At 64.7% G+C, this 50,219-nt stretch carries 78 protein-coding genes and 2 pseudogenes (1 of these 80 running past the window's edge); 20 read left to right on the top strand and 60 right to left on the bottom strand.

Features of this window, described 5'->3' with window-relative positions; translation table 11 throughout:
- The 35 genes and pseudogenes from NDI85_RS20030 to NDI85_RS19860 form a co-directional block, all read right to left on the bottom strand.
- Positions 1–74, bottom strand: partial view of a hypothetical protein gene (locus NDI85_RS20030; protein WP_310916789.1) — the 5' portion only. The gene continues 163 nt to the left of window position 1, outside the view; 74 of the gene's 237 nt are visible here — the first part of the coding sequence; it begins with the start codon at positions 72–74; the stop codon falls past the left edge of the window.
- A 254-nt stretch (positions 75–328) separates the two neighbouring features.
- Positions 329–529, bottom strand: a complete 201-nt coding sequence (locus NDI85_RS20025) for a hypothetical protein (RefSeq protein ID WP_310916788.1) — start codon at positions 527–529, stop codon at positions 329–331.
- A gap of 289 nt (positions 530–818) precedes the next feature.
- Positions 819–1,319 carry a hypothetical protein gene (locus tag NDI85_RS20020; RefSeq protein ID WP_310916787.1) on the bottom strand — a complete coding sequence of 167 codons (501 nt, stop codon included), beginning with the start codon at positions 1,317–1,319 and terminating at the stop codon, positions 819–821.
- Entirely contained in the window at positions 1,316–1,768 is a 453-nt protein-coding gene (locus NDI85_RS20015) for a hypothetical protein (RefSeq protein WP_310916786.1), read from the bottom strand. Before NDI85_RS20015 ends, NDI85_RS20020 begins: the two co-directional genes overlap by 4 nt.
- A complete protein-coding gene (locus NDI85_RS20010) occupies positions 1,765–2,169 on the bottom strand; it encodes a hypothetical protein (RefSeq protein ID WP_310916785.1) in 405 nt (134 codons plus the stop codon). Before NDI85_RS20010 ends, NDI85_RS20015 begins: the two co-directional genes overlap by 4 nt.
- A complete protein-coding gene (locus NDI85_RS20005; protein WP_310916784.1) occupies positions 2,166–2,399 on the bottom strand; it encodes a hypothetical protein in 234 nt (77 codons plus the stop codon). The genes NDI85_RS20010 and NDI85_RS20005 overlap by 4 nt, the downstream gene beginning before the upstream one ends.
- Positions 2,396–2,944: a hypothetical protein gene (locus NDI85_RS20000; protein WP_310916783.1), complete on the bottom strand. Its 549-nt coding sequence runs from the start codon at positions 2,942–2,944 to the stop codon at positions 2,396–2,398. Before NDI85_RS20000 ends, NDI85_RS20005 begins: the two co-directional genes overlap by 4 nt.
- Complete coding sequence (locus NDI85_RS19995; RefSeq protein WP_310916782.1) at positions 2,941–3,153, bottom strand: hypothetical protein; 213 nt, start codon at positions 3,151–3,153, stop codon at positions 2,941–2,943. Before NDI85_RS19995 ends, NDI85_RS20000 begins: the two co-directional genes overlap by 4 nt.
- Complete coding sequence (locus tag NDI85_RS19990; protein WP_310916781.1) at positions 3,150–3,554, bottom strand: hypothetical protein; 405 nt, start codon at positions 3,552–3,554, stop codon at positions 3,150–3,152. Before NDI85_RS19990 ends, NDI85_RS19995 begins: the two co-directional genes overlap by 4 nt.
- Positions 3,551–4,090, bottom strand: coding sequence for a hypothetical protein (locus NDI85_RS19985; RefSeq protein WP_310916780.1), 540 nt, complete (start codon positions 4,088–4,090; stop codon positions 3,551–3,553). Before NDI85_RS19985 ends, NDI85_RS19990 begins: the two co-directional genes overlap by 4 nt.
- The gene (locus NDI85_RS19980) at positions 4,087–4,302 is read right to left on the bottom strand and encodes a hypothetical protein (RefSeq protein WP_310916779.1); all 216 of its coding nucleotides are present in this window, start codon (positions 4,300–4,302) and stop codon (positions 4,087–4,089) included. The genes NDI85_RS19985 and NDI85_RS19980 overlap by 4 nt, the downstream gene beginning before the upstream one ends.
- On the bottom strand, positions 4,295–4,807 hold the full coding sequence (locus NDI85_RS19975; RefSeq protein WP_310916778.1) for a DUF1643 domain-containing protein: 513 nt from the start codon (positions 4,805–4,807) through the stop codon (positions 4,295–4,297). The genes NDI85_RS19980 and NDI85_RS19975 overlap by 8 nt, the downstream gene beginning before the upstream one ends.
- Entirely contained in the window at positions 4,804–5,058 is a 255-nt protein-coding gene (locus NDI85_RS19970; RefSeq protein WP_310916777.1) for a hypothetical protein, read from the bottom strand. Before NDI85_RS19970 ends, NDI85_RS19975 begins: the two co-directional genes overlap by 4 nt.
- Positions 5,055–5,459, bottom strand: a complete 405-nt coding sequence (locus NDI85_RS19965; protein WP_310916776.1) for a hypothetical protein — start codon at positions 5,457–5,459, stop codon at positions 5,055–5,057. The genes NDI85_RS19970 and NDI85_RS19965 overlap by 4 nt, the downstream gene beginning before the upstream one ends.
- Positions 5,456–6,283: a DUF5131 family protein gene (locus NDI85_RS19960; RefSeq protein ID WP_310916775.1), complete on the bottom strand. Its 828-nt coding sequence runs from the start codon at positions 6,281–6,283 to the stop codon at positions 5,456–5,458. Before NDI85_RS19960 ends, NDI85_RS19965 begins: the two co-directional genes overlap by 4 nt.
- Positions 6,283–6,906: a hypothetical protein gene (locus NDI85_RS19955; RefSeq protein ID WP_310916774.1), complete on the bottom strand. Its 624-nt coding sequence runs from the start codon at positions 6,904–6,906 to the stop codon at positions 6,283–6,285. Before NDI85_RS19955 ends, NDI85_RS19960 begins: the two co-directional genes overlap by 1 nt.
- Positions 6,903–7,328, bottom strand: a complete 426-nt coding sequence (locus NDI85_RS19950; RefSeq protein WP_310916773.1) for a hypothetical protein — start codon at positions 7,326–7,328, stop codon at positions 6,903–6,905. Before NDI85_RS19950 ends, NDI85_RS19955 begins: the two co-directional genes overlap by 4 nt.
- Positions 7,321–7,896, bottom strand: coding sequence for a hypothetical protein (locus NDI85_RS19945; RefSeq protein WP_310916772.1), 576 nt, complete (start codon positions 7,894–7,896; stop codon positions 7,321–7,323). Before NDI85_RS19945 ends, NDI85_RS19950 begins: the two co-directional genes overlap by 8 nt.
- Complete coding sequence (locus tag NDI85_RS19940; RefSeq protein WP_310916771.1) at positions 7,893–8,486, bottom strand: hypothetical protein; 594 nt, start codon at positions 8,484–8,486, stop codon at positions 7,893–7,895. Before NDI85_RS19940 ends, NDI85_RS19945 begins: the two co-directional genes overlap by 4 nt.
- A complete protein-coding gene (locus NDI85_RS19935; protein WP_310916770.1) occupies positions 8,479–9,078 on the bottom strand; it encodes a J domain-containing protein in 600 nt (199 codons plus the stop codon). Before NDI85_RS19935 ends, NDI85_RS19940 begins: the two co-directional genes overlap by 8 nt.
- Positions 9,075–9,794, bottom strand: a complete 720-nt coding sequence (locus NDI85_RS19930) for a GNAT family N-acetyltransferase (protein ID WP_310916769.1) — start codon at positions 9,792–9,794, stop codon at positions 9,075–9,077. The genes NDI85_RS19935 and NDI85_RS19930 overlap by 4 nt, the downstream gene beginning before the upstream one ends.
- Complete coding sequence (locus tag NDI85_RS19925; RefSeq protein WP_310916768.1) at positions 9,794–10,132, bottom strand: hypothetical protein; 339 nt, start codon at positions 10,130–10,132, stop codon at positions 9,794–9,796. The genes NDI85_RS19930 and NDI85_RS19925 overlap by 1 nt, the downstream gene beginning before the upstream one ends.
- Positions 10,129–10,761 carry a hypothetical protein gene (locus tag NDI85_RS19920; RefSeq protein WP_310916767.1) on the bottom strand — a complete coding sequence of 211 codons (633 nt, stop codon included), beginning with the start codon at positions 10,759–10,761 and terminating at the stop codon, positions 10,129–10,131. The genes NDI85_RS19925 and NDI85_RS19920 overlap by 4 nt, the downstream gene beginning before the upstream one ends.
- Positions 10,751–10,891 carry a hypothetical protein gene (locus NDI85_RS19915; RefSeq protein WP_310916766.1) on the bottom strand — a complete coding sequence of 47 codons (141 nt, stop codon included), beginning with the start codon at positions 10,889–10,891 and terminating at the stop codon, positions 10,751–10,753. The genes NDI85_RS19920 and NDI85_RS19915 overlap by 11 nt, the downstream gene beginning before the upstream one ends.
- Before the next feature lie 256 nt (positions 10,892–11,147).
- A complete protein-coding gene (locus NDI85_RS19910; RefSeq protein ID WP_310916765.1) occupies positions 11,148–11,822 on the bottom strand; it encodes a tyrosine-type recombinase/integrase in 675 nt (224 codons plus the stop codon).
- Entirely contained in the window at positions 11,819–12,073 is a 255-nt protein-coding gene (locus NDI85_RS19905; RefSeq protein WP_310916764.1) for a hypothetical protein, read from the bottom strand. Before NDI85_RS19905 ends, NDI85_RS19910 begins: the two co-directional genes overlap by 4 nt.
- 1 nt (position 12,074) lies before the next feature.
- Positions 12,075–13,832 (bottom strand): hypothetical protein, encoded by a 1,758-nt coding sequence (locus NDI85_RS19900; RefSeq protein WP_310916763.1) that lies wholly within the window; start codon positions 13,830–13,832, stop codon positions 12,075–12,077.
- Positions 13,825–15,375 carry a DNA cytosine methyltransferase gene (locus NDI85_RS19895; RefSeq protein WP_310916762.1) on the bottom strand — a complete coding sequence of 517 codons (1,551 nt, stop codon included), beginning with the start codon at positions 15,373–15,375 and terminating at the stop codon, positions 13,825–13,827. The genes NDI85_RS19900 and NDI85_RS19895 overlap by 8 nt, the downstream gene beginning before the upstream one ends.
- Positions 15,368–15,556 (bottom strand): hypothetical protein, encoded by a 189-nt coding sequence (locus tag NDI85_RS19890; protein WP_310916761.1) that lies wholly within the window; start codon positions 15,554–15,556, stop codon positions 15,368–15,370. The genes NDI85_RS19895 and NDI85_RS19890 overlap by 8 nt, the downstream gene beginning before the upstream one ends.
- The gene (locus NDI85_RS19885; protein WP_310916760.1) at positions 15,553–15,789 is read right to left on the bottom strand and encodes a hypothetical protein; all 237 of its coding nucleotides are present in this window, start codon (positions 15,787–15,789) and stop codon (positions 15,553–15,555) included. The genes NDI85_RS19890 and NDI85_RS19885 overlap by 4 nt, the downstream gene beginning before the upstream one ends.
- Entirely contained in the window at positions 15,782–16,318 is a 537-nt protein-coding gene (locus NDI85_RS19880) for a hypothetical protein (RefSeq protein ID WP_310916759.1), read from the bottom strand. Before NDI85_RS19880 ends, NDI85_RS19885 begins: the two co-directional genes overlap by 8 nt.
- Positions 16,315–16,656, bottom strand: a complete 342-nt coding sequence (locus NDI85_RS19875) for a hypothetical protein (protein ID WP_310916758.1) — start codon at positions 16,654–16,656, stop codon at positions 16,315–16,317. The genes NDI85_RS19880 and NDI85_RS19875 overlap by 4 nt, the downstream gene beginning before the upstream one ends.
- The gene (locus NDI85_RS19870) at positions 16,653–17,036 is read right to left on the bottom strand and encodes a hypothetical protein (RefSeq protein ID WP_310916757.1); all 384 of its coding nucleotides are present in this window, start codon (positions 17,034–17,036) and stop codon (positions 16,653–16,655) included. The genes NDI85_RS19875 and NDI85_RS19870 overlap by 4 nt, the downstream gene beginning before the upstream one ends.
- A complete protein-coding gene (locus NDI85_RS19865; RefSeq protein WP_310916756.1) occupies positions 17,033–17,413 on the bottom strand; it encodes a hypothetical protein in 381 nt (126 codons plus the stop codon). The genes NDI85_RS19870 and NDI85_RS19865 overlap by 4 nt, the downstream gene beginning before the upstream one ends.
- A gap of 287 nt (positions 17,414–17,700) precedes the next feature.
- A pseudogene (locus NDI85_RS19860) lies at positions 17,701–17,997 on the bottom strand (PadR family transcriptional regulator); the annotation flags it as partial.
- 110 nt (positions 17,998–18,107) lie between these two features.
- Here NDI85_RS19860 and NDI85_RS19855 point away from each other — a divergent pair.
- On the top strand, positions 18,108–18,419 hold the full coding sequence (locus NDI85_RS19855) for a hypothetical protein (RefSeq protein WP_310916755.1): 312 nt from the start codon (positions 18,108–18,110) through the stop codon (positions 18,417–18,419).
- A gap of 178 nt (positions 18,420–18,597) precedes the next feature.
- On the opposite strand, the gene NDI85_RS19850 is transcribed toward NDI85_RS19855, so the two are convergent.
- From NDI85_RS19850 to NDI85_RS19825, 6 genes are all read right to left on the bottom strand, one after another.
- On the bottom strand, positions 18,598–19,707 hold the full coding sequence (locus tag NDI85_RS19850) for a tyrosine-type recombinase/integrase (RefSeq protein WP_310916754.1): 1,110 nt from the start codon (positions 19,705–19,707) through the stop codon (positions 18,598–18,600).
- A 624-nt stretch (positions 19,708–20,331) separates the two neighbouring features.
- Entirely contained in the window at positions 20,332–20,712 is a 381-nt protein-coding gene (locus tag NDI85_RS19845; RefSeq protein ID WP_310916753.1) for a hypothetical protein, read from the bottom strand.
- Positions 20,709–21,581 (bottom strand): ParA family protein, encoded by an 873-nt coding sequence (locus NDI85_RS19840; RefSeq protein ID WP_310916752.1) that lies wholly within the window; start codon positions 21,579–21,581, stop codon positions 20,709–20,711. The genes NDI85_RS19845 and NDI85_RS19840 overlap by 4 nt, the downstream gene beginning before the upstream one ends.
- Before the next feature lie 273 nt (positions 21,582–21,854).
- The gene (locus tag NDI85_RS19835) at positions 21,855–23,153 is read right to left on the bottom strand and encodes a hypothetical protein (RefSeq protein WP_310916751.1); all 1,299 of its coding nucleotides are present in this window, start codon (positions 23,151–23,153) and stop codon (positions 21,855–21,857) included.
- Positions 23,154–23,300: 147 nt separating this feature from the next.
- Positions 23,301–23,861 carry a hypothetical protein gene (locus NDI85_RS19830; protein ID WP_310916750.1) on the bottom strand — a complete coding sequence of 187 codons (561 nt, stop codon included), beginning with the start codon at positions 23,859–23,861 and terminating at the stop codon, positions 23,301–23,303.
- Positions 23,862–23,865: 4 nt separating this feature from the next.
- Positions 23,866–24,342 carry a hypothetical protein gene (locus NDI85_RS19825; protein WP_310916749.1) on the bottom strand — a complete coding sequence of 159 codons (477 nt, stop codon included), beginning with the start codon at positions 24,340–24,342 and terminating at the stop codon, positions 23,866–23,868.
- 135 nt (positions 24,343–24,477) lie between these two features.
- Between NDI85_RS19825 and NDI85_RS19820 the strand changes: the two genes are divergently transcribed.
- Positions 24,478–24,831, top strand: coding sequence for a hypothetical protein (locus tag NDI85_RS19820; RefSeq protein WP_310916748.1), 354 nt, complete (start codon positions 24,478–24,480; stop codon positions 24,829–24,831).
- A 119-nt stretch (positions 24,832–24,950) separates the two neighbouring features.
- Positions 24,951–25,394, top strand: coding sequence for a hypothetical protein (locus NDI85_RS19815; protein ID WP_310916747.1), 444 nt, complete (start codon positions 24,951–24,953; stop codon positions 25,392–25,394).
- Here NDI85_RS19815 and NDI85_RS19810 read toward each other — a convergent pair.
- The 11 genes from NDI85_RS19810 to NDI85_RS19760 form a co-directional block, all read right to left on the bottom strand.
- Positions 25,391–28,552 (bottom strand): DUF5817 domain-containing protein, encoded by a 3,162-nt coding sequence (locus NDI85_RS19810; RefSeq protein WP_310916746.1) that lies wholly within the window; start codon positions 28,550–28,552, stop codon positions 25,391–25,393. The two genes, NDI85_RS19815 and NDI85_RS19810, sit on opposite strands and share 4 nt — an antisense overlap.
- Positions 28,553–28,957: 405 nt before the next feature.
- Positions 28,958–29,233 carry a hypothetical protein gene (locus NDI85_RS19805; protein WP_310916745.1) on the bottom strand — a complete coding sequence of 92 codons (276 nt, stop codon included), beginning with the start codon at positions 29,231–29,233 and terminating at the stop codon, positions 28,958–28,960.
- On the bottom strand, positions 29,230–29,538 hold the full coding sequence (locus NDI85_RS19800) for a hypothetical protein (RefSeq protein WP_310916744.1): 309 nt from the start codon (positions 29,536–29,538) through the stop codon (positions 29,230–29,232). The genes NDI85_RS19805 and NDI85_RS19800 overlap by 4 nt, the downstream gene beginning before the upstream one ends.
- Complete coding sequence (locus tag NDI85_RS19795) at positions 29,531–29,695, bottom strand: ribbon-helix-helix protein, CopG family (protein ID WP_310916743.1); 165 nt, start codon at positions 29,693–29,695, stop codon at positions 29,531–29,533. The genes NDI85_RS19800 and NDI85_RS19795 overlap by 8 nt, the downstream gene beginning before the upstream one ends.
- Complete coding sequence (locus NDI85_RS19790) at positions 29,695–29,943, bottom strand: hypothetical protein (protein ID WP_310916742.1); 249 nt, start codon at positions 29,941–29,943, stop codon at positions 29,695–29,697. The genes NDI85_RS19795 and NDI85_RS19790 overlap by 1 nt, the downstream gene beginning before the upstream one ends.
- Positions 29,940–30,401, bottom strand: coding sequence for a hypothetical protein (locus NDI85_RS19785; protein ID WP_310916741.1), 462 nt, complete (start codon positions 30,399–30,401; stop codon positions 29,940–29,942). The genes NDI85_RS19790 and NDI85_RS19785 overlap by 4 nt, the downstream gene beginning before the upstream one ends.
- Positions 30,401–30,751, bottom strand: a complete 351-nt coding sequence (locus tag NDI85_RS19780; protein WP_310916740.1) for a hypothetical protein — start codon at positions 30,749–30,751, stop codon at positions 30,401–30,403. Before NDI85_RS19780 ends, NDI85_RS19785 begins: the two co-directional genes overlap by 1 nt.
- Positions 30,748–30,876 (bottom strand): hypothetical protein, encoded by a 129-nt coding sequence (locus NDI85_RS19775; protein WP_310916739.1) that lies wholly within the window; start codon positions 30,874–30,876, stop codon positions 30,748–30,750. Before NDI85_RS19775 ends, NDI85_RS19780 begins: the two co-directional genes overlap by 4 nt.
- Positions 30,873–31,085, bottom strand: a complete 213-nt coding sequence (locus NDI85_RS19770; protein WP_310916738.1) for a hypothetical protein — start codon at positions 31,083–31,085, stop codon at positions 30,873–30,875. The genes NDI85_RS19775 and NDI85_RS19770 overlap by 4 nt, the downstream gene beginning before the upstream one ends.
- Positions 31,082–31,291 (bottom strand): hypothetical protein, encoded by a 210-nt coding sequence (locus NDI85_RS19765; protein WP_310916737.1) that lies wholly within the window; start codon positions 31,289–31,291, stop codon positions 31,082–31,084. The genes NDI85_RS19770 and NDI85_RS19765 overlap by 4 nt, the downstream gene beginning before the upstream one ends.
- Complete coding sequence (locus tag NDI85_RS19760; RefSeq protein ID WP_310916736.1) at positions 31,288–31,692, bottom strand: hypothetical protein; 405 nt, start codon at positions 31,690–31,692, stop codon at positions 31,288–31,290. The genes NDI85_RS19765 and NDI85_RS19760 overlap by 4 nt, the downstream gene beginning before the upstream one ends.
- 344 nt (positions 31,693–32,036) lie before the next feature.
- Between NDI85_RS19760 and NDI85_RS19755 the strand changes: the two genes are divergently transcribed.
- Positions 32,037–32,330, top strand: a complete 294-nt coding sequence (locus NDI85_RS19755; RefSeq protein WP_310916735.1) for a hypothetical protein — start codon at positions 32,037–32,039, stop codon at positions 32,328–32,330.
- Here NDI85_RS19755 and NDI85_RS19750 read toward each other — a convergent pair.
- Both NDI85_RS19750 and NDI85_RS19745 read right to left on the bottom strand, forming a co-directional pair.
- Positions 32,327–32,578, bottom strand: coding sequence for a type II toxin-antitoxin system RelE/ParE family toxin (locus NDI85_RS19750; protein ID WP_310916734.1), 252 nt, complete (start codon positions 32,576–32,578; stop codon positions 32,327–32,329). The two genes, NDI85_RS19755 and NDI85_RS19750, sit on opposite strands and share 4 nt — an antisense overlap.
- A gap of 6 nt (positions 32,579–32,584) precedes the next feature.
- On the bottom strand, positions 32,585–32,956 hold the full coding sequence (locus NDI85_RS19745; protein ID WP_310916733.1) for a helix-turn-helix domain-containing protein: 372 nt from the start codon (positions 32,954–32,956) through the stop codon (positions 32,585–32,587).
- Positions 32,957–33,220: 264 nt separating this feature from the next.
- Here NDI85_RS19745 and NDI85_RS19740 point away from each other — a divergent pair, with 264 nt between their 5' ends.
- Positions 33,221–33,472: a hypothetical protein gene (locus tag NDI85_RS19740; RefSeq protein ID WP_310916732.1), complete on the top strand. Its 252-nt coding sequence runs from the start codon at positions 33,221–33,223 to the stop codon at positions 33,470–33,472.
- Between the two features lie 145 nt (positions 33,473–33,617).
- Here NDI85_RS19740 and NDI85_RS19735 read toward each other — a convergent pair whose 3' ends face one another.
- Positions 33,618–33,866 (bottom strand): hypothetical protein, encoded by a 249-nt coding sequence (locus NDI85_RS19735; RefSeq protein WP_310916731.1) that lies wholly within the window; start codon positions 33,864–33,866, stop codon positions 33,618–33,620.
- 125 nt (positions 33,867–33,991) lie between these two features.
- Here NDI85_RS19735 and NDI85_RS19730 point away from each other — a divergent pair, with 125 nt between their 5' ends.
- Entirely contained in the window at positions 33,992–34,384 is a 393-nt protein-coding gene (locus tag NDI85_RS19730; protein ID WP_310916730.1) for a hypothetical protein, read from the top strand.
- On the opposite strand, the gene NDI85_RS19725 is transcribed toward NDI85_RS19730, so the two are convergent.
- Positions 34,385–34,549, bottom strand: a complete 165-nt coding sequence (locus tag NDI85_RS19725) for a hypothetical protein (protein WP_310916729.1) — start codon at positions 34,547–34,549, stop codon at positions 34,385–34,387.
- A gap of 108 nt (positions 34,550–34,657) precedes the next feature.
- Positions 34,658–35,722: an AAA family ATPase gene (locus NDI85_RS19720; protein WP_310916728.1), complete on the bottom strand. Its 1,065-nt coding sequence runs from the start codon at positions 35,720–35,722 to the stop codon at positions 34,658–34,660.
- Between the two features lie 324 nt (positions 35,723–36,046).
- Here NDI85_RS19720 and NDI85_RS19715 point away from each other — a divergent pair, with 324 nt between their 5' ends.
- The 3 genes from NDI85_RS19715 to NDI85_RS19705 all read left to right on the top strand — a co-directional run bounded on the left by NDI85_RS19715 (position 36,047) and on the right by NDI85_RS19705 (position 37,163).
- Positions 36,047–36,364, top strand: coding sequence for a hypothetical protein (locus tag NDI85_RS19715; protein WP_310916727.1), 318 nt, complete (start codon positions 36,047–36,049; stop codon positions 36,362–36,364).
- On the top strand, positions 36,361–36,609 hold the full coding sequence (locus NDI85_RS19710) for a hypothetical protein (protein ID WP_310916726.1): 249 nt from the start codon (positions 36,361–36,363) through the stop codon (positions 36,607–36,609). Before NDI85_RS19715 ends, NDI85_RS19710 begins: the two co-directional genes overlap by 4 nt.
- 89 nt (positions 36,610–36,698) lie before the next feature.
- A complete protein-coding gene (locus NDI85_RS19705; RefSeq protein ID WP_310916725.1) occupies positions 36,699–37,163 on the top strand; it encodes a hypothetical protein in 465 nt (154 codons plus the stop codon).
- 21 nt (positions 37,164–37,184) lie between these two features.
- On the opposite strand, the gene NDI85_RS19700 is transcribed toward NDI85_RS19705, so the two are convergent.
- The 3 genes from NDI85_RS19700 to NDI85_RS19690 all read right to left on the bottom strand — a co-directional run bounded on the left by NDI85_RS19700 (position 37,185) and on the right by NDI85_RS19690 (position 39,224).
- The gene (locus NDI85_RS19700) at positions 37,185–37,709 is read right to left on the bottom strand and encodes a type IV pilin N-terminal domain-containing protein (protein WP_310916724.1); all 525 of its coding nucleotides are present in this window, start codon (positions 37,707–37,709) and stop codon (positions 37,185–37,187) included.
- A 147-nt stretch (positions 37,710–37,856) separates the two neighbouring features.
- The gene (locus tag NDI85_RS19695) at positions 37,857–38,669 is read right to left on the bottom strand and encodes a hypothetical protein (RefSeq protein ID WP_310916723.1); all 813 of its coding nucleotides are present in this window, start codon (positions 38,667–38,669) and stop codon (positions 37,857–37,859) included.
- A gap of 39 nt (positions 38,670–38,708) precedes the next feature.
- Positions 38,709–39,224 (bottom strand): type IV pilin N-terminal domain-containing protein, encoded by a 516-nt coding sequence (locus NDI85_RS19690; RefSeq protein WP_310916722.1) that lies wholly within the window; start codon positions 39,222–39,224, stop codon positions 38,709–38,711.
- Positions 39,225–39,443: 219 nt separating this feature from the next.
- On the opposite strand from NDI85_RS19690, the gene NDI85_RS19685 reads away from it, so the two are divergent.
- The 11 genes and pseudogenes from NDI85_RS19685 (at position 39,444) to NDI85_RS19640 (ending at position 50,062) form a co-directional block, all read left to right on the top strand.
- The gene (locus NDI85_RS19685; RefSeq protein WP_310916721.1) at positions 39,444–39,656 is read left to right on the top strand and encodes a hypothetical protein; all 213 of its coding nucleotides are present in this window, start codon (positions 39,444–39,446) and stop codon (positions 39,654–39,656) included.
- A gap of 248 nt (positions 39,657–39,904) precedes the next feature.
- Positions 39,905–40,585 (top strand): hypothetical protein, encoded by a 681-nt coding sequence (locus NDI85_RS19680; RefSeq protein WP_310916720.1) that lies wholly within the window; start codon positions 39,905–39,907, stop codon positions 40,583–40,585.
- 12 nt (positions 40,586–40,597) lie between these two features.
- Positions 40,598–41,581: pseudogene (locus NDI85_RS22405) on the top strand (PQQ-binding-like beta-propeller repeat protein); the annotation flags it as partial.
- Positions 41,582–41,587: 6 nt separating this feature from the next.
- On the top strand, positions 41,588–44,092 hold the full coding sequence (locus NDI85_RS19675; RefSeq protein ID WP_310916719.1) for a hypothetical protein: 2,505 nt from the start codon (positions 41,588–41,590) through the stop codon (positions 44,090–44,092).
- A gap of 6 nt (positions 44,093–44,098) precedes the next feature.
- Positions 44,099–45,652: a S8 family serine peptidase gene (locus NDI85_RS19670; RefSeq protein WP_310916718.1), complete on the top strand. Its 1,554-nt coding sequence runs from the start codon at positions 44,099–44,101 to the stop codon at positions 45,650–45,652.
- Positions 45,649–46,383: a hypothetical protein gene (locus NDI85_RS19665; protein WP_310916717.1), complete on the top strand. Its 735-nt coding sequence runs from the start codon at positions 45,649–45,651 to the stop codon at positions 46,381–46,383. Before NDI85_RS19670 ends, NDI85_RS19665 begins: the two co-directional genes overlap by 4 nt.
- The gene (locus NDI85_RS19660; RefSeq protein WP_310916716.1) at positions 46,383–46,511 is read left to right on the top strand and encodes a twin-arginine translocase TatA/TatE family subunit; all 129 of its coding nucleotides are present in this window, start codon (positions 46,383–46,385) and stop codon (positions 46,509–46,511) included. Before NDI85_RS19665 ends, NDI85_RS19660 begins: the two co-directional genes overlap by 1 nt.
- Complete coding sequence (locus NDI85_RS19655; protein ID WP_310916715.1) at positions 46,504–47,541, top strand: twin-arginine translocation signal domain-containing protein; 1,038 nt, start codon at positions 46,504–46,506, stop codon at positions 47,539–47,541. The genes NDI85_RS19660 and NDI85_RS19655 overlap by 8 nt, the downstream gene beginning before the upstream one ends.
- A gap of 2 nt (positions 47,542–47,543) precedes the next feature.
- Positions 47,544–48,668: a hypothetical protein gene (locus tag NDI85_RS19650; RefSeq protein ID WP_310916714.1), complete on the top strand. Its 1,125-nt coding sequence runs from the start codon at positions 47,544–47,546 to the stop codon at positions 48,666–48,668.
- The gene (locus NDI85_RS19645) at positions 48,665–48,898 is read left to right on the top strand and encodes a hypothetical protein (RefSeq protein ID WP_310916713.1); all 234 of its coding nucleotides are present in this window, start codon (positions 48,665–48,667) and stop codon (positions 48,896–48,898) included. The genes NDI85_RS19650 and NDI85_RS19645 overlap by 4 nt, the downstream gene beginning before the upstream one ends.
- A gap of 117 nt (positions 48,899–49,015) precedes the next feature.
- On the top strand, positions 49,016–50,062 hold the full coding sequence (locus NDI85_RS19640; RefSeq protein WP_310916712.1) for a hypothetical protein: 1,047 nt from the start codon (positions 49,016–49,018) through the stop codon (positions 50,060–50,062).
- The last annotated feature ends 157 nt before the right edge of the window (positions 50,063–50,219 follow it).

The following is a 50,219-nucleotide window of genomic DNA, read 5'->3' as shown; positions in this document are numbered from 1 at the left end:
CCGGCCTCCCCCTCCGTAGCGCCCCCACACTCCGGACAGGCGTACTTACTGGCGTGCCATCTGTACGGGGGCATTACTCAGAACCCTCCGGTCCTTCGTCGTTTTCGGAGTGCTTATCTGGTAGCTCAGAACCACATCCCGCGCAAAACTTTGGCCACTCCATCGGTCTGGCAGTGCGAGTACCGCACTGTTCACATACCGTTTCTTCGTAGTCTTCTGGGTTGCCTCGAATCATTGTTCCTCCGTCCGGTTCTCGTCGTAATCGGTCACAGGAACTCGTCGAGTTCTGTCGCCGTCGTCGCTGACTACCTCTGCCTCCACTCGGTACCTACTCATCGAGATCGTCCTCCGGCCGCGTGACAGTCCGCGTGACACCGCCAGCCTGCTCGAAGGCGAGCGTCTGGTCGCCGGCGTAGACGAGGATGCGTGGCAACTCGTCGGCGTCAACGTCGAGACTGAGCCCCAACCGGTCGTAGTCCTGCTTGGGGATGGCGATGAGCCGCTGGCCGTCATCACCGCGCCGCAGCACGGTCGCGTGCCTGCTCGACCGACCGTCGACGCGCTCGGCGAGGCCTTTCGCGACGACGAGTGGGCGTCGCGGGCGGCCACGCGGAAGTAGCTCTCCTCCGCGCCAGATTTCGGGATGGTCTGCACCCGGCCGACGAGGTAAACGTCGAACTCGTCGGGCATCGGCTGGTCGTCGGGATACACGTCGGGGAACGTGAAACAGTCCGGGCAGGTCTGGTTGTCGTACAGCCAGTTCTTGCGTGTCTCGAAGGCCTCGCCGCACTTGCGGCACTGGATGGACTGGCGGAGCGTCATGCCACCTGCACCTCACAGCGCTCGTAGATATCGTACTCCGTACGCTCATCGAAATACTGGTAGGTGTCGGTCGAGCGGTTCGCCGGGCCCTGTAGTATCACACCCATCCCCTCATTCTGGTCGACGAGGAGGTAGCTACTGTTGTTCGTGGCCAACAGCAAGTCCGTGTAGTGCTGGGCCACCTCGCCGTCGAAGGACTGGAGCGGCCCGGTCGCGGTGTAGGTCCCGTTCGGGAACGTGGCGAGGTAGCCGCTCCCGGGGTTGTCGTCGAAGAACCCGTCGGGTTCAGCCTCGTACAGCAGGACCGTCTCGGCGTCGGTCGCGGTCTCGACCGGCACGTCCGCGCACGTCGTCGACGGCCCGGAGAACATCGCGGCGTTGGTGACGAACCAGTACCCGCCGCCGACTACGGCGACAAGGACCGCCACGGCCATGCCGAGCGAGAGTACGAGTACAAGCACGCTTCCCTCGGGTTCGTCGGCGGTCTCGTCCGTCATCCTATCGTCACCTCATTCGGATCACTACCGAACTCTACTTCGAGGCGGTACACTACCTGATTGCTCCCGTCGTAGGCGACGATTTCGGGCGTCGAACCCACAAAGGCCACAGACGTGAAGTAGAACTCCTGTTGGTGCGGTTCCAGAGACACCTTCTGCTCCGCGCTGTCGTTGGTGTAGTACCACACCTCTGCGATACCGGATTCGGATGCCGAAGTAGTCATCTCGACGTGAACGTCGTATTCCGATACCCACACATCCCGAACGACGTCGTCGCCCTCGGTCACAGTTGCATCCGTGACGGTGATATCCTCTCCGATGGTCACGGTCCTTGTCTGCCCGGTGCCGTACAGGATTGCTATGGACGCCACGCTAACGACGAGCAAGGCGATTCCGAGCCACGAGACGAGTGTCGTGAACCACCCGTCAGCCGCAGGCACGTTGCTCACCGCACACCACCATCCAGCAAGTCCGCCGCCGTGGTGTCCGACGCGATCTCGGTATCCAGATGCTCGGTTCGGAACTCGCGCCAGCGCTCAGGATTCGTTTCGAGCCAGTCGGCGGCCTCGTGGTCGGTCATCGGCTCCGGGAACCACAGCACACCCAGCAGGTCGTGCGGGACGTGGGCGCCGGCTAGCACCGGGTCGTCGGCGTCGGGGTCGAGCAAGTGACTCGTCCAGCCGTCCTCGGCGCGGACGAGCGCGAGTTCGTCCTCACACCGGGGTTCGAGTCGGATGCTTCCCTCTTCGATAGTGTCCGTGCCGTCGGCGGTCGGGGCGTCGACCGTACGGGTCGCGCGGCCGACGACGTAGCAGTCGTACGTGAACGGGTCGTAGGTCGTGTCGGTCATGTTTGAGCACTCCGTATTTGTCGGAACTGCAAGATGAACTGCGGGCCAACCAGCAACGCGATGCCGAGGTACGCAACGTACCACGGATCGACAGGGAGCGGCGACGGCAAGAACGGATAGTCGCCGAGCAGGACGAACGCGATGCCGGAGATAGCGAGGCCGTTAAGGCTCACCAGCGCCAACATCTGGTCTACATCAGGCGCGTCGTCGTCTGTTCGATTCTCGGTCATATCTGAAGTAGCTCCTTGCAGTGTTGGATGTAGTGACTGTTCGCGCCGTGGTCGTCGCGGTACTCAAGCGCCCGCTGGCAGATGTCGGGCCAGTCCTCTCGCGGGACGCCGGGCTCGCCGAGGTACGGCACTCTCTCCTCGTCGATGGCTTCCGGCGGCATCCGCGCCATCGCGTAGATCGAGCAGTACTCTTCGCTGGTTTTGGCGACGTCGTCGCCGTCCTCGTGGCGAATCCGGATGGCGACGTGGCCGAGTTCGTGCCAGAGCGTGACGTTCGTCGTGTACTCGTCCGGCGGCAGGCAGATGAGGCGATTGTACCCGAACGCCTGTGCCTGCGCGTCGGCGTTCTCGTACAGCAGGCCGACGTTGACCGTCTCGTGGGCGAGTGTCGGGAAACAGCCCAGCGCCGTCGGGAGGCGTCGCTTGATGTCCTCGACGAGGCGGTCGTCGGCGATGTCGGCGTAGTGTTCGAGCACGCGCCACGCGGCGTGGCCCCGCACCAGCTCGCCGTCGCGTTCGTACTCGACAGCGGCGCGCTGGCTCACTTTGCGCCCTCCCGAACCTGCTGGCGGTGTTTCACCTTGAAGTGGATACCGACGAACGACGCGGCGATGGAGATGAGCCCCAGCGCCACCCACAGCCAGACGGGCTGTTGCGAGACGCCGACAGAACCGATTACGAGTCCGGTCCCGAGCCCGGCGAGCATCGCGTAGTCCCAGTCGTTGACTCGGTGGGAGAGTGGTGGACGGCTCACGCATCGACCTCCACGAAGTAGTCCCCAAAGCTCCGTTCCTGCTCGCCGACGCGCTCGTCGGACCACTGATACCCGCAGGACCACCGACAGACGAACAGGCCGCGGATGGCCGTCGTCGCCCGACAGTTGTCGCCACAACGCGGGCAGAACCCGATGGCCGCGGTCGTCGGCGTGTCCGACGGCTCGTCGCCAAGCGGGCCACGAGGCCGCGTGTCCAGTCCCTCGACACCGTCGAGTGCATAGTCGTGAGGCGGCTCCGATAGCGCTTCCTTCTCGAGCGCACGGACGTCGTTGCCGTCGCCGCTGTCCATCCAGCGCGTGACGAGGTAGACGGTGTCGGTGAGCGGGCTTCGCATCAGCAGTTCGCCGGTCTCGATGTTCTCGCTATCGTAGGTACTCACGTGTAGTCCCCCACAGTAACCTGTTCGCGGTCGGTTGGCTGGCTGTGCTTGCGGTGTCCGCACCGGGCGCACTCGGGTTCGCCGTCGCGGAGTTTCCAGTACGTCGCCGAACACTCCGGACAGCGGTCGCCGTCGGTGTTCGAGAGGTCTTCGCTGAAGTGGTCGGTCACCCAGACCGTGCCGCCCAGCCGGTGGTCCGGTGGGTAGAACCGCAGGCGGCAGTCGTGTTTGGCGACCTCGTAGACGAGTTCCTGTGAGAGACAGGCGGCGGCGTCGGTCGTCTTCCAGATCGGTTCGAGGACGACGACGTACACCGGCCGCGACGACCCGTCCCCGTCGCCGAGCGTCCCCGACTGCTCGATGTAGGCCGGTCGGAACGTGTCGGCCGACGGCTCCACGCGGTCGCCGGTGCGAATCTCGCCAGAGTAGTGTTCGTGGTAGTGGTCGTCGTCGCGTTCGCGGAGGTCGTCCTCGCCGACGACATCTGGACAGCCGTTGATGCTGTCCCGAACGGCAGCGGCTTTATCGGAGTTCATTCCAGCACCTCGCTCGGTTCGTCCTTGCGCACGAACCCCATGTCGGCCTCACAGTCCGAACACTCGGGGAACGTCGCTTTCACGCGCTCGACGAACGCGTCGGCAGTCTCCTCGGGCCCGTCGCTCTCCATCTCGAAGGACTGGCAGCCGTTCGGACACGCGCCGACGACGACCGTCGTCGACCGGTCGGTGTCGTGGCGGTGGTCACTCATCGCTCTCACCGCCCTCCAGTTCGAACAGTTCCGGCTCCGCATCGGCTGGTTGATACAGCGGGTGGTTCGGGTGGCCGTCCTTCGTCGTGTCGAGCGCGTACAGGTCGACGTCGAGCTTCTCGACAAACTCGCGTTCGCGGTCGTGAAGGTCGCCGTCGGTCCCCCACGCGACGATGACCTTGTCTGCCTCGTCGCAGATATCCCGCAGGTGCTGGTCGTTCTCTGGCCCGACCGGGTCGTCGACGTCCCGCAGGTCCGCGGGGTCCGACGTTCGGTAGGCAAAGAGGTTCCCGACGAGGAGTGACCCGTAGCCCCAGTCCTCGGCGAAGCCGAGACAGCGGCGGATGGTCGGGTCGTCCTCGGTCTCGTCGGCTGTCGATGGGTTGAGCATCACGAACGCGATGGTCGGTTTCTCAGTATCCCACGTCCGGGAGAGTCGGTAGCGATACTGGCGGTCCTCGCTCAGGACGGCGTCGGCGCGGTCGTCGCTGAGGAGGTCAGTCATCGTTCCTCCACTGTGCAGTTGAAGTGGTCGGCGAGCGCCTGCATGACGTTCCACGCGTTTCCGGCCGGGAAGTCCGCGAGTGTGACCGTCCGCGTGACCGGTTCGGGCCCGTCGCCGGTGAGCGTCGGCTGACGTTCCGTCACCGGTCGCACGACCTTCACGCGCTCTTGATCTTCCTCCATCCCCTCGCGAGTGTACTCCTCGACGCGTGGGTCGCCCCGTTTGGGGAGGCGTGAATGGTCGGCGCTCATTCGCTCTCACCGTCCCGGAGGTCCTCGCAGCGTTCCTCTAGCCGGTCGAGATTCGCCACGACGTTGCCCCAATTCTCGCTGTTGGCTTCGGTGACAAGTACCGTCAGGACCTCCGAGACGCCCTCGTCGTCGACGTCCCGTGGGTCGTAGTGTTCGGGGAACGCGTCGCCGTGCAGTATCTCGCGCGAGATGTTCGCCATGTCCTGCTCGGCCAGCTGGAGCCCGGCGTCGACGCCGGTGAGGAACGGCCGGACGTTTCCCGGGTCCGCGACGCCGCTGGCCCCTTCGACCAGTCGCCGGAGGTCGCGGGCCATCGTCCGGTAGCTGTTGATACTGTCCTCCACGTTGTCGACCATCTGGACGCGCATCTCGCCGCGGTCCATGTCTCTGGTGTCGCTCATGCTGTCAACTCCTGTCGGGCCCGCTCGGTCACGTCGGGGACCGGCGGGTATTCGCGAATCTCTCGCTGTTCGTAGACGCCGTACTGCTCGTTCTCGACGGTGAGCCGCGTCCCGGACTCGTTCGTCGCCGCTGAGGACTGTTTGAAGTGAAACGCAACGTCGTCCCGGCGACACTGCCGGAGGATATCCCGCGCCCACGCGTGGTCCATCTCGCGCCGGTCGGCATCGGCCGCGTTCTCGCCGCCGACGACCGCCCAGTCGATGTGCGAGAGGTCGACCTCGCCGACGGGTTCGATGAGCGGCTCGAACGACACCCACCGGCGGGCGTCGACGTCCCGCAGCGCGTCGATGCGGTGGGTGGTGTCCGGGTACTCGCCGCCGGGCCCGCTCCCGACACTGGTGCCGACGATGGCGTTCTCGGGCCACGCCACGTCGATGTCGGCCGCTCGCTCCGGTCGCTTCGTCAGGAACACGAACTCGTGTTCGGGGCACTGTCGGGCGACGGCGACGACGCGGCGGATGAACGACGTCGGCACCTCGCGGTGGAAGAGGTCGCCCATCGAGACGACGAAGATGCGGCCCGGTCCGTCGGGGTACGTGTAGTCGAGTGGGTCGTCGAGGCGGTCTGCGTGGGTGTCGACGACGACCTCGGCGTTTTCCTGCGTCCACGCGAGGTCGTCCATGTACTCGGGGGCGTCCTCGCGGGCGGCCTGCCGGCGCGTGAAGGCTTCAGCCCAACAGTTCTGACACTCCGGGCCGTGGCGGGTACAGCCGGTGACTGGCGACCACGAGTAGTCGCACCACGAGATGTTAGTCGTCTGCATCACACATCCGCCTCCAGTGGCCCGGCACTCCGGCGCTCTCGAACGGTGCGGTACTCCCGCGACTCCCACTTCCGGTGGCCGTTGTACGGGGCTTCTAGCCGCCGAGAGAGCGTTCTGTGAGCCAACGACGCCATTTTCTGCATCCCGACCGCGCGGCCGAGATGGAACATCTCCATCGGCGAGAGGTCGAGGTCTGCGGGCGTGTCGACGTCGTACAGGCCGTACTCGGCGGCTTCGTCGTGGTGCATCTCCCGGCGGTCTTTGCACAGGTTCAACAGCGACGGGATGACCGCCGCGTCGTACTCGTCGGCGTACTCTTTCCGTGCGACCAGCGCGTCGTTGAGCGCGTCGCGATCCGGGAGGTCGACCACGTACTCGTCACCATCTGGGCGGGCAACCGCGGCGCCGATGGGCGCGTAGTTCCGGAAGGAGAGTTCGGGTTGGGACGGCCACGGCGACGTGTCGATGGGTGTGGTCGCGCCGAGATACGCGACGACGCGGCCGTCAGCCAACCACTCCAGTTCGTGGACGTGGACGCCGTTCCCGAGGTGGCGGGTCGCAACGGCGTTGATGTCCGACGGCGAGTCGACACGTGGCGGGTCGGCTTTCAGGTCCGGCGTCATGCGTTCTCACCGTCCGAATCGGCCGTGTACGGCGTCGTTTCCAGCGTAATCTCGAAGTCCCACGAGACGGCGTGCGTCGGCGCCCACGTTCGACGGTGCGGGCTCCGTTCGTTCGCCTCCGTTATCGGGATGGTATCCTCGGTCATGAGCGTCCGCAGCGCCGGGCCGGTTGGCTCGTCGTCTTCGAACATCGCCACGGGCGCGTCGAACACGAAGCCTGCCGGCTCTCCGGGCTCGTTGTCGAAGCCCACGGAGAACTCTACCGACCGGCCGCCGATGGGGTGCATCAGCTCGTCACCGAAGTAACAGCGGACCGCGCCCTCCGGCGTCGGCACACGGTCGGTCTCCGGGTCGGTGTTGTGCTGGTCGACGGTGGGGAGGGCCCAGACGTCCCACGGCGCCAGTTCGTCACCGCTACTCACCGTCCTCACCCCACGCGTCGGGATACGGCCGTGCGTTCGCCATCACCGCACGGACCGATTCGGGCACGTCGTCGACGTGCGTCGGTCGCGGATAGTGTTCGTCCAGCGTCGAGTCGACGCGCCGGACCGACCCGCTCCGCTGGCCGACGACCTTGTAGTCCTGGTAGTGCGGGAGCGTGCTGATGCACTTGTAGAACCGCGTATCCAGCGGCGTGCCGGCCCAGTAGCACCACAGATACCCCGGCGCGTCATCGGAGATTCGTAGGACGATGTCGCCCTCGGTCATCTCCAGCGGCGCGAGGAACTCGTGGACGCCGGGCGACCAGTACGTGCCGTCGACGTAGTTCGCCAACCGCTGGCAGACGTCGCTGGGGACCTCTCGAAGCCGGTCACGGGCGCGGCGTTCGTACTGGTTCAGCACCGGCCCGCCCTCGCAATCCCAGTACGGACAGCCGCCGTCCGCAGGTATCGTGTGGTGGCCCTTCGGTTCCCGGCCGCAGGTCTCGCACGTCTCGTGGCGCGAGAGCGGGTTCCCGGCCGTGTCGTCAGAGCGGACAGCCCGGCTCATCGGCTCACCTCCAGGGCCCGCTGCACGCGGTCGGCGTCGACACACTGCAGGCACAGGTCCTCGGTGTGATGGTCAGAGCCGTGCGTCTCGGTCCAGAACGTCACGCCGAAGACCGTCGTGAACTCCGCCTCACAGCGGTCACAGGTCTCGATCCAGTCCCGGACCAACAGCGACGGATGGTCGCCGGGCTGCCAGAAGTAGTTCGGGAACCGGCGGCAGTCGTCACACCGCCACTCGAAGTCCTCCAGTGCCTCACCCGGACAGATGTGGACGTCCTCTTCGGTCCCGCAGGCCACACACGAAGTCTCACCGTCGTCAGCGGGGTAGTCCTCGGGGCCGTAGTGGGCGGCGAGTTGGTCGCGCAGGCGTTCCTGCCGGGCCTCGACGGTGCGTTCGACGTCCCACGCCCGGACGCCCTGCGGGTTCCCACCGCACTCGGGACAGCGGGCGAGTCGTGACGAGGAGTAGGGCGCTTCGACCTCGTGGCCGCAGTGCTGGCACGTCCACCCGACGATGGGTGTGCCGTCCTCGCGACGCCGGCGGGGCCACGAGAGGCGGGCGTCGGTGGTGGCTTCGGCGGTCTTACTCATCGAGCATCGCCTCCTTCGCGTTCTGGAGTCGTTTGAACGCCGCGTCGCTCCCGCCGTGGTCGGGATGCATCTCCTTCGTTTTCTCGCGATAGGCGGCGTTCACGACGCCGTCGGGAGCATCCGGCGCGACGTCGAGGACTTCGTGTGGCGGCGGCCCGGCGACGACAGTCTCGCCGTCGCCGCTCGGAAGGCGGGCGGCCGCGAACTCGCTCTCGCCCGTTACCACGGCGCGGTTCCCGCGCATCCGCGTCTCGTGGACCCATAGGTACACTTCGCGGGCGTTGTCACGCAGTCGCGAGTACCGGTCGCAGGCGACCGCGAACTGCTGGCCGTCCTTCGTCCACCGGAGGACGAATCCCGGGTCGTCCGGGTTCGCGTTGTGTCGGGGGAGCGTGTTCGTTTTCGTGTGACTGTTCCCGATGGACGCGCGCCACTCCTCGGGGTCGAGACGGTCCATCTCCGTCGCGAGGTCCTTCGTCGTTTGGGCGAGCGTCGCCTCGAAGTTCCGGTTCTTTGTCCGCCGGTTGGGGTCGGTTCGTTCGAACCCGGCCGGCCAGTCGATACTCGTCGTCGTGTGTTTGCTTGCGTTCATGAATCTGCCTCGTAGCAATCGCTGGTTGTCTGTCGATTCTGTCTCGTGGCAATTCGCTGGAGGTCGGCCCCGTCGAGCGCCCACAGCGTCGTCGGGCACTGGCAGTCGACGTCGTTCGAGCGCCACGCCCCACAGTCGGGACAGGACGTGCGTTTCGCGCCGTCGCTGTCGTCGGCGTAGTAGCGCTCGAACCGCTGGATGGGCGTGAAGTCGTGGGCCTCAAACAGTGGGCGGCTAGAGCGGCCGGCGTCGCGCTCCCAGCCGAACGCGAACACCATGTCCGGGTCGCGGGCGGCCAGCCAGTCCAACCGGGCGTCGAACAGCGCATGGCCGATGCCGTGGCCCCGCCACGCCGGGTCGACCGCGCCCAGCAGGAGCCAGCCGTTGCGGTCGCCGGCGAGGGCTCCGGGTGAGAATCTTCCTTGTGGCAACGCGTCGACGGTCTGGGTGTGGTCCCGCAGCGACGCGAGCCCGCAGCCGACGCGGACCTGCTCGTGGGTCGCGACGTACGCGGCCGCGTCGATGGGCGCGGGGTCCTCGCCGTCGTTCCAACCCAGCACGTGGGCCAGCGGCCACGGGAGTCGGGTGTCGCTCTCGTATTCGACGCCGAAGTAGTGCTCCCACTGCCGTGAGACGTAGAACGCGTCGTCACGGTCGGTGACTCGCTGGAGGCCCCACTCGCGACGGGGCGTCGTCGTGGTGGTGTCGGCGGCCATCATGACTCAGCCTCCAGCGGATGCGCCTGTAGCCAGTCGAGCATCTCGTCGATGGCCGTCTGCAGGTCTGGTTCGTTCGTCGGCCCCGGCGAGCGGTTTCGACGCGTCCCGCTCCAGCCATGCTCTGACCGTTCGATTTTGGCCGTCTTCGCCGACCCGGCAGGGTCGTCCCACCAGATGACGTCTTCGGAGACCAGCGCGAGTCGCCACCCGCCCGTTTCCCGCTCGCGGATGTACGCCTTCGTGCGCTGGCGGTCCTCCAGCGTGTCAGCCGCCAGCCGGAGGTCGGATTTGTCGCCGGCATCGAACGCCGACAGCAGTTCCTGCTGGGAGCTCACGGCGACCCCTCCGTCGTGTCGTCGGTCGGTTCGAGCCCACGAATCCCCTTCTGGAGTGCCCCGACGACCTTTTCGGCGATACGCTCGCCCGAACTGTCGTCGTCGAACGCCTCGGCGGCGCTCTCGGCGCTGTCCATCGCGTCCCGCAGGAACGACGTGCCCCACATCTCGTCGCCCGACATGTCCTCGACGCGGTGCTTGTGGTGCTTTTCCCACCGGGACTCGCCGCCCGCGTCGATGAGTCGCTGGTCGGTCGCCAGCGCCGCGGGCCCGTCGACCGGGAGCGCGGCGGCGATACGCTGGCGGACCGGTTCGGGGACGTCCCGCCAGTCCCAGTCCGTGACGTCGCGCCAGTAGTTGCCCTTCCAGCGGTGTTCGACGACGAACAGGACGTACGGCTCGCCCGTCTCGTCGTCGTAGCGGATGGTCGCCGAGTACTTCTCCCGGCCGTAGCCATCGTCGCGGCCGGGGTCGGTCTCGTAGATGACCTCGATGTCGTGGTCCGTGACGCTGGTCCGGTCGGGTTGCTCGGGTTCGGGTGCCGGCCGGTCGAGGGCGTCGCCGACGCGGTCGCCGTACTTCGTGTCCGAGCGGTTGACGCTGTTGAGGTCGTCGTGCTCACTCACCATCGGTCACCTCCCGAGCGAGTGGGTGCAGGCGACGGCGTTTCCCACGCAGGCGTTCGGCCGCTTCCGCCCACGACTCGCCGTCGCCGTCAGGGACGCCGGGGTCGTCGACGAGACCGCCGTAGCGGTCCATCACTGGGACCCCTCCTGTTCGGTGGCCGTCTCTACGGAACGACCGCCGTCCGCGATTAGGTTCGTTAGGTCACGGTTTTCTGCCTCGGGACAGACAAGCTCGCCGTCGACGGCGCGGTAGTCTCGGCCCCTATGAACGGTGTCGTGTCGCTTGCACCACCAGCCGTAGTTCGGGCGGGCCACTGGCCCGGGAAGACGTTTCCAAACACTTCGGGCAGCGACGTGGGCGGCCTGTAGACGGTGCACAGTGCCGGACATCAGCCGTGTACCTCCCCGAGTGCGCGGGCCGTCATCTGCCCGTCGACGGCGATATAGTTGCGTGCCGTTGCGAGGTCGCTCCACCCGAACATCGACTGGAGCGGGCCGGCGTCGAGGCCGCGGCCAGCGTGATACGACGCCGCCGTTCCACGCAGGCCGTGGAGACTCGTGTCGTCTGTGTCGAGTCGGTCAGCCAGTTCCAGCGCCGTATCGAGTCGTCGCTGCAGCGTCGAGAACGAGTTGGGATAGCCGCCATACTCGTCGATGAGCCAGTCGATGGCCACCGCAATGCGCTGGTCCCAGCCGTAGGGGACGTCACGCACCGCAGCGTCGGTTTTCGGGTTCCAGTAGTTCTCGATAACCTCCTCGAACGCTTTGTCGTCGTCGTGTTTGAGTTGCTGTTTGGCCGCCTGCCGGCAGTAGCCACACGGCCCGCCGTCGCGCCCTTTCGTACACGGGTCTTGGGGCGGGATGGACAGCATCTCGCGACGACGGTTCACCCACGACGCGTCGATGTGGGTCACTTCGCCGGGTCGGAGGCCGAGACGGCCACCGATGAGCAGGACCGCGCGCGTTTCCATACTCACGTCGGCGTCGTCGATACGCATCGCGCCGATGAGGAGGCGCTCGAACTCGCGTTCAGTCAACGCCTTCTCGCGAGTCATCTGCCTCATTCCGAATCAGCCTCCGCGGCCGCCACGAGTGCGTTGTAGTGTGAGGTGTCATGCGTCTCTGGACGCGCTATCCCGCCAGAACAGGTGGTGCAGACCGGCTTGTCGTCGGGGAAGACCGAGCGGTCTTTCTCGAACACGCTGTTTGCGAGGTCCAATACCGGACACTCGCTGTCGGTGTGGATTGCTCGTTCTGGACCGCCGCCGGACTGTCGGCCGACGATGTAGACCTTCGAGCGCTCAGTATCGCTCATCCTACTCAGCACCCCCGTAGTCGACCGCCTTCACGGATGACCAGTAGCTGTCTATTCGCTGTATCAGTTCCATGTCCTCGTCTGTCGGAGCCCAGCCGCACCCGTTGCAGTGCTTCGGGCCGCCGAATTCTTGGGACCAACTGGTCGCGCCACACTCGGGACACTCGGGCGGGTCTGCATTCGTCCGCTCGCGCATCTCCTGCCAGAGGTCGCGCCGACGGTCCCACGTCCCGTCGCGGTCCTCGACTGTCCCAGATGCAAGCCGCTCATAGGCCTCAGACCACTCGGCTTTCAGCGCGGCCTGTGACAGGTCGCCGACCGGTCGGTTCGTGAGGTCGTGCACGACGTCGTCCTCGACCCGCCCGCCGTCTGTCACGAGCGGTGGGTCCTCGGTGGTCGACGCCGCCGACGTCAGCGACCAGCGCGCCTGTCCGTGCAGTCTGTCGACATGGATGTCCACGGTGTCGCCGAGGTCCGGCGCTCGTGGGTGAGAGTTGCTGGTGCCGGCCGTCAGCTGGGCGACGTCGCCCTCGACGCGGTCGACCACCGCCGCAAATCGCGGGTAGTCCGGCCAGAGTGAGACGGTGTCGTGGGCCGGCGGGACGTCGGCGGCGTCGGCGTGGGCTTCGTTGCACGTCCACGTCTGACCGCGGCGCACGGCGTGCCCGCCGTCGGTCAGCATCGTCTCGTCGCCGTCGGGCGGCGTCGGGTCCTCCCCAACGTCGTCAGCATTCAGCCGGTCGAGACGTGCGGCGATCTGTTCGACGTCGACCGCCGTCGGCCCGTCGTCGTCCACGAGGTCGCTCGTGTCCGGGGCCGGGCCCTGGTCGCCGCTCTCCGTGTGGCCGTCGAACTCTTGCAGCGCGGTGAGGAACGCCCGAATCGTTCGCGTCTGCGGGTTGACGTCGTTGGTCAGGATGTGGCTGAAGCGATTGTCCGTGAACCCGGCGCACTCGCTCAGGTCCGCCATCGAGAGGTTGGCGGCGGCGCGCATCGCGTCCAATTCCGCGATGGTCGGGATGCGGAACGCGTCGGGGTCGGGCGTCCCGCCGTCGGCCATCGCCTTCAGCGTCGCCTGCTCGGGTTCGCCCCCCGCCACGGACTCCTCGACCGTCCGCTGGCGGTCCCGCTTGTGTGCGAGACAGGCCTCGAACCGGTCGAGCATCCCGTCGACGACGAGTCCCGGGACATCTGCCGGCGCTTCGACACCGGCGAACGGGTCGACGCCGGCGCTGTCGAACGAGTCTTTCACGTCCGTCTGGATGCAGGCAAAGGCGTAGTCGACCTGCCGCGGTAGCTGGACGATGCCGATTGGGTCGTGGATGTTCGGACAGATGTAGTGCGGGACCGCGTGGGGCGGTTCGCAGTACTCCATCGGGCGGGCACAGACCGGGCAGGCCGGCGGGTCGTCGCGGTCGGTGTCGTCGGCGTCCCCGCCGTCGGTGGCGAGCGTCTGCTGCGCGCCGTCACTGGCTTCCTCGATGGTGATGAACCGCTTGGTGTCGCCATCGGCCACCGCGGCGTACTCGATATCTGAGGTGACGTCATCGCCGCGTGTCTCGTGGGCCAGTCGGATGGTGAGCGTGCGCTCTTCGGTCGTACACAGCGTCAGGCGCTCGTACGCACAGCCGGCCAGACCGTCCTGCTCAGTCTCGACGCCGACCACGTGGGCCGACACGTCGCCGCCGTTGGCAAGCACGAGGTCGGCGTGGTCGCCGGGTTCGAGCGCAGTCAGCGTCTCGACAACGTTCTCAGTCATCGCTCGCCACCTCACTGTAGTCGGGGATGTCGGCCTCGTCGTCGGCCGTGATACCGCCGCCGTAGGTCGCCAGCGACGGGTCCTCGGCGGTCAGGACGTGCTTGCACAGCGCCGTCGCGAGGTTGACCGGGACGGCGTTGCCGATCTGTTTCGTTCGGTCGGCCTTCGTCCCGGCGATGTCGTAGCTCTCGGGGAAGCCCTGTGCCTGTTGCAGTTCGCGCGGCTGGAGCATCCGGTACTTGATGTCCAGCCCCCACGGCCACAGTTCGGGCACGCACAGCGCGAACCGGTCGCGGCTGGTGATGGTCCCCAGCGGTTGGGTCGGGGCTTTGGGCGGGCCTTCGTAGTCGTCGACGAACGGCCGGACCGTCGGCGAGACGAGTTTCGCTCGTGGGTCGGTAGTGACCGTGTGGAACGGCCGGTCGTCGGGCCGGTACAGCGGGTTGCTGTGGATACCGCGGTGCCGCCCGTTCTTCGGCTCGATGAGCGACGGCGTGACGAGCGCGTGCCCGCCGCGCGTCGCGATGGTCGGGACCGGACGGTCGTTGATAGACCACGGATGCCCCCAGTCCTGCTGTTTCAGAAGCACAGACTCGCACTGGGCAGTCGTCGCGCTCTGGTCGAGCATGCTGACGAGGAACGGCTCGTCGAGCGCGGCGGCCGCGGTGGCGGCGTAGGCGGCCGGGACCGCCCGGTTCTCACGGAGGTCCCGAATCTCGTCGCGACCGAGCGTGTCCAGCACGTCGGCGAACGGGGCGAGCGCGTCGTCGCAGTGGCGGCGAATCCCTTCGGCGATACGCTGCATCGTCGAGTCCTTCGGCGGCGAGTGGACCCGCTTCTGCGTCAGGTCGCGCGTCCAGATGGACTGGCCGGGGTCCGACCAGTCGATGATGTCCGCCGCCGTCCGGTAGTCCGGCAGGTCGGGGTCCTCGTCCGAGTGCGTTGGCTCCGGGAACGACACCGACCCGTGCTGGCGGCCGACGATGAAGAACCGCTCACGGCTCGTCGGGTCGCCGTAGTCGGCGGCGACGAGCTGGGTCCAGTCGACGGCGTAGCCGAGTGCGTTCAGGCTGTTGACCCACGCCTCGAAGATGCTGCCGTCCCGGACCGGCTGGCCGTCGTCGTCGACTGGCCCCCAATCGGCTATCTCGGGCACGTTCTCGATGATGAACGCGTCGACGTCCAGCAGTTCCAGCCAGTGGAGGACGTGCCACGGACTCATCCGTAGTTGCTCGTTGACGGGCTTGCCACCGCGGGCACGCGAGAAGTGCGTGCACGACGGCCCGCCGACGAGCAGGTCCACGTCGACGCTGTCCTCGTCGGTGAGGCGCTGCACGACGTCCGGCGGGTGGAGTTGTTCGACCTTGCTCTGGTACTGGTGGGCGTCGGGGTGGTTGCGCTCGTGGGTCTCGACGGCGCGGTCCCAGTGGTTGACCGCGGCGTGGCGCAGGTCGTAGCCGAGGTCCTCGCAGGCCTGTCGCAGGCCCTCGCTGAACCCGCCGGCGCCGCAGAACAGGTCGACAGCGACGATGGGGTCAGTCACGGCACCCCACCTCCACGGTGTAGTCGCTCTGGACCCACGCGTCCGGGTTCTGTTTGTCGAAGATGAGCACCGGCTCGCCGTCGACCTGCTGGTTCCGCATCGAGATGACGCGGGCATTGAGCTTCGCCAGTTGTTCGGCTTCGTCCTCGGTGATGGCCGGGCGGTCAGATGTGGTGCTCATCGGCCGACCACCTCGAACTCTGCCTCGTAGGGTCGGTAGCTGACCGAGTTCATCATCCCCGGCAGTTCGAAGCGGGCGAAGTCCCCCGTCGGGCCGGGGCGGGCGTCGATTGAGGTACACTCGGCAGTGAACTTCGCGACGATGTTCCCGCCCGTCCCGTTCTCACGGACGCGGACGAGGACAGTGTCGCCCTCCTCGAACGGGAAGTCGTGGTCCGGCGCAGTCTTAGACATCGCCCTCACCCCGGACAGCCGTCTCGATGAGGTTGTTCGCGACCGCAGCGCCGACGACCTGTCCGGCGCGATGCGGGCCGATACCGTCCGCCTGCTGGAGTGCGTCGCGGTCGTGGAGCGGTACCTCGGTCGGGTCCTCGAACTCGTTCAGCAGGAGTGCAATAGTCCGGTTCGTCGGGTTCTTCCGCGGGTGTCGAGACTGGAAGCCTGCGCGAGACCCCTTGCGGGTCGCTGCCGTCAGCATCCAGAGGTCGTGTTCGTTGACCGGCCGGTCAGAGTCCGCGGGGTCGGGATACTCGCCGTACTCCGCGTCCTCGCCGACGTGTTCGAAGTCCTCCGGGCCGAAGCCACGGTACTCGTCCGCGGCGAGTTCGACCGCCTGTTCGGCGTCGAGCGCCGGGACAGACATGATGCTGCCAACCGGCGTTCGGACCCGGTATCGCTCCGAGTCCTCGTGGGCAGCGAGTCGGATGCCGGCGGCGTCGGAGAACTTGCCCACGTCGCCGTCGGGGAGTTCGTTGGTGCTCACAGCACGAACACCTCGTCGGCGGTGACGTCGACGACCTCGATGTCGTACTCACTGAGGCGAATGCCGAACTCCACATCCAGCATCGTCGCCAGCCAGTGCGTGACGGCGTCGGGCGTCGAAGCGCTGTCGCCAGCGCCGATGTCCGCCTCGAACCGTTCGACAGTGTTACTGCCGCGGACGACAGCCGGAACTTCGACGTTGACCCAGTTGAAGACCTCTACCTTCTCGTAGACGACGGTCTCGCCGTCCTCTTCCTCGGTGAAGGTGTCGTACTCGGCGTCGGCTTCAGATTCGATCTCGCGGGCGATGGTGATGCGGTCGCGGTGTTGGAGGGTCATGCCTCCGCCTCCCGGACGAGTTCGCACATCGCGAGGTCGTCCAGTTCGCGGAACTCGTACTCGTCCGAGTCGTACCGGGTGAAACGAATGTCACCGACAACGCTGGCGTAGGACGACTTGGTGTCGAACTTGACGTTGATGACAACGCTCTCGAACTCGCCGGTCGTGTCGATGTGGACGTTTTTCAGTTGCATCCGGCCGTCGTCGTCGGCGTCGTCGACGTTCGCACTCCGGACAGTGCCGCTGAGGAACTCGAACGGCGCCTCGTAGAAGTCCAGCTCCAGTTCGATGGTGTCGCCTTTCTCGGCCTGCTGGAGGACATCGACCGGGCGGAACCCGGCTTCGGCGTGGGGGCCGATACGCTGTTTCTCGGTACTCACGACTGCACCACCTCGGGTTCGACCACTGCGTCCTCGTCGACGTCGTCGGGCATCGCCGGGTCGACGTAGTTGAGCCACGAACTCGGCCCGTCCTCGAAATCCCCGATATCGATGTGTCGGACGTGGACCTGCGACAGCTCCTCGCCGTCGGTGGCGCGGGCGTAGAAGATACCGAACGTCGAGCAACCGAACTTGTAGACGCCGTCGCGGACCTCCTCGCCCTCGTTGATGGCGAAGTCTTCGAGGTCGCCAGTCGAGATTTGGGACTCGACTTTGGCGACCGCGTCGGCCACGCTTTCGGCCTCGACCTCGAAGTGGCCGAAGACCGACACGGCGAACTCGAACCACCGTCGGCCGTCGTATTCGCCGTCGCTCATGCCTCGGCCTCCGTCTCAGCGTAATTCTCGCGGAAGTACGCCAGCCGCTCGTCGGCCGACCGCGTGAGCTTCTTCTCGAAGATGTACACCGCGAAATCCTTTTCGTCGTGTTCCCACTTCCAGACGCCCTTTGACAGGTCCGAGACATCTATCTCGATGTCCAGCCCGTACTTCAGCTGGACCATCTCGACCATGCACTCGGCCGCCTCGTTGAGGTCGTCGAAGACGAAGTTGCCCGTGGCTTCGGGCCCATTCTCCACGCGCGTGGTGTAGACGACGTCGGGTTCGTCGTCGGCCCACTCCCGATGCGACGCCAGTTCACGACGGCCGCGGGCGGTCAGCGAGTACTCGTTCGTCCGCCGGTCCTTCGACGTCTTCTCGACGAGGCCCTTGTCAGCGAGCGTGTCGAGATTCGGGTACAGGCGCCCGTGGTTGATCTCTTTGCCGTCGTAGAGGCGCGACAGTTCCTCTTTCACGGCGAGGCCGTGTGGGTCGTCGAGTCGTTCGACGACGGTCAGCACGTCGCGCTGGAATGCCGTCAGGTCGTGGAGCGGTTGCCCGCTCGTGTCACCGGTCGTTGCCATGTCTACAGATTAACGTTACGTAGCTATCAACAAATATGTTTCGACAAGACAGATGTGTTGAATACTCCCGGAGAAGTTAAATCAACACGAACCGTAAAATCGCCACATAGATGTTGACGCGAAGCGGCGACGGGGACATGACCCGAGCGCTACTCACCGACGGCGAGCGAGCGGCAATCAGAGGCGACGAGATGGACGACGGGACGCGGTCGAGTCACCGCTCGCGTGTGAAACGGAAGCTAGAGAATCGGATGGGCGAGGATGCGCGGTTGCTCCGGCGGCATGAGCCAGAGTTGTTCGAGCTACTGCACGAGAGTGTCTGTGAGAAAGAGTACGACGAGCGAATTGCGCAGTTAGAAGCTCGGATTGACGAGTTAGAGACTCGGTTGGAAGACGAGCCAGAGAATAGCGATGACTCTTGAAGAGCGGCTATACAACGCGCGCTACCACGGCATCCAGTTCGTCGGATGGGTGTTGGTGACAGTTGGTTTTGTCCTACACGGCACGGAGAATATTTCGCCGCCTGTTGCAGCAGGCTTTCTGCTAGTCGCGTATGGACTCTGGGGAATCTGGGCTCGCCCTGTCTTTTTCGACGACTGACTACTCGCTCTCGAACGCTTCGCTCGTCACATCGGCCAGTTCACTCGCTTCGATGTGTGAGTACATCTGCGACGTCGTCGACGGGTCCTCGTGGCGCAGCGCTCGCTGGGCGGCCTCGAACCCGACGTTCCGGTACAGGAACTCCCCGACGCCGCGGCGGGCGCCGTGGGGCGTGAGGTAGTCCTTGTCGCCGTCGACGTCGATGTCGCCGTCGTCGCACAGCCGTTTGAGGATGGTCCGCGTCCCGTTGACCGAGATACTGGGCGGCCGGGCATCGTGCTCGCGCAGCGCGTCGAGGAGATCGTCGCCGGCGTCGGCGTCGTCGGGCAGCGCTGCGTGGAGCGACGGCGCGTGGAGCGTCGGGAACACCGGCCACGACTCGGCGGGCGGGTCCAGCACTGTCTCCCAGCGCTCGATAGCGGGCTGGGCCTGCTCGGGCAGTTGGAGATGCTGGCGTTCCTGATTCTTCCCGAGGACCTGGATGCGGTTGTCGCCGAGGTCGACGTCGGCCCACGTAATCCCGGTCCGGCGCTCGTCGCGAGAGTCGCGCACTATCTCGCTTGCACGAGCGCCCGTGTACGCGAGGACGTAGACGAGTGCTCGGTCCCGAACCTCGGTCCGGGCGTCGAGGCCGTCGGCGTCGATGGCGGCGTGGGCCTGTTTGTCGGCGTAGGCCAGCAACTCGTCGCGTTCCTCCGGCGACCAGAACTGCTGCGTGTCGGTCTGGCCGAGTGAGCGTTCGGGGAGCTTGTCGGTGACGCGCTCGACGATGGCCGGGTTCTCCGAGAGCCACTCCCACTTCTGACAGTGGGTGAGGAACGCACGGACAAGTGCGTAGTACTGGTGGGCCGTCTCGCCGGTGATGCCGGCCTCACCCGTGGGGTCGGCGGCGCGGGCCTGGGCCCGACGGGCGAGGTAGTCGGCGTAGCTCTCCATGTGTCGGGGTTCGACGTCGTCGACGTACTCGAGACGGTCGGCGTGCTGGTCGGCCCACTGGCGGACGATGCACCCGGCCATGTCGGCGTAGTTTCCGGAGCCGTCGAGTTTCTCCTTGTCCGCGACGAAGTGCTCGATGGCCTCGGAGAGCGGTTTCCGGCCGTCAGTCGGCACCGCTGTCTCCCCGCTTTAGCTTCGGGTACAGGACATAGAGAGCAACCATCCCCCACGACATCGCCGCCGTGCCCGCGGCTGAAGTAGGGGATGTCCTTGTCCAAAGCAAAGTAGTCACTACCGCGATGAGGACAAGCAATGCCTCCATTGCCCAGAGACCCCATCGCGGTAGTGACGCAGTGGCGTTCTCACTCCGCATTCGACTCCCTCCCGTCGGTGGCTTTATACTCGGTTGGGCCGACACTTCGGATACGCGCTGTGGCGGGGCGCGCGTAGACGCCTTCCAAATTGCCCTCGCTGTTACTACTTCCCGTGAGCGATTGCTGTGGGCTTCTGGGCGCGGGTTTCCGGCCGTCAGAAGGTGGGTGCTGGTCCTGTGGCATCCGTTCGGCTTACCATACAGCGCGGGGGTCCAAAAATCTACTGCACATTACTGGATTAATACACAGTGGATTGTTCGGGAAGGCGATTCCGTCGATTTCGGTAGATAGTGGGTTTGACGATGCGTTTTGGTGTGTTTGAGAGAGTCCATAAATCATATGACGCTATACGGAACCTTCACATATCCTTCCAGACACGAACGGCCGCTAGACAGCGTCAGACGCGAGAAAATCGGCGGTTCGTCTATTTCATCCCGTAGCCCATCTTCCGAAGCTCGCCCTCCACAGTCCGTTCGGGGTCGCCGGCGGCCAGAACGGCGGCTTCGAGCACGTCGATTTTGTAGACGGCTTCGTTCTCGAAGACGCCGTCCAGCTCGTGGACCAGATCGTCGATGTGTTGCTGCGCCTCGTCGCGCAGAAAGATGTTCCCGTGATTGCGACCGTCCTGCACGCCGTCGCGACGGTACTTGTACGGCAGGTCGCTCGTCGTCTCGGTATCCGTCGTCGGCTCGCTCTCGGTCGTTGTAGCCGGTTCTCGCTCAACGACCTCGGTATCGTCGGCAGTCTCCTCGGGTTCCTCGTCGAAGTCCTCGTCGTCGAAGGGGGACCCAGCACCGGACTTCATGCGCCGAACGCCTCCTCGATGTCCGCGGCGAGGTCGTCGTACTTTTCGAGGGTCTCGTGCTCGCGGTCAGGCACGCGACGGACACCTTCTTCCCCGTCCTTGTACGCGTCCTCGACGACGTCGTAGGCCGTGGCTCTGGCGTCCCACATCTCCTGCATTAGCGACTCACGCTTGCGGAACACTGCTGGGACGTCGTACTCGACGTCCTCCTTCAGCGTCGCGAGGTGTTGCTGCTGGCCGGTCGTGTCACCGTACGCGACCGGGACGATGCCGAGGACGCCGACGTCGATGCTGAGGTTGTCCTCTAGGCCGTTGACGAGTTGTTCCAGCCCCTCGATACTGAGCGAACCCTTGCCCGACAGTTCGACCGGGATGAGGACGGTCTCGGTGACCTTCACGGCGTTGTAGAGGCCCTGTCCCTCGGATGCCTGCGGGTCGCAGATGATGACGTCGTAGTCCTCGTGGACGCCGTTCCGGCCGAGCAACTGGTACAGTTGCTCTTCTTCGACCCACTCGGCGTCGGGATTCATCTGCTCCTCCGTCTCTTTGGCCCGGCGCATCGTCGTATCGAGGTTCGAGAGCATGTTGTGCGCCGGGATGACGTCGACGTTGTCGATGCCGGTATCCTCGCGGATGAGGTCGCCGAACGGGCCTTTGCCGCGCCCGACCATGTGCCGGACGAGGTTGTCTGCGGCGCCGTCGTCGCGGTCGTCGTCGACGCCGAAGACGTAGGAGATGGACGCCTCCTGCGGGTCGAGGTCGATGACGAGCGTTTTCAGTCCGTTTCGAGCGTGCGCGTGTGCGAGGTTCGCCGCCGTCGTCGTCTTTCCGACGCCGCCGGCCTCACTATACGTCGTATATGCCAGCATGTGTTATTCATGTGTGTTGCACTTACTAATAACTAGTGTATGTTACTACCGTTCGCTACTACTGTGTATAACATGCAATAGTAATTAGCATTAGTAACGTGTGTTAGTAATGCATCGGAAACGTCGGGGTGTCAGAACAGCGGACACGATGGTGTGTCTTCACTTCGATGGCGGGGTGTCGAGCTAACCAACAAGTGGGCCGATTATCCCGGGTGTGTTGGTTAGCTCTAAGATCGAGGTAGCACGCCTACTCGTCTGGCAGGAAAACCGACACTACAACTGCGCTTTCGCGTGCTCGATCAGGTCCGACCAGCTGTCGATGTCGTCGAACTCCTGTTCATAGAACCACTGCAACGACGGGTCGGTCGACGTCGACCACTCTCGGTACTCCGCAGACGTGGGCCACTCGCCGTGGTCGCGATGCATCCGGAGTACCGCGTTCGTGAGTGAGTCGAGTGAGTGGCCGACGACGCGGCCGGGTTGCACTCCCGCATCGAGTAAGAGCGCACTCCAGCCGAAGTTTTGCTGGATGGTCACGGACGATGGGACACCAGTCTCTGTCTCTCGCCACTCGTCGTACGCGGCAGCGGTGAGGGGTTCGCCCATTGCTCCGGCCGCCTGCTGGACTGCCTCGGTGGCATCATCATAGCTATACTCTGGAGCATCTCGCTCAGTCACTGGCTTGCTGGCAGTATCGTACGGAATTTTTGGCACCCCAGCAGTCGACAGCGCGTCGTCCCACGACCCGCCGCCGAGCCAGTCGGCAACGTCGCCGGCGTCGAGGCCGTCGACGCGGGCCTCGAAGCGCCCGGGCGTGAGGATACTGTCGGTTCGCTCGCGAGCAACCGAGAGTGCGGCCGTGTAGAGTTCGGTCTTGTACTCAGTCTCGTCGTCGGGATCGGTGCGGAGTGCGGTGTACACGGGCTTGTCTGTTTGCCACTTGTACTCGACGCCGGGGGCCGGCGGCGCGGTCCAGTCCAGCCAGTCCCGGGCGGCGTCGCCGTACATGACGACCCGACGGTCGAGGCGTTCGCTGTCGTAGCCGTGGCGGTCGAGCACGGACTGGATGGCGGCGGCGCGGTCGTCGGCCTCGGCGGAGAATATCACGCGGAACTGGCTGTCGTAGTCGCCCGTCCACTCGATGCCGCCCGCCAGCGCGTACCAGACACGGGCCGAGTCGGCCGAGAGGTCAACGTCGTCGCGCAGGCGCTTCTCACCGTCGGCGTACCACCGGTCGCGATAGCGTCGGAGCGTGTCGTGGGCGTGCGTACGGACGCGATACTGTGGGTTGCGCTCACCGTCGAAGGTCTCGCGGCGGAGCGAGTGGGCCAGCCAGTCGAGTTCGTCGAAGAGCCACCGGGCCAGTTCCTCGTTCGTCGTCAGGACGAGCAAGTGCTTCGCGTCGCCGTTGCCCTGGATGGTCCCGCCGCCGAGCAGGATGCCACCCAACAGGTCGTGCATCGCGTCGCCGATCTCCGGCCACTCGCAGTAGCTCCAGTGCCGGCTGAGTCGGTCTTTTTGCTCGCCACAGACCGGGCACAGACGGGTGCCGGTTTCGAGCAGCGTCGTCATGGCCCCCACTCGACCGTGTCGACGGCGCCGCAGTCCCGGCACTCCCAGTCCGTCGAGCGGGCGGCGATGTCGACGAGGCCCCGGAGCGCCGCGTGCTCGGTCACGCTCTCGCACAGGTCACAGTGTCGGTATCGGGTTTCCATGGTTCTATCGTGGGAGTTTCTCGCGAGCCTTTTCGAGTGCGTCGCTGACGTTCTTGTGGTCGTGGTCGCCCTTGCGGATGCCCCACGAGTTCATACTGTTCCCACGTATCTCGACGCCGTAGTACGCCCACGCCTGCCCCGGCGACAGTCCCTCCTGCTGGAGCCCGTTGACGACGGCCTCGGTGAACTGCTGCCCGGCGTCGAAGGTCTGGGGCTTGCGGATGACCAGCGGCGAGGTGACGCTCCAGCTCCAGTCAGTCAGTCGTCGCGCGACGACGTGCATCGTGGCACTGACGGCGCTCACGAGTTCGTCCGTATCGTGGTCGGTCGGTGCGAGGTACTCGCTGTAGCGCGGCCCATCGACGGCCAGCACGACGACGTCCCGCGTCTCTTTGACGACCGTGTAGTGACCGTCCTCGATGCCGTCCATGTGCTCGGCCCACGTCTCGGCGGCCGAGCGCTGGAACGTGGCGAGTGCGTCGCGGACCTCGGTAGCGTCGTCGATGACTTCGCCGTCGATGGCCTGTTCGATGTCTGCGTCGGAGATGTGAGTGGTGTCAGTCATTGGTTTAGAGCCACTGGTCGATTTCGGCGTCAATCGTTTCGTCGTCGGCGCGCAGGACCTCGCTGACGAGCGTGGCGAGTTCATCGACGACCGCGGCGAACTCGTCGGCGGTCAGCGTCTCGCAGTCGAACTCTTCGACGTTCTCGCGGACGATACGGAGGTGTGGAACCGTGTGCTCGAAGTCGCTCAGGTCGGCTTCTAGTGCCGTCCGGTCGAGCGCGTCAAAGCCAGCCATCTCGGCGACCATGTTGACCCACGCCGTGTGGAGGATGGATTCGCCGATAGCGAGATCGGGGCGCGTTTCGACACGTCCGAACCGGACAGCGGCCTCGACGACGCGGTCGTTCTCGTCGACCATCACGCAGGACTGAATCTCGTAATCGTCGTTCGCCTCGACGTCGAAATCGATGATTTGCTCGCTGCCGACCTCGGTCGTGTCAACGTTCGTCGCAACGGAGTTGAGTGCAGTGGTCACGGACATGTTCTGTCTCTACATGGTAGTAATACACCCACCATAATAAGCCTTTTGGGTGTATTGCTACCAGCCTATAAAGTAATGAGTGGTTGGGGACTAACCAACAGAACGCCTATTTGCCCCCGGAGTGTTGGTTAGTGCATGGACGACGCTGACCGAGCGACCGAGGCACTGCGAGCGCTGGGCCGCATCAACCCCGATGAGTACGACGACCGCGTGCAGCAGGTCCACGACGATGCGGTCGCCGCCGTCGACGCGCTGGTCGCGCTGCTCGAGGCGAGTGATGAGGACCCCGACGTCGAGGCGCCCGACGAGTGGGACGACGACGAGTGGGACGAAGCCGTCGAGGTCGCGCGCGAGAAGGCCGGCGTGCCGGCGGGGACGGGCACGCTGACGACGAAGGCGATTGATGGGCGCGAGTACTACTACCTGCAGTGGCGCGAGGGCGAGTCGGTCACGAGTCAGTACGTCGGGCCGGTCGAGCCGGCGGACTAACCAACAAGCGGGCGTATCTACGGTTCGTGTTGGTTAGCGACGGAGAGGCCGTCTACAGCCGAATTTTACTTTCACCACGCCTTGCAGAACTTGATAACCCGCCATCACGTAGTTAGCGTATGTCCAGCGGCAATGAGCGGAACGACACCGAGCGACTGCACGAACTTCGCGAGGCGGCGCCGAACGACGACGTCGAGGCGCTCGTCGAGATTATCCAGATGCAGCAGGCCCGCATCCGGGATTTGGAGCGCACCGTGCGCTCGCTCACCGAGACCGTCAACTCGAATCAGGCCCGGCTGAACGTGCAATCCGACGGCATGTCGTCACCCGACAGTCCGCACTTCGACAGTCGCGACCAGGCCGTCATGGAGGCCATCGCCTCCGAGCAACCCGACACGGTCAGCGTCGAACAGTTCCACGAGTTGTACAAAACCCACACCGACGCCCGCAACGGGAATACTATCAAGGACCGCGTCAAGACGCTGACCGAGAAGGGCCCGTTCGAGGAGGTCGGCCGTCGCGAGTGGCGCTACGAACCGACGGCGACGCAAGGCGTCTTCTAGTCGGCTATCGTCGAGAGGCCCTGTTGCTGGACGTCGACGCCGGCGGTGACCGTTTTCGTCGCTGGCTCTTCTGGTGCGGTGAGTGCGTCGATGACTGGCTGCCACGGGGCGAGGTCGTCGTGGGCCTCGTAGGCTGTCTCGAAGTCCGGCGGCCACTGGACGAGTGCCTTCCCCAGCGGTCGCTCGGGGTCGGCATACTCCGCGGGGTCGCCGACGATCCGCATCGCGAGGTCGGTCAGCAGGTCCCGGTGGGTGGTGTGACCGTCCGTGAGGGCGCTGGGGACCGGGAGTGAGTCGGTCTGTCGTTCTTCGGCGGCCGACGTGGGCAGCTGGAACCGGTAGCCCGACGGGGTCTCGGTGACCATGTCCAGCGCATCGAGCGGGGCGAGGTTGTTCGCGACGGTTTCGGCGGTGTAGCCCGTTCGCTCAGCCAGTTCGGTCTTCGTGAGTGGGTCGTCTGTCTCGAGTACCGTCGCGACGATGGCTTTGGTTGACCCGGTGTGGCCGGGGAGCAGGTCGGCGTCGTCGAGCGACCGGCAGGCCGTCCGGACTTCCTGATACCGGAGTTCGCGACCGTACTCCTCCTCGGAGAGGGTTCGGTGCAGGGTTCTGGCGGCCGTGTACGGCGAGAGCGTCAGTGCCTGTAGCATCCGGAGTGGGCCGTCGGCGGGGCGGAGGTTCTTCGGCGTCAGGACCTTCGTCGCAGCGGCTTTCGTCGCCTCGATGCCCGGCGTCGACGAAACGGTGAACGGGAGGTCCATCTCCGGTGCGTCGTCCTGGACGGCGTGGGGTTCGCCGAGCGCCGTTTCGACAGCATCCTGCAGGCGGTCGACGCCGTCGCCGACGACGACGAACGACCCGATTAGTTCGGCGTGGGGGTCGTCGGCGTCGACCTCGGGGAAGATAGCCGTCTGGCGCTTGTCCTCGTCGGGTTCGAAGAGGCACCGGAACGCCGAGAACATGCCCCAGTGGGACTGGATAGCGGCGCCGTGAGCCAGCGTGAACGCGAAATCGTCGACGTCCCAGCCGCCCGAATCCGTGAAGTCGAAGTCTCGCGAGCAGTTCGGCACGCGAATCTCCCGGACGAGGTCGATACCGAGGATGTCGAAGATGTGGGCCATCGTCCCGGCCAGCCCATGGGCGAGTCGGAGAATGTCCGACCGGAGGTCTTTGCGGTCCTCGTAGTTCTCGTGGCGGAGGTCCCGCGTCATCTCGAGCATCTCTTCGCGAAGCTCGATGAGTTGCTCGCGATAGTCGCCGAACGTCTCGACGTCGTCGGGAAGTGAGCCCAGACAGCGGCCCTCTCGGAGGAGGTACTTGTGGTCGGTCAGCAGGTCGGCGAACTCCTCGGAGTCCTCGACGCGGGCATCGGTGAGGACGTGGTCCCACACGGTGGTGCTCGTTAAGGCCCGTGCAACGGTCGTCCACATGGGCAGCGGGCCACAGTACTCCACACTCGTCACCACCCGGTCCGCATCGCGGTCGCACCACACTCTGGGCTCGCGTCGGTCGTCGTACTCCCCTATTTCGGCATCGTGCAGGGTCACATCCGCGGTCTCGGCGCACCCAGCGGCCGCCGCGGCCTGCCAGCGCGGCATCGGCCGCACCGTCGCCAGTCCAGTCCCCCGGCGGTTGGTCTGGCCGGCGGGGGACGGGGGGCCGTCCCGAGTCGGCGTGGTTACACGGGTATCGTCTGAGCAATTCGACTTCTCGCTAAACGAGCTTTCGAGGCTGGCCTGCTCGCCGAATTCCGCACGCAGCACGTCCACAACGACGGTTCCGCTGTGGAGCAGTTCGACGCTGGTCTCGCCGCGCGGTGAGAAGACGAACTCGCCCCCGACGAGGTCGCCGACGAGTGTCGAGATTCGGGCTCGGCCGACACAGAGTCGGTCGGCTAGCTCGCCGTACGAGCAGGTCTGTCCGTCGGCGTTGTAGAGGGTTTCCAGCAGCTGGACGGGTTTCGCGTTCACGCCCGTCTCCAACAGGTAGCGTTCTGCCGCAGCCTCGTCCAGCGCATCCGGTTGCCGACCGTTGCACTGCTCTCTAAGTTCGGCCGGAAGCTCGTCATCGTGTTTCGCACAGAGCCAGCGCCGGCGCAGGCGGGGCGCAACTAGCTGGACGTCGACGCCGCGACCGAGGGCATCGAGCATCGTGCAGATGGCCTCGCGCTGGTCGCGACGCTGGGTCTTGAACGACTCGGGGACGACGACCGCGACCGTCGGCGTGTCGATCTCGGCGGCGGCGAGGATGGCTGCCGGCCCGCTCGCAAAGCCGTCGACACCGGGATGGCCGTAGCCGTCGGCGGCGTCGGTCCCGAACCGCCGGAGTGCGCGGTAGGCCGCGGCGTGGTCGCGAACGTCGGTCGGCTTATCCAGTCCGGTGACACGCGTCGCGAAGCGCCCGTCGGCCACACTCACGCCGGCCTCGACGAGCGCCCGCAGGTCTGGCCCGGAGGTCCATGCTCGGCGAGAGAGGAGGTCGCGCACGCCCGCGACGAACGAACTGTATATCTCCGGCGCGCTGGCAAGCTCCTGCCAGAGCGCGGAGTACGGTCGCCCGTCGAGGGTCAGCACGTGGTCAGCGGAGACCGGGACGTCGTCGACGAAGGACAGCCCGGCGTCGGGGTCACGCGGCGGGTCCGTCGGTGCGATACTCGTCGCCAGCCCGGCCCGAGCGTCGTCGGCCCCAGTCCGAGCGCGGAACTCGGCCATCGACTGCTCGACCTGCGCGCTGAAGCGGCCCGTCCCGACAGGCGTCGTGTCGACGAACTCGGCGTAGCGCTCTTTCCCAACGACGTTCGAGACGTCGACGAGGGCTTCGTACCGGTCGTCGAACTGGCCGAGGCCGGCGGCGTCGGCTTCGTCGGCCAGCACGTCGTCGTAGCGCTGGAGGTGGGCCTCGGCCTGCTCCTCGAGGTCGGCGTAGTGGTCGACGTCGTCGTACTCCTCACGCAGGCCCGCGCGGTCGGCCTGCATCTGTGACCGCACGTCACAGACGGTGTGCCACTCGTCGTGGGCGAAAAAGGTCTTGACCTTGTCGCGGTCGCGACGGTGGCCACAGCGGGGACACTCGACAGTCTCGGTATGCTCGTGCTGGTCGGTGACCCAACGGTGGCCGCACTCTCGACAGCCGACGATGGCGTACTGTGGCTTAGACATGCATCTCTCGCTGATGGGGTGGTTGGCGAACGTGGTGCCCGAGAACGGCTACCGACTGCTGTAGCTCGTCGTGAGGGAAACCGTTATTAGGACAGCGAGAGAAACCAGAGACACCTGACCTTCTCCGGTTCCGAACCCGCTGAGCCGTCGGTGTCGGCTTTCGCCGACGCGTGAATCCTTCCTCTGCGTGTGGTTTTGCTGCATATAACTTAAGGCTACTCGTGCGTCTGACGCGCTGGGCGCGTCGCAAACCTTCGGTAGCTTGAGGGTCGTCGCGTCTGTATGTAGTCATGCGTAGTGTTCGAACTGCGCACAGCGAACGGGGCCTTCCTCCTGCCAGAGATTCCGTCCCCGCTCGCTGCTTACTGACCGTTCCGGAATCGAACCGGAATGCCACCAGTCGGTCTACTTCTCGCCGCCAGCGATGGTGTTGCGGATGCCGGTCGCTTGCTTCCCGCGGACGACCTCGACCCGAGCGACCGAGACGTTGACCTCGGTGTCCGACCCCTCGACTGTCACGCGTGCGGGCGCGTCGTACTCGTCGTACTCGGCACGCTCGCGAACGATGCCGAGCATGGTCTCGCCGTTCTCGCGCGTGACCTCAACAGCGTCGTCGACGTCGGCGACCTCCTCGCTGGGTTCCGGGCGCTTCGTCGGCGCGCCCTGGCTAGCTTTACTCACGCCTGCCCACCTCGCAGATCGTCGGCGGACATCGCTTTGAGCAGCCCGGCCGTCGTCTGCTGGCGGTAGGGATACTCCAGCCCGTAGACCTCGGCCCACTTTCGAACTTCCTTAGGGCTACAGCCGAGCGCGTCGGCAGCAGCACTGGCAGTGTCGTGGCGGCTGATCACCTCGGCAAGTCGGTCCCGGTCGCGATGGGGGTACTGTCGAAGCGCGCGCTCGTTGATGAGCCGGAACGGGTCCCACTCGAAGACATCGGACTCTCGAACCTGTTGTCGCAGCTCGTCAAGCGCGGGCTCACTCATCGTCGCCCTCCAGCAACTCCCCGAGCGCCTCACGATGCACTTCGGACTTGTTGGGGTACTCGCCGGCCTCGACCAGCGCCTCGGCCTCCTCGGCCATCCACTCGGGGACGCGCACGGTGATGCGCTCGGTCGCCGCGGTGTCGAAGCGACCGACCATCAGTCACTCCCTCCTGCGACGACCGTCATCTCGGCCGGTGCCGGGTAGTCGGTCGTGCCGGCCGGGGGCTGTTGCCCGTCCCACTCGTCGAGGGGCCGCACACGCTCGCTGTGCTGACACTCGCCGATGACGTGGTGGCGAACGCTCTGGGTATGGCAGAGATGCATCGTCATGCGGAGTTCGCCGACGGTCCAGCCGTCGCGGGCGAGCAACCGCATCGCCCGACACTCGCGTTCAGAGACCGTCATCGGCTTGCCTCCTGCCCGACGACTTCGGCCTCGACGGACTGGACGGGCTCGAACGCGATACAGACGAACGCCGTCGCGGCGTCGACGCCGGCCTCGGGGTAGTAGCCACGCATCACGCTGAGGAACTCCCCGAACGAGCCGTAACTGACGTGGCCGTCGGCGGCGTTCGCTATGAGGTACGCATCTGCCGCGCTAGTGGGCTGGACGTCGGTGACGGTCACCGGCACGGGGTCGTCGTCGGTGATGAGCTCAAGCCGGTCGCCCGCCGAGAGGTCGGCCCACTCGTCGGCGAGTCGGATGGTCAGGTCGGTGAATCCGCGGCGCAGCGGGACCGAACAGCCGGCGTAACGCATCTCTCGGGCGCCGCCATCGGTGCGAATCTCTGGGTCCTCGTCGTCGTCGAAGACCTCGCGTTCGAGGCGGTCGAGCCGTTCGTCGAGGTCGTCGTGGGCTGCCATCAGTCAGCACCTCCTGGGACGAACCCGCGTCCACTTGACTCGGGGGCCTCGTCACACCGACCGACGTGTTGGGGCCAGTAGTTGAGGCCGCGCCAACTCCCACAGTGCGGACAGGGTCGCTTGCCGAGCGTCTCGGTCAGGGTCTGCTGGACGCCGACGGGACTCGGCATACGTCGCGCGTGTGCGCTCGAAGTCTCTCCCGGCGTGGGCACCGCGACGCCGAACCAGTCGAGCGTCTCCTGGTCGAGTGCGTCGGCTTCGTCAGTGGTCTCGAACTCTCGGTCGGACTCCGGCTCCGGCAGGTCGATGCCGAAGTGGCCGAGCGACGCCGTGTCTGGCTGGACGCTCATAGTGCCCCCCACTGGACGAGGAGCCAGCCGGCGACGACGGCGGCGCCCATCAGCAACGCGAACGCGGCGAGCAAGACCAGCCCGGTGTGTGAGCGAGAGTGGTCGGGTTCGATGACGGAGCTCATCGGGCGCGAACACCCCCCACGTACGGGCGCGTGCCAGTGTGGATGGTCACGAACAGGACGAGTGCGAACACGAGCGCGCCGAGGGTGGTGCCGAGGCCAACGGCGGCGTCGACGGGGTTGCCCAGCAGCAATTGGGTCGCAGCGTAGCCGACGCCGGGCGCGAGATACAGCAGCGTCGCGTACGTGCCGAAGGCGAGCGTGCCGTTCATCGGCAGTCCTCCAGACCGAGGACGAGGTCGCTGGTCAGCCACGCACCCTCGGCGTAGCCACGCGAGTGTGGCTGGTAGAGGATGAGCTTCCCATTTCGGCCCTCGGTCGTCTTGTAGTCGTTCTGGTTCCATTCGGTCGGTGGTCGCTGTTTCGCGTGCTCGGTCGCGCGTTGTTCGTCGAGGTGCTGGTCGATGTCGGTGCTCATCGCTGGCCCTCCGCGGTCTCGTGGAGTTCCTCGACGAGATGCGCACCGGCGTCGATGTCCTCGGCGGGCGCGACGGTCTTCGCGCGGTCGTCGTAGTGGATGAGCCCGCAGTCGTCGAGCTTTTCGAGGTGGCCTTGGGTCAGCGCGATGTAGACGCGGTTGCGCTCGGTGCTCGTGACGAGCTCCGGGGGCTTGCCGTTCTCGACGCCGGCGATGGTCGTCGCAAGCGTGTCGGCGTCGGCCGCGCCCTCGTCGGCGAGCGTCCGGAGGACGATGCGCCGGCGCTGGTTCGCGACGGCGGTCGCGAGGTCGTCGGCGGAGGCGGCCGGCTGGGTCGGCGTCGGGTCGGCGTCGGCGGTGGTGTCGTCGCCGGTGACCCGGGAGATGATGGCGCCGAACATTAGCGCCCTCCTAAGGCCGGATTAGCCGGCCTAACCTGTGGTTGACTAGCGAAACGTTCGGTCGCTTTTTGGTGGTTCGGGTTGTTTGCTTGCATGGGTTCATGCCCATCGCGGCGTCCGCGTGGTCGCGCGGGCGTCGCAGACACATTCTGCGAGCCAGATGACGCCGCGACAGTCACTTCTGAAATTATGTCCCGTACTCTTATAGCTTTGGGACGTGATGTTCCATACAGGAGGAACATTATGAACGCATTAAGAAACTCAAAGTCCCATTTGGGCGGGGTATGGCGTAGTTTCAAACTATCCGCGTTTGAAAGCCGGGCCATATGTCCCCGGTATTCGGCATGAAGGAGACAGACCACTCGATTTTGGAGGTGCTGTCTCAGGCATCTATCCCGGTCCAAAGGGGGACGATTCTTTGGTACATCAACAACAGCGAGGAACTCCCCGACACATCGAAGACGACTTTCTACAGACGTATTGACCGGTTGGTGTATGCGGGATTGGTTGACGAGATTGACGAGCGATTCTTTGCACTCAGTGACCTCGGAAAACGGTATCTGTCTGAAGACCTCACATCGGACGAGCAGATGGACATCTCCGAACGGCTGAAGGAAGGCCCGCCCGACGACGACTAACGGTCGTAGAACTTGTCGCGATGACCGATCCGGATAATTCGCAAATGCCCGGCGTCTTTGTCCCACTCTACAGTTGCCCGATAGTCCCCGGCGCGGAGTTTGTAGTAGTCTGCCCCTCTGTAGTATTCCAGAAAGTGCTCTGGAAAGTCGCTGACGCGGTTGATGCGTTTCAGGACTTGCTCTTGAACGTCGGCGTCGGCTTGCTGAAGCCACTCCTCGGCGTCGTCCGATAACTCGACTGTCGCCATTGTCTCTCAGTTCAACTCGACGTCGAGGTCGTCGGCAACATCTTCGAGCGGGGTAAACTCGCCTTCCTCGGCGATACGGTCGGACTCGGCAGCTATCTCGTCGGCGAGGCGCGGCCCGACGAGCGCTGTCCAGCCCTTGGCGCGAGCGCCGAACGTCTTGCTCGCCACTATTCCGTCTGATTCCATTTCGCCGAGTCGACGACGGACGGTCTCGGAACTCACGGCGATATCGAAGTGCTCGGCGAGCGCGTCGGTAATCTCTCCCGCGGTCAGCATCGGCTCGTCTGGACTTGTCTCGTAGTCGAATGCTTTGAGGATGTCTTGCTCGGTCAGTTTCGAGCCAAACGTCCCATCGTCGTCGTGAACTTTGTTGCTCATACCGCACTATATCCGGCCGATTCGAATAAGCGTTTTGCACGTACCATATGACACCAATCAATGGTTTTATATCCGTGTGGCACGTGGCATATGGCACGGAAGACCGGTCCCTCGGGGCGTTCTGAGAGGCAGAATGCCCGCGTGTTAGAGGCACGCGGGCCGGGCTTCCGTGGAGAAACCCACTATGAACGACCAACCGACTTCGGAAAAACGTACCGTCCCGTATGGCGCGACGACGCTCGCCGTCGACCGGGAGGCGGCGGCATGAGCTGTACCGTCGAGGACCGCGACCGCGTCGAGCGTGCCGCCCGCGCGCTTCGAGATACCGTCCCGACCGCACAGATCGACACGACGCCGCCGACGAAGAGCCAGTACGACGACTGGACGCTCGATGCCGTCCTCGTCGATACCGAGGGCGTGCCGCCGACCGTGCTGCGCGAACTCGCGCTCGCCGACCTGACGCTGCGGCCGACACCCTCGCAGGCCGGCCACCAGCACGTCGTCGCGACTGCGTAACGCTTCGCTGCCGATACCCCGACCGTTTTTGCCTCTTTGCCTGTTTGCTAAGCATGGGTTGCGTGCATCTCTCCCCAGAGTGACTTTGCCGCGACCCCGCGCTGCGGGCCTGTCCTAAGCAGGCCCGCACTACGGCGCGAGTGAGCTACACGATCCGACCAACTACTTCGTCGATGAACTCTGGCGTCGAGAGGTCCGCCAACGTCCCGCCGTCCCACGACATGACGACCTCGTAACTACCGTCGGGCTGGACGTCGAGCCGCCAGCGTCGGTCGTCGCCGTCGCCGTCGACCGCGACCTCGAACCGCGCCCCATCGTCGTCGAGCGCGCCGACGTGCTCGATAGCGAGGTCGGTCCCGTCGAAGGCCGTCATCTGGTGTTGCTGTGTCGCCATACAGTGTGACCTATCCGTCGGATTGGACTTCAACCCCCCTAGCATCACCGCGAGATTGACTAAACCATGTCATAATCCAGCGACCCTATCCCTTTTACAATCGGACGCCGAACCCCTGAATATCCGTGGGCGAGACAGAGTACCAGAAGCCGGTCGATCTGCCGTTCGTTCGACTGCGGTTCTACATGGTGGCCGACCGGGGTGTTCCGGAACAGTTCCTCATCCAGTTGGAGTACAACCGGGCGATGGTTGACTTGGGGCCGGATAGATGGGGACCGATTGCCCGCTTCGATCACAACCCTGCGGCCGAAGACGGCCACGACGTCGCGAGCGAGGGCCTGCATCTCGATCTGCTGGATATCGACGGCGACAAGCATACCGTCAGGCGTGGCTTCCCGTTCAAACCCCTCCAGCAGTGCCCGGAGTACTGTGAGCGGTATCTGGTCAAAAAGTCAAGCCAGTTGGTCAGAGAGTACGAACGTCGGGCTGGCATCGGCGCCGGCTACGAAACGTTGTGACTACCACTCGTCCTCAGGGACGGTCTCTAACTCGTCGGGGTCGGGGAACTCCGCGTCGTCATCCACTTCGAACTCTTCTTTCGGGTGCCCCGTCATCTCTGCTAACACAGCTGAGACTGGCTCTTGCCGCATGTCGAGGTCGTCGTCGTGGTCGTACTGGGGCATGGTCTGTGGTGTAAGCTTGTACGCCAACTGGCGTACACGCGCTTGGTTTACCAGTATAGTCGACAGCACTAATCAGTATCGGCTACATAACGCCCCTGTTGTAAAGCCTCAGACCTCGATGGAGGCAGGTAGGGCTATATCTAACTCCGACTTGACGTCACTGTCGGCTGCCAGATACTCGCCGTGCCGGTTCTCCCCGCCCGTGTAGGTGACGAGGTCGTACTCCCGGAGCTTGCGGAGTTTGGCCCGGCGCGTACTCTGGTTCACGGGCGTCAGCTCCTCACCCTCGTAAACGGTGTCGGCGACGGCGGTGTAGCGGTCGTGCAACGCGCTTGACGACAGTCCGTCGCTCCGCCGAATCAGTTCGTACAGAATGTGATGATGCAACCCCAGCGAAGCGAGATTGTTCTCCAACATCCACCGGTTCGCCAGCGCCGCCGACTGGTCGACGTCCGGGGGCTGGATGGTCTCGTGGCGCCGTCGCTCGGCGAGGGCCGCCGACGCGTGCAACCGAAAGATACCGGTCCGGGCGACCCCACCAGCGATGTCCGCCAGCCGTTCGAGCGTGTCCCGGTCGACGGCGCCGTACTCCAACCCTTCCCGAGCGCGAGCGTACAGGATGTCGGCCAACTCTTCAGTCCCGTACTTATCGAGGCCGATTTCCTGCCCGGTCAGCCGGTGGCGGACGTCGCCGCTCACCCGCGAGAGCCACCGCGCACGTTCGTGGCAGACGATAACCACCGAGAGCTTCGGCACTTCGCAGAGTCGGTCGAGAGCATTCTGTTCGGGCAGATCGTCGGCCTCGTCGAGCACGACGATAACCGGCTCGTCGACGCGCTCGCGCAGCGTCAGGTCGAGGTCCTCTTTGGGCATCGTCGGGTAGGGGTCCTCGCCGGGGAGTTGACACAGGACCTCTCGGAGGATACCGGCGGTACTCAGACCGAGACAGCCGACGTGGGCACTGTCGACGTCGGCCTCGTGCTGGATGCGCTGGAGGCCATGGCGCGCCAGTAGCGTCTTCCCGACACCCTGCGGGCCGAACAGCATGACGTCGGCGGCCGTGTCGCCACTCGCCGCGGGTTCCCACGCACGCAACAGTTCGGAGAGCTTCCCCTCCCGATGTTTCAGCGTCGCGAAGTGGTCGTCCTTGAACACGGACGGGTCCGTAATCATATGTCGTAGGTGGTACGTACCTGAGAATAAACATCAGCCACCCGGAGTGAAAGTGAAAGTGGTCGGCGGTGGAGTGGCTAACCAACACTCGCCCCGAACCACCCCGTTCTGTTGGTTAGCTCTGACGGCGCTAACTACATCGAGCTTCTGATACGTCGACGCCACAAATCGCACCCCGGGGTACCCAAAGAGCGTATTACAGATTTCCGATACTACTAAGTGGCTGGCGTCTGTTGAATAGAGTACGAACTACTCGTTTTGCCGACCGAATGAATGGTTGGCCGGGTGTTGTCGCACCCGACCGAGTGGTTCTGGAGAGAACCAATGCAAGCTACGAAGCCGACTAGCAAAAAGCGTATCGACAGAGACACCGACCACCCGCAAGAACGCCGCGCCCGCGAACTCGTCCGCGGCGCGTGGTTCATCGGCGTCGACGGCTGTGAGGCCGCCCACTTCTGGAGTCCCGTCGAGCAGACCGTCGTGGTCATCGAGGACGACGCTGCCGAGACGGTCGCGCTCGCCGACACGCCCTTTTCGATACTCGCCGACTGGGTCGCCTACACTGACGAAGAGCGCGGCTGGGAGTTCCACCGCGTCGGCGGGTCGCTACTCACTGACCTCCGCCGAGGGCTCGACCGATGACGTGTGCTGTCGAGCAGCGACGCCGCGTGCGACGCGCGGCCCGGGCGATCCGCGACGCCGTTCCCACGGAGGCCGTCGACGTCGTTGCGCCCACGGCGAGCGAGTTCGACAGCTGGACGCTCGAAGCCGTCGTCGCGAGCGAGGGTGTGCCGCCCGAGGTCTCCCGGGAGCTGGCACTCGCCGGGCTGACGCTTCGGCCGCGGCCGGCACAGGGGCCGTTCACGGTCGTGGTGGCGACGGTCTAACCAACACGCGGTGCTTTTCGGGCGGGTTTGTTGGTTAGTGGGTGCGAACTGTCGCTACACTTTTCCTGCCAGTTGCCGTCCAGATGCGTATGTCCGCCCGCACCGCCAGTGTCCTCGACGCCGTCCCGACCGAGCGCATCGAACGCCACGCGCCGACGGTCGAACGATGGGTCGCGGTCGCCACGGTCCTGCTGTATGGCATCGGCGACGTCGTCACGACGTATGTCTCAGAACAACTCGGTGGCTACGAGTCCAACCAGTTGGTGTGGGGCCTGCTGCACGAGTATGGTGCTCTGTCGCTCATTGGACACAAACTTGTGGCTTTTGCTGTCCTTGCCGTCGCGTGCCTTGCTATCACTGCCCTCAGCCGACTGACTGATGGCCTGCCACCCGAGTATCGTCTCCTCGCTCTTGCACCGAAACCATACGAGTTCCGGGTGGCTCACCTATCGATGTACAAGCAAGAACTTCGGATAGTGTTACTCTCGCTCTACGCTGGCCGCGGGCTCGTGCTAACTGTCTCGAACGCTACCGTGATCTACCAACTGCTGTAAAAAACGAAAACGGGGCGGCGATTACGCGTCGGGGCCGGACCACTCAGCGAGCGTGGAACTGCTGTCGCCGGATGCCGCAGTGTAGACAACCTTGACATCTGCCTCTGAGAGGTCGAGATTGTTGGTCAACGCGGTACCAGAACCGTCGTGGAAGTCGTCGGCATTGAGCTTATCGCTCGTACCAGCAGTCACCTCTGCCGTGTAGAGATCGCCGTCGCCGGATGCCGCTGCGCCAAAGACGACACCACTTGAAGTACCTGCGTAGTCGTTGTCGAGCGCGCCACTAACTGTGGCATTGAGGCGTGCACCATCGATGGTGTCCCCACCGTCGTGCGTAATTGAAAGCACGTCATGACCTGACGTATCTTGCGTATAATCGAACGAGAAACTCGCCTGCGGTGTCGATTTCGTCGCCGTGTCACCCAACCCGAGCACGAAGCTCGCGATGACGGCCGCGAGGATGACAGTAATCGCGACCATGAGTATCACGCCTATGACAGGCGAGACTGCGTCGTCGTCGTGGAACAGTTCTTTTAGGTCCATCATATACGACTCATAGGCTATCGTATTTTGTAATAAATGGCTGCTACTGTTTGGTAGCAAACTGGCATTCAAGCCGGCCTTGTAGCGGTTTCAGGAGCCACCTGAACTGCATGTCCACCAGTATCAGATTCAGATAATCGCCAGTGAAACTCACAGAGGTGGCTTGTGAAGACGATTCGCGGCTGACTCGGTCAATCGGTACGATTCGGCGTCACCGCGAACGGCACCGCCGTCAACGAGCGACTCGAACAACGCACGAACTTCGGCTCGATATGCGGGGTGCCGCTCCTCGGCTAACTGGAGCGGTGTCGTCGGACGCTCGTCTCTCGCCGTCGCTCTGTTTACAACGTATGTCCGTGCAAACACGAGTCGGATAGGCTCCGGTGCGACGGTGAGGAAGCTGGGCAGACTGAGTGCCCGCTCTCGTGTCTTCGGCCCAAGCGGGGCCCCGAGTGCCACCAGCAACCGACCTAATACGCTCGCATCCGCCGCTGGCACCAGCTCTGTGGCACGGTTCTCTGCGTCGTTCCGATAGACTGTCGACCCAGTGCCCATCGTTTCGAGCGCGACCTCGACGAATCCCTGTGTGCGTGGTGTGACTGCGAACGCGGGCCGATACGCGTCGTTGATGCTGCCGCCACTGAATACCCATGCGACCAGCACTGTCAGATGCCGGCCGAACGTCGATTCCCACTCGAGGTCGAACCAGTCGTTTGCGTCGGCCGTGTGGATACCACGGACGACGTCGGGCCGCCCGTCACTGTCGACCCATGCACGAATCCGGCTGCGCGGAAGATCGAGCGCGGAGGCGACGGCGGCCGACCCCTTTCGCGGATGGTCGGCAGCGTACTCCTGCACCCGCTGATACTGTTCGACCAGCTCCCACGAGGAGAGTTCGCTCGCAGAGTCGTAGGTGTCGGCGAATTCGCGGATAAGCGCTTCACGGTCGGTTGGGTCGACCATCGATGCTGTCTAAGCTGAAAAACCGTAAAAATGAGGTGGTTAGGCGTCCGGACCGTTCCACTGACCGAGCGTGGCGGAGGATTTGCCATCTTCTCCGCTGTAGATAACGCGCACTTCCGCCGAGGAGAGGTCAACTTCCTGGTCGTCGGCGGCGACTGCGTTGTCTACAGTAGTACTCACGCCATCCTTGCTCAGCGTGGAGTTATCGAGGGTATCTGAGACACCAGCTGTGACATCACCAGTGAACATATCGGCACCGACGATGATATCCTGAGCGCTGGCGTTTGCAGTCACTGCACCAGAGGCGGTGACGTTCAGATTACCGCCGTCTATCGTATCTCCACCATCGTGAGTTATCTGTAGCGCATCTGAGTCCGCATCTTGGTAGTCAAATGAGAAACTTGCCTGTGGCGCCGTGTTACTGACACTGTCACCGAGGCCGAGCACGAAGGTCGCAATCACGGCCGCGAGAATCACAGTTATCGCGACCATAAGTATCACGCCTATGACAGGCGACACAGCGTCGTCGTCGTTGAGTAGTTCTTGCAGTTTCATTGGTGTTACCCGCCGAAACGAGGGAAACACACAAGTTGTCACACGGACAACTCCCAGTTGCACCGGGTGGGCGTGCCCCACTCGTTTTCGGCAGTGTACCTAATTGAGTAACTGTAGGTACGTAAAAACAATGCTCCGATTACAAACTCTGAGAAAACCTCGATATCGGTAGTGGCAACTCCCGTATTCTTTTCTTAACTGGGCCGAAAACGGACGGGTATGGATGATAGCGAGTCCGTCCGGCTACGGGCAGATGTAGCCAGCGAAACCTACGACGAGATTGCACAAAAAGCTCCCGTCCCAGCCCGCGCCGGGAAGACGCACTTGATGCACCACATCATACAGGAATGGCTGGAGTACAAGCGCCACGGCATCATGCTGTCGGATTCTGACACAGACACTCGCATCTCGACGGATACTGACGGCGACTGATTAACGGACGTTTACCGTCGCCACACGACGGATAGTGACGTATACTGTCGTAAGGTATATGCTAGTGGCGACTGTCATAAACAAGTAACAGGCCATCGGCGTGGAAGAACGCGAGGATGCCGGCATCGGCTGACAGGCCGGGCTGGACCCAGTGGGGGTAACGCATCACTCGAACCGGAACGACCGGCGACTCGCCGTGGTCATGTGGGGTGTAGCTCTCCCCCTCACAGATTCATCTCTCACCAGCCATGCCAGCCAACTATTCACCACCCGAGAGTAGCGATGCCGCCGAATCGGCGTGGGCGCCGGCCGATGACGCCCATCCACGCGGCCGCGACCTCGGCTATCCCGAACCGCCTGGTGCCGACCGTGAGCCACACGAGGAAGACCTGAACGCCACGTCTCCCCGCCGAGACGATTGGTGGGGCGAGCCCGAGGTCGAGACGGCCGCGAGCGAACACAACGAGCAGGGAACCGAGTGGGGCGACGACGAGCGCATCGACGACAAGGCTCGCCATACGACGTTCCAGATTCTGCGCGACGTCGCGCCGAAGCTCTCGGGCGCGTCCATCGACGACCCGGCCCGAGTGCCGACCGAGCTGACCGAGCCATGTGTCTATCCCCACGGCGAGGGGAACCGAACCCACCTTCGGCAAGCGCGCATCGACGAGGACGGCGGCGAGATTTCCGGCGGCGAGTCGACCGGCGTGCGGCTGGGTGACGTCGGGCCTGACACGTTCTGGAACGCCGTCGAGTTGCTGATGGGCTACTGGGTGGAGAACGCAAAGGTGCCGTTCGACGAGGACGACACGGAATCGCTGATGGATGACGCCAAATCGATGCGGGCGGATGAAAAGAAGAGCGACGCTGAGACCATCGAACGACTGGCGAAGACGGCGCTGACGCCAGACGGCGAGGAACAAGACTGAGGCACTCCATTCATGCACTTTTCACGTACACAATTCCGAGCGATAGCCTTCGCTGCGCTCCTCGTCATCGCCGGTCCGGCCGTGTTCGTCAGCGACCTCCCGGGCGGCGTCGGCGACCACTCTGGGACGGCTCAGGCTGCATCGAACGACAATATCGTCTATACTGCCTCGTTCGATGGCTCGATTGTTGCCCTGAATACTACCGATGGGTCTATCGTCTGGGAAAAAACGCCGTATTCCGCAGCCTACAGTCTTAGGCTGGGTCCAAACGAAAATCTGGTCTACACTGGTGGTGACGATGGCGTTGTCAAAGCTCTCGACGCCGATACGGGCGCGACCGTCTGGTCGACAACGGTCGAAACGGGTGGGTCCGACTACCCCAAGGGGTTCGATGTCGCGCCTGACAACTCGTCAGTTGTCCTCGGCCTCCCGTCGGGTTATATCTACGCCCTCGACACCGCTAATGGGTCAACGCAGTGGTCCAATTCAGCGAATGACGGCTTCTCACAGTATGCGGTTTCCGTGGGGCCGAACTCTGAGACTGTCTACACCGGCGGGGATAACAATCAGGTCCGTGCGCTGTCTATGGCGGACGGATCAAATCAGTGGACGACGAGCCGGTCGAACAAAATCAAATCGGTGTACGTCGATAGCGGTGTCGTGTATGCCGGAACGGCCGCTCCACAGCTCGCGGCACTGTCAGCAGACGACGGAGCCGAACAGTGGACGTACACCCCATCGTCAACCCCGAACGGCCTCATAACCTCTCCGACTGAGGATACGATTTATATTGGGGGTGGGGGAGGAGATGTGGAAGCGCTAAATCTGAATGACAGAACTACGAAATGGACGTTTACTGGCCATTCAGCGAAAGTCAAGGGTCTGAGCACATCTGCCGACGGAAACTATGTCTTCTCTGGCAGTGAGGATAACACGGCACGGGCAATCGACGCATCAGATGGTTCTCAACTCTGGTCGCAAACTGGGTATGCAGATTGGGTGATGGATGTTTCCGGGGGCGGAGAGGTCAGATCGTCTGCGGCGCAAGCCGACCTCTCCGTCACCGTCGAAACGCAGGACGACGGCAACCCGGTCCCGAACGCGACCTACCGCGTCATCGAGGTCAACCGTTCGGCATTCACGGGCACCCAGCAAGAAATCGACAACAAAATCAACGACCTCGAAGACCGGCTCCGTGAGGTCGAACCGGACCGTTACAACAGCGACGTCCAAATCACGGGCGCCACGGGCGAACTCCAGAACGCCGACGGCACAGTCGCACTCGTCCACACGCGTGACGACTGGAACATCGCCGGCTCCGACGAAAGCACGTTCCTCAACACGCCGACGCTCGGCAATCCCGGCGTCGACCATCCGGCCGACGAAACACTCATCATCAGCATCTGGGACCCCGAACAGGAGGGCTTGGTCGAACTCGGCCCGGTCAATCGCCAGCTGTACGGCAAGAACGTGCCGGGGAACGTCACCGTTCACCATCTCGGCCCCGACGACTCCGTCGTCGACACGTACACGGCCGAGACCCAGACCATCGGCACCGACGCGCTCGGGAACGAATACTACGGCGTCCGCATCAACCCACAACCGGGCTTCTACGTCATCGAGACCGACGACGGCCCGCCTATCACCCACGTCGTCGGCGACTACGGGGACATCACGGGCGCGTGGCGACAAAACCTCAAAACGAAGATAGGCGCACTGAGCAACCGCTCGCAGTACATCGACGACCTCCAGACCGACAAGAAACTCGTTGGCACGACTGGCGTCACCGACGAGAACGGCTCGTTCTCCGTCTCACCGGGCGCGAATACGGAACGCGTTGGCCTCATCGCCTACAAGGCGCCCAATGGCATCTCCACGGACCCGCAGAACCTCACGGAAGAAGACGTGCGCGTGTACTTCAACGACACTGGCTACAACGGCTCGGTCTACGTCTCGACGCGACCGAAGTTCGCCGACGCCGATGCGAACAACACGACCGTCGAAGTCCGTGAGGTCCCGGCGCCGCCGTACGCCTCACTCTCGCGCGTGCAGGAGGCGAAAAACTGGCTGGATAACTACCTCGAAAACCACACGTACGCTGAGGCCGCGTCGGCCGTCATCGCCCGGCTGCGCACCCTCGACAACGAGAAGGTCAAAGACTACTACCGCAGTCAGATCGACGTGCTGCTGGAAAACGCCGAAGCCGAACAGCAGGCCAAAGAGTACGTCGCCGACGAGACCGGGCAGGACCCGGCGAACGTCAACATCAACATCGACCCGTCGAACGCGACGAACGAAGAACTCATCACGCGACTGGAGGCGACCGAACAGGCACTGCAAGAACTGGAGTCACAGATCGAGAGCACTGAGGGCACACAGGAGATCACGAACGAGACACTGTCGGCGTCCCGGCAGTTCGACGCCGACCTCTCGCCGGAGAACGTGCAACTGTTCATCCGCTACGCGAACGGCAGCACGGACGTACTCTCGCCGGATAGCGAGTACGTCACCATCGACTCGTCACTGACCGGCGGCGACACGGTCCGCATCGAGGACTACCCGGTCGGCGATACGGCGGCGACGAGCATCCAGTGGCGCGTCGTCACCAGCGAGGGGAAATCCGAAGCGACGGACCGCGTCACCAACCCGGCCTTCAGCGGTGACATCCCGCGGCTGGACGCCATCGACGTCTCGACGCTGAACCCCGGACCCGACGAGTCCGTGACGCTGAACGTCCGGCCGGCGAAGGCCGCACAGTTCGGCAGCGTCCAGAACGTCACGGTCTACGACGCACAGGGAACGAAACTCAACACGACGCTCGTCGACGACGACACCGCTCGCTTCACGACGAACGGCGCGGGCGTCCATCACGCACGCGTGACGTACACAAACGGCGGGGGCGACCAGTTCGTGACCGCCATCCGCCTCGAAGCCGGTGACACCTCCCGAGAGATGCCCGCCGGCATCCGGATGCAGCAGTCGCCGGTCGGCAGCTACGCCGTGACTGGCGAAGCGTTCGAGAGCGGCCGCGTGGAGGTGCAGAACGGCGGCGGGACGATCAACGTCATGGGACAAGTCCCGAGTGGCGGCGACGTGCCCGGCACGGTCCACGTCTACACGCACGGCATCTCCAGAGCGCCCGATGCGACCACCAACATCGCCGTCGTCCGCGGCGACAGCGAGAAAGCCGTCAACAAGAATGTCCGTGTCCAGCTCCACACCGAGTCGATGGCTGACTCGACACTGGTCTACCGCGAGGCCGGCGACGAGAGTGACCCGCTGCCGACGAGCGAGACCGCGAAGGGCCTGACCATCAAGCGGGACACGAACGCGACGGTCAAAACCTACACCGGCGACAACGGCCGTGTCGGCGTCCGGACGGTCAGCAATCCCAGCCCGGTCCAGCGAGCGACGTACTGGGTGCAGGTGCGAATCGGCGACTTGCCGAACCTCGCGGCGCTGCCGTTCACCGTCCAACCGCCACAGGTCGTCCCACTTCTCGGGTGATTCTCCATGCTACGCACACAATCCATCACGGCCGGAGTCGCATCGCTACTCGTCGTCGTCGCCATGCTGTCGGTGCCCGCCGCGGCCAGTGACACGCAGGTGACCGGCGGCATCGACGGTACGCCCGAGTGGGTCGTCCACGTCACCGACGGCGGGCTCGATACGCTGGAGTCGTGGGCCAACAGCAGCGACGACCGCCGCGTTCTCCGGATGCACAACGCGAGCAACACGGCGACCATCCGGGCACCGCCGTCGGCCGTCGGGGCCGGCACACTTGACCGGCTCCTCGGCGCGACGCTGACCGAGCGCTCGTACGTGACGGCACTCCACCCGTCCTACCAGCACAACTACGCCGACCCGGTCCGGCTGGAGAACCAGAGCGCCATCGAAGCCCCGAGTCGCACGACGCGTGTGTTCGCTGGCGCCTCCTCGCCGGGTAGCGAGTGGTCGCCGTCGGGCATCGCGTACGCCGAGGATGCCAACCGCTCGACGCTGGCCGACGTGCGCGACGTAACCGGCGCCGACAACGTCTCGGCGACGGGCACCGGCCAGACCATCGCCGTCATCGACAGCGGCGTGAACACCGCCAACGGCCGCGTGTTCGGGAACGGCACGTCTGGTTCTCAGACGCGCATCCTGAACGCCTCGAAGGACTTCATCAGCAACGAGACGGTCAAAGCCGACGGCCTCGACGCCGTCGAAGACCCAGGGACGAACCACGGAACGTGGGTCGCGGCGGCCGCTGCTGCGAACCACTCCGACAGCCGATTCGACGGCATGGCGCCTTCGGCCGATATCCTCGCGTTGCGCACACTCGACTCGGAGGGACAGGGCAGTACCTCGGATATTGCCACGGCGGTCCGGTACGCGGCCGACAACGGCGCCGACACCATCGTCATGTCGCTCGGGTCGCCCGTGTACGACCAGGAGCTGACGAGCGCGCTGGAGTACGCCGTCGAGCACAACGTCTCGGCTATCGCCATCGCCGCCGGGAACTCCCGCCAGACGGTTCGGTGGGTCGCTTCGCCGGCCGACGCCCCGGTCGACGGTGTGACGACGGTCGCGGCGACGAACACTACTGCGAACGCGACTGCCGGGTCGGCGTACTTCTCCCAGATCGGCCCGGACCCCGGAACGAGTGACCTCTCGGGCGGGAAGACGGCCGGCGAAGACATCAGCGTCGCCGCGCCGGGCATGAACGTCGTCGCGAAGGTCCCGACGAGTAGCGGGTCGGTGGTCAACTCGACGAAGAGCGGCACCAGCATGGCGGCACCCGTCGTCGCTGGTGGTGCGACCGCCGCACTCTCGACCAATCCGTCGTGGGCCGGCGACGCGGTGGCGTTCGACGCTGCGGTGACCGACAGTGCCCGACCGATGCCACAGGCCGCACAGGCCGAGGTCGGCGGCGGACTGTTCGCGGCTGACCGACTCGTCAACAACGAGACGACTGGCAGTCAGGCCGATGCGATGACCGAGGAGGCCGAGGCCCGGAGCGAGTTCTGGGCCGGGGTCTCGGAGACCGGGCAAGCAATCCCGGGCTGGGGGCTGGTGTCCGGATGAAACGGCGAGAGTTCCTCGAAGGCGCCGCCGTCACAGCGAAGACGGCTACCGCTGTCGGGGCACTCGGCGCGGTCGCGGCGACGGCCGCAGCGTCGCACATGGACGAACCGGGCGAGAACATCAGCCTCACGTTCGACGAGGGCGCGCTGACGACGTATCGGCCACGGCTCGTCATGTCGACCGAGGCCCGCGAGAAGCACCTCGGCACGTACGGCTGGTACGCCACCTCGGCGGACTACGACACCGACGTGGCCGTGTTCTGGAACCGCTATTCCAATCAAGAGGGCTGGATCGGCCCGGACTCGCACTTTGGCGACACGGAGCCTGTACAAATCGAAATCGACAGCGAGACGGGCGAAGTAACGCGTGTGCGCGCATCGGTGTACCACTGGATGAAGGGCGAAGTCACGGCCGCCAACGCGCCGCTGTACGAGGAGACACATGCCCACCTCGCCGTCGTGGACCCGCACCACCAGCACCGGGCCGCACAGCCGGCCGAGGATGGGTTCTTTCCCGACATCAAGGACCTTACTGAGCACTACCCGCGATGGCTGGACAACGACCTCGAAGAGGACGTCCGCGTTGGCTCGTCGACGGTGCCGTGGCGGATGCAGAACTGGGACCACTGGTGGCAGACCGGTGCCGGCGGGTTCTCCAAAGACGCGCTGCTGGTGCAAGCGCTTCGGACTGCCGGGTTCGACACTGAGGGCCAACTCCGGGTGAGTGACTAATGGGACCGACAGAAGCCGCCATCGTCCTCGCCCTGTTCGTGTTGCTGTTCGGCTACAAACGGCTCCCGAACCTCGGCCGGAACCTCGGCGAGGCATATCGGGAACTCCGGAGTGAGACCGATGACTGAGACACCAACCGACGACCAGACGCCTGCGCTGGCGTTCGAGGGCACGTACGCCTACGACACGCCCGAGGCCGGCACGGTCGCCCTGACTGGCCGGACACAGTGTCCGGGAGCCGTCGGGCTGACGACCAACGGCATCGCCGTTGGCCCGGTCGAAATCTCGCCGTACCCGTCGTCGACGGCGGTCATCCGCGACCTCAGTTACGGCGCCGAGGATGGCGGCTTCTTCGGCGGCTGGGGCGAGGACAGCGACGAGACCGACGGCGAAGACGATTCGTTCTTCTCCGGACTCGCGACGGCGCTGGGCATCACCGGGGCCGGCGGGTCGCTGGCGGCTGACCGCGACGCCGAGAGCCCGGACACGTCCCGGCGGGACTTCATCCGCGCACTGGGGGCTGGCGCTGGACTGGCCGTCGTCGGCGGCGAGGTCGCCGACCGCGTTGCCGCCCAGACCGACACGGTCTCGGTCGCCAACTTCGAGTTGCAGTTCCCGGCTGGCGTGAGCGCCCGCATCCGGGACCTCGGGCCGGGCTACCTCCCGACGGATGGCTTGTACTACGTCCTCATCGACGGCATGGACTACGCTGAGACACAGGGCGGGACCGAGCAACAGGCCGACATCCCACCGGACCCGCGGGATACGTTCCGTGACGTGGAGATAGCGACCGACGCCGGCTCTATCCTCGCTGGCGCGAAAGCCACTCTCGGCAAGAAGGCACTGGACTACGAGTTCACGCTCTCCGACTCTCCGACGGCCGTCTCACAGGGCACGCTCCTGACGCTGTCGGACCACCCGCTACTGGTCGCCGCAACACTCCGGTCGGGCCCGGACGCGACGACGCTCGACATCGGCGACGAGGCGGTCCCCCATCAGAACGAAGCCGACGACGCGCCGGAGGGGTACTACTACGTCCACGAGGGCGCGGTCGTCTACCGCGTCGGCCCGGACCCACCGAGTGACACGGCGGCGGCGTTCACGATTTATGCAGGCAAGCTCGGCGAGACGACCAACGACATCGCACAACAGTACTAACCATGGCAGACCGACAATTCGGCCCCTACGACCTCGATAACGACGAGTTTCTCTCGGGCGAGGCCACAGACCTGTTGGGCAAGTTCAACTTCCCCGACGATACGTTCCAGTTCGGCAAGGAGGTTGCACAGCCCGCCATCGACGACCTGAGCGACTTCAAGGTCGACACGGAGGCGAACCTCCCGGCCGACCCCAGCACCGACAGTATCGCCGTCGTCTACGATATCGACGAGATACAACGGTACGACGGCAACGCGTGGCAGACAGTCGCGAACGTCTCCTCCGGCGGGGCCTCGGTCTCCGACGACGGCAGTGTCGTCGTCGACGGCCCGTCGGACGTCGACTACACGACGGCGCTGTCGGCGGCCGACGACGGCGACGGCACTGCCAGCATCGCCGTCGAGCAAGAGGCCATCGAGGACTGGGTCGCCGGCCTGCTGTCCGGGCAGGGCAACATCTCGCTGACCTACGACGACGCCAACGACCAGTTGCTCGTCGACACGAGCGCACTCAACGAGGAACAGGTCGAGGATGCCGTGGCCGGCCTTGTCTCGTCGTCGGGCAATCTGGCGTGGTCCTACGACGACGCCAACAACACGCTGACGGTCTCACTGTCGGGGCCGATAGAGGGCGTCCAGATCGGGACGAGCGCGAACCGCAGTCCGGCGTATTTCAACACGGCCGACGCCAGCAAACTCGCTGTCGAAAACTCCGAACTCGCATCTGCCGGGTCTCGCATCTCGCTCGCCCAGTTCCATCCACAGGGCCAGCGCGCATTCAGCACCACCAGCACCACCTACACGTCGAGTGTCAACCAGTTCGAGCCCCAGCCGACGTGGGACTTGCTCGGACCATCGAACGCGACGACGAGCGTCTACTGGGCCGTCTATGTCGGCGTCGGCTCTGGCGAGACAGTCGATATCCGACTCTTCAACGCCGACGACAATGAGACGATTGTCGAGCGGACTGGGATAACGTCCTCGGGCTGGCGGGCGATTGGGCCAACAGATTACCGGCCGCAATCGGATAGCCGACGTATCGGCATCCGGGCCGAGATTCGCACCGACCCGGGCAGTAACAGCAGCACCTTGACTGCACCCCAGATGAACATCGGACTCGAACTATGACGTGGTACTTCAGCCCCTCGAACGGCAGTCTGGACATCTACGACCACACCGGCGCGCTCGTCGCCGACGGGCGGTACTACTCCGGTGGCTGGACTGGCGACGCGCCGGACGAGGTCTACACCGTGATGCAAAACGAGGCTGTGGATGCGTACAAGGCCGGCAACACGGAGCGAGCGCTTCGCATCCTCGCTCAGGGCGCGTTTAACGATATCGAGGAGGGGACACCGTGACCCCACGCTATCAGGCCGGAGGCATCCCCCCGCCCCGAGGACCGCCACCCCCAGTGGTCCCACCGCCGTCCGGGACCACACCCAGCGCATCGCCTTCTGACTAACCCCTTCTCAACAATGAAACGCAACACGCTCATAGCCGTTGGACTCGCGCTCGCCGTGCTCGTCGCGACGCCGACCGTCGTCATGGCGACGGCGCCGTCGCTCGACACCGAAACGACGGACACGGCCGGCACGACAGAGATCGACGGCACGTACACGCAGACGTACAACGAATCGACGCACAGTTTCCTCAACACCTCGCAGGACAGCAACCAGACCGCCACGGAACTCCGACAGGGCGACCGCCTGCTGGCGAACTACTCGCTGAACGACAGCGCCAACGTGCAGCACGTCTCCACGGCGAGCGGGACGTACTACCACAGCACGGAACTCGCCGACGACGGGTCGGATTACCCCGGCCTCGAAGCCGACGCCGGTGAGTCCGTCACGCTGGAGGCCCGGTCCATCAACCTCGCCGACTCGCCGCACACGACGACGAACGCGTCCTACACGTTCGACGTCGGCCCCAACACGTCGTTCGTCTACTACAACGACAGCGAGACCGAGACGGCAGAAATCTCGACGTGGTCTGTCTCTGGGCTCGCTGCGTCGCTGTCGAGTGTCAACGTCTTCAGCGACGACAGTAACGACTCCGAGGCTGGGCCCGCTCGCGTCGAGCAGGAAATCGGCGTCAACGGTGACTCGCAGGACGAGATTATCGTCACCGTCGCCAACAGCGACGCCCAGGACTCGATGGCCGCGGTCTACGACGCCTCGGATACGTCCGGCGGCGTCGCCTACCTCGGTACGGCGATGGTGAACGGCGAGGTCGTGCCCATGATGGCCGAAGGCGCTGACGCCCCGGACTGGGTCGACACGTCCGAGGACGCCTACATGACCATCGAAGAGGACGGACAGACGGCGACGGTCCACAACGCCGGTGCGGTGATGGACAGCGACGACACGACGGCAACCGTCGAAATCACGGCCAACGAAAAGATGGACTTCGGAGACGCCCAGTCCATGTACAAGGCCTACGACTACGACGGCAGCGTGTGGTACGCGGCATTCTCCAACGGCGAGTACTTCGGCGGGAATCCGGACTACGAAGCCGTCGCGTAACCACGTCGTCTCACATCGCTTTTCTTTGCCCGTGCTGGCAGCAGCGGCCGGAGTCATCCCCTGGCGGCTCTCGTGTGTTCAATTCCACGAGCGGGCGTGGCCCGCAAGGGCCAGCCACCGACGGGTCGCGGGCCCCAGTCCGCGACCGTTGCTGGCG

The organism is Haloarcula sp. S1AR25-4 (assembly GCF_031624555.1).
Classification (GTDB): Archaea; Halobacteriota; Halobacteria; order Halobacteriales; family Haloarculaceae; genus Haloarcula; species Haloarcula pellucida.
This window is presented reverse-complemented; position numbering and strand designations above follow the sequence as displayed.

What these genes read in the sequence shown, in the direction of transcription:
- NDI85_RS20020 (WP_310916787.1), bottom strand. Translation starts at nt 1,319, where the DNA reads ATGACGGACGAGACCGCCGACGAACCCGAGGGAAGCGTGCTTGTACTC.
- NDI85_RS20010 (WP_310916785.1), bottom strand. Translation starts at nt 2,169, where the DNA reads ATGACCGACACGACCTACGACCCGTTCACGTACGACTGCTACGTCGTC.
- NDI85_RS20005 (WP_310916784.1), bottom strand. Translation starts at nt 2,399, where the DNA reads ATGACCGAGAATCGAACAGACGACGACGCGCCTGATGTAGACCAGATG.
- NDI85_RS19985 (WP_310916780.1), bottom strand. Translation starts at nt 4,090, where the DNA reads ATGAACTCCGATAAAGCCGCTGCCGTTCGGGACAGCATCAACGGCTGT.
- NDI85_RS19980 (WP_310916779.1), bottom strand. Translation starts at nt 4,302, where the DNA reads ATGAGTGACCACCGCCACGACACCGACCGGTCGACGACGGTCGTCGTC.
- NDI85_RS19975 (WP_310916778.1), bottom strand. Translation starts at nt 4,807, where the DNA reads ATGACTGACCTCCTCAGCGACGACCGCGCCGACGCCGTCCTGAGCGAG.
- NDI85_RS19970 (WP_310916777.1), bottom strand. Translation starts at nt 5,058, where the DNA reads ATGAGCGCCGACCATTCACGCCTCCCCAAACGGGGCGACCCACGCGTC.
- NDI85_RS19965 (WP_310916776.1), bottom strand. Translation starts at nt 5,459, where the DNA reads ATGAGCGACACCAGAGACATGGACCGCGGCGAGATGCGCGTCCAGATG.
- NDI85_RS19960 (WP_310916775.1), bottom strand. Translation starts at nt 6,283, where the DNA reads ATGCAGACGACTAACATCTCGTGGTGCGACTACTCGTGGTCGCCAGTC.
- NDI85_RS19955 (WP_310916774.1), bottom strand. Translation starts at nt 6,906, where the DNA reads ATGACGCCGGACCTGAAAGCCGACCCGCCACGTGTCGACTCGCCGTCG.
- NDI85_RS19945 (WP_310916772.1), bottom strand. Translation starts at nt 7,896, where the DNA reads ATGAGCCGGGCTGTCCGCTCTGACGACACGGCCGGGAACCCGCTCTCG.
- NDI85_RS19940 (WP_310916771.1), bottom strand. Translation starts at nt 8,486, where the DNA reads ATGAGTAAGACCGCCGAAGCCACCACCGACGCCCGCCTCTCGTGGCCC.
- NDI85_RS19935 (WP_310916770.1), bottom strand. Translation starts at nt 9,078, where the DNA reads ATGAACGCAAGCAAACACACGACGACGAGTATCGACTGGCCGGCCGGG.
- NDI85_RS19930 (WP_310916769.1), bottom strand. Translation starts at nt 9,794, where the DNA reads ATGGCCGCCGACACCACCACGACGACGCCCCGTCGCGAGTGGGGCCTC.
- NDI85_RS19920 (WP_310916767.1), bottom strand. Translation starts at nt 10,761, where the DNA reads ATGGTGAGTGAGCACGACGACCTCAACAGCGTCAACCGCTCGGACACG.
- NDI85_RS19915 (WP_310916766.1), bottom strand. Translation starts at nt 10,891, where the DNA reads ATGGACCGCTACGGCGGTCTCGTCGACGACCCCGGCGTCCCTGACGGC.
- NDI85_RS19910 (WP_310916765.1), bottom strand. Translation starts at nt 11,822, where the DNA reads ATGAGGCAGATGACTCGCGAGAAGGCGTTGACTGAACGCGAGTTCGAG.
- NDI85_RS19905 (WP_310916764.1), bottom strand. Translation starts at nt 12,073, where the DNA reads ATGAGCGATACTGAGCGCTCGAAGGTCTACATCGTCGGCCGACAGTCC.
- NDI85_RS19900 (WP_310916763.1), bottom strand. Translation starts at nt 13,832, where the DNA reads ATGACTGAGAACGTTGTCGAGACGCTGACTGCGCTCGAACCCGGCGAC.
- NDI85_RS19890 (WP_310916761.1), bottom strand. Translation starts at nt 15,556, where the DNA reads ATGAGCACCACATCTGACCGCCCGGCCATCACCGAGGACGAAGCCGAA.
- NDI85_RS19885 (WP_310916760.1), bottom strand. Translation starts at nt 15,789, where the DNA reads ATGTCTAAGACTGCGCCGGACCACGACTTCCCGTTCGAGGAGGGCGAC.
- NDI85_RS19875 (WP_310916758.1), bottom strand. Translation starts at nt 16,656, where the DNA reads ATGACCCTCCAACACCGCGACCGCATCACCATCGCCCGCGAGATCGAA.
- NDI85_RS19865 (WP_310916756.1), bottom strand. Translation starts at nt 17,413, where the DNA reads ATGAGCGACGGCGAATACGACGGCCGACGGTGGTTCGAGTTCGCCGTG.
- NDI85_RS19855 (WP_310916755.1), top strand. Translation starts at nt 18,108, where the DNA reads ATGTTGACGCGAAGCGGCGACGGGGACATGACCCGAGCGCTACTCACC.
- NDI85_RS19845 (WP_310916753.1), bottom strand. Translation starts at nt 20,712, where the DNA reads ATGAAGTCCGGTGCTGGGTCCCCCTTCGACGACGAGGACTTCGACGAG.
- NDI85_RS19840 (WP_310916752.1), bottom strand. Translation starts at nt 21,581, where the DNA reads ATGCTGGCATATACGACGTATAGTGAGGCCGGCGGCGTCGGAAAGACG.
- NDI85_RS19835 (WP_310916751.1), bottom strand. Translation starts at nt 23,153, where the DNA reads ATGACGACGCTGCTCGAAACCGGCACCCGTCTGTGCCCGGTCTGTGGC.
- NDI85_RS19830 (WP_310916750.1), bottom strand. Translation starts at nt 23,861, where the DNA reads ATGACTGACACCACTCACATCTCCGACGCAGACATCGAACAGGCCATC.
- NDI85_RS19825 (WP_310916749.1), bottom strand. Translation starts at nt 24,342, where the DNA reads ATGTCCGTGACCACTGCACTCAACTCCGTTGCGACGAACGTTGACACG.
- NDI85_RS19820 (WP_310916748.1), top strand. Translation starts at nt 24,478, where the DNA reads ATGGACGACGCTGACCGAGCGACCGAGGCACTGCGAGCGCTGGGCCGC.
- NDI85_RS19815 (WP_310916747.1), top strand. Translation starts at nt 24,951, where the DNA reads ATGTCCAGCGGCAATGAGCGGAACGACACCGAGCGACTGCACGAACTT.
- NDI85_RS19810 (WP_310916746.1), bottom strand. Translation starts at nt 28,552, where the DNA reads ATGTCTAAGCCACAGTACGCCATCGTCGGCTGTCGAGAGTGCGGCCAC.
- NDI85_RS19800 (WP_310916744.1), bottom strand. Translation starts at nt 29,538, where the DNA reads ATGAGTGAGCCCGCGCTTGACGAGCTGCGACAACAGGTTCGAGAGTCC.
- NDI85_RS19795 (WP_310916743.1), bottom strand. Translation starts at nt 29,695, where the DNA reads ATGGTCGGTCGCTTCGACACCGCGGCGACCGAGCGCATCACCGTGCGC.
- NDI85_RS19790 (WP_310916742.1), bottom strand. Translation starts at nt 29,943, where the DNA reads ATGACGGTCTCTGAACGCGAGTGTCGGGCGATGCGGTTGCTCGCCCGC.
- NDI85_RS19785 (WP_310916741.1), bottom strand. Translation starts at nt 30,401, where the DNA reads ATGGCAGCCCACGACGACCTCGACGAACGGCTCGACCGCCTCGAACGC.
- NDI85_RS19780 (WP_310916740.1), bottom strand. Translation starts at nt 30,751, where the DNA reads ATGAGCGTCCAGCCAGACACGGCGTCGCTCGGCCACTTCGGCATCGAC.
- NDI85_RS19775 (WP_310916739.1), bottom strand. Translation starts at nt 30,876, where the DNA reads ATGAGCTCCGTCATCGAACCCGACCACTCTCGCTCACACACCGGGCTG.
- NDI85_RS19770 (WP_310916738.1), bottom strand. Translation starts at nt 31,085, where the DNA reads ATGAACGGCACGCTCGCCTTCGGCACGTACGCGACGCTGCTGTATCTC.
- NDI85_RS19765 (WP_310916737.1), bottom strand. Translation starts at nt 31,291, where the DNA reads ATGAGCACCGACATCGACCAGCACCTCGACGAACAACGCGCGACCGAG.
- NDI85_RS19760 (WP_310916736.1), bottom strand. Translation starts at nt 31,692, where the DNA reads ATGTTCGGCGCCATCATCTCCCGGGTCACCGGCGACGACACCACCGCC.
- NDI85_RS19755 (WP_310916735.1), top strand. Translation starts at nt 32,037, where the DNA reads ATGAAGGAGACAGACCACTCGATTTTGGAGGTGCTGTCTCAGGCATCT.
- NDI85_RS19750 (WP_310916734.1), bottom strand. Translation starts at nt 32,578, where the DNA reads ATGGCGACAGTCGAGTTATCGGACGACGCCGAGGAGTGGCTTCAGCAA.
- NDI85_RS19745 (WP_310916733.1), bottom strand. Translation starts at nt 32,956, where the DNA reads ATGAGCAACAAAGTTCACGACGACGATGGGACGTTTGGCTCGAAACTG.
- NDI85_RS19740 (WP_310916732.1), top strand. Translation starts at nt 33,221, where the DNA reads ATGAGCTGTACCGTCGAGGACCGCGACCGCGTCGAGCGTGCCGCCCGC.
- NDI85_RS19735 (WP_310916731.1), bottom strand. Translation starts at nt 33,866, where the DNA reads ATGGCGACACAGCAACACCAGATGACGGCCTTCGACGGGACCGACCTC.
- NDI85_RS19725 (WP_310916729.1), bottom strand. Translation starts at nt 34,549, where the DNA reads ATGCCCCAGTACGACCACGACGACGACCTCGACATGCGGCAAGAGCCA.
- NDI85_RS19720 (WP_310916728.1), bottom strand. Translation starts at nt 35,722, where the DNA reads ATGATTACGGACCCGTCCGTGTTCAAGGACGACCACTTCGCGACGCTG.
- NDI85_RS19715 (WP_310916727.1), top strand. Translation starts at nt 36,047, where the DNA reads ATGCAAGCTACGAAGCCGACTAGCAAAAAGCGTATCGACAGAGACACC.
- NDI85_RS19710 (WP_310916726.1), top strand. Translation starts at nt 36,361, where the DNA reads ATGACGTGTGCTGTCGAGCAGCGACGCCGCGTGCGACGCGCGGCCCGG.
- NDI85_RS19705 (WP_310916725.1), top strand. Translation starts at nt 36,699, where the DNA reads ATGTCCGCCCGCACCGCCAGTGTCCTCGACGCCGTCCCGACCGAGCGC.
- NDI85_RS19700 (WP_310916724.1), bottom strand. Translation starts at nt 37,709, where the DNA reads ATGATGGACCTAAAAGAACTGTTCCACGACGACGACGCAGTCTCGCCT.
- NDI85_RS19695 (WP_310916723.1), bottom strand. Translation starts at nt 38,669, where the DNA reads ATGGTCGACCCAACCGACCGTGAAGCGCTTATCCGCGAATTCGCCGAC.
- NDI85_RS19690 (WP_310916722.1), bottom strand. Translation starts at nt 39,224, where the DNA reads ATGAAACTGCAAGAACTACTCAACGACGACGACGCTGTGTCGCCTGTC.
- NDI85_RS19685 (WP_310916721.1), top strand. Translation starts at nt 39,444, where the DNA reads ATGGATGATAGCGAGTCCGTCCGGCTACGGGCAGATGTAGCCAGCGAA.
- NDI85_RS19680 (WP_310916720.1), top strand. Translation starts at nt 39,905, where the DNA reads ATGCCAGCCAACTATTCACCACCCGAGAGTAGCGATGCCGCCGAATCG.
- NDI85_RS19675 (WP_310916719.1), top strand. Translation starts at nt 41,588, where the DNA reads ATGGATGTTTCCGGGGGCGGAGAGGTCAGATCGTCTGCGGCGCAAGCC.
- NDI85_RS19670 (WP_310916718.1), top strand. Translation starts at nt 44,099, where the DNA reads ATGCTACGCACACAATCCATCACGGCCGGAGTCGCATCGCTACTCGTC.
- NDI85_RS19665 (WP_310916717.1), top strand. Translation starts at nt 45,649, where the DNA reads ATGAAACGGCGAGAGTTCCTCGAAGGCGCCGCCGTCACAGCGAAGACG.
- NDI85_RS19660 (WP_310916716.1), top strand. Translation starts at nt 46,383, where the DNA reads ATGGGACCGACAGAAGCCGCCATCGTCCTCGCCCTGTTCGTGTTGCTG.
- NDI85_RS19655 (WP_310916715.1), top strand. Translation starts at nt 46,504, where the DNA reads ATGACTGAGACACCAACCGACGACCAGACGCCTGCGCTGGCGTTCGAG.
- NDI85_RS19650 (WP_310916714.1), top strand. Translation starts at nt 47,544, where the DNA reads ATGGCAGACCGACAATTCGGCCCCTACGACCTCGATAACGACGAGTTT.
- NDI85_RS19645 (WP_310916713.1), top strand. Translation starts at nt 48,665, where the DNA reads ATGACGTGGTACTTCAGCCCCTCGAACGGCAGTCTGGACATCTACGAC.
- NDI85_RS19640 (WP_310916712.1), top strand. Translation starts at nt 49,016, where the DNA reads ATGAAACGCAACACGCTCATAGCCGTTGGACTCGCGCTCGCCGTGCTC.